At 41.3% G+C, this 57671-nt stretch carries 49 protein-coding genes and 1 pseudogene (1 of these 50 cut by a window edge); 14 read left to right on the top strand and 36 right to left on the bottom strand.

Features of this window, described 5'->3' with window-relative positions; translation table 11 throughout:
* The 4 genes from WKK05_RS22825 to WKK05_RS22810 form a co-directional block, all read right to left on the bottom strand.
* On the bottom strand, positions 1–597 hold the beginning of the coding sequence (locus WKK05_RS22825) for a hypothetical protein (RefSeq protein WP_341525357.1). It extends 1176 nt beyond the left edge of the window; 597 of the gene's 1773 nt are visible here — the first part of the coding sequence; it begins with the start codon at positions 595–597; its stop codon lies beyond the left edge, outside the window.
* A gap of 67 nt (positions 598–664) precedes the next feature.
* Positions 665–847, bottom strand: coding sequence for a hypothetical protein (locus WKK05_RS22820; protein ID WP_341525356.1), 183 nt, complete (start codon positions 845–847; stop codon positions 665–667).
* Positions 848–862: 15 nt separating this feature from the next.
* A complete protein-coding gene (locus WKK05_RS22815; protein ID WP_341525355.1) occupies positions 863–1126 on the bottom strand; it encodes a hypothetical protein in 264 nt (87 codons plus the stop codon).
* Positions 1127–1174: 48 nt separating this feature from the next.
* Positions 1175–1372: a hypothetical protein gene (locus WKK05_RS22810; RefSeq protein WP_341525354.1), complete on the bottom strand. Its 198-nt coding sequence runs from the start codon at positions 1370–1372 to the stop codon at positions 1175–1177.
* 457 nt (positions 1373–1829) lie between these two features.
* On the opposite strand from WKK05_RS22810, the gene WKK05_RS22805 reads away from it, so the two are divergent.
* Positions 1830–2903 (top strand): NYN domain-containing protein, encoded by a 1074-nt coding sequence (locus WKK05_RS22805; protein ID WP_341525353.1) that lies wholly within the window; start codon positions 1830–1832, stop codon positions 2901–2903.
* Positions 2904–3128: 225 nt separating this feature from the next.
* Here the strand turns inward: WKK05_RS22805 and WKK05_RS22800 are convergent, their stop codons facing one another.
* The 4 genes from WKK05_RS22800 to WKK05_RS22785 all read right to left on the bottom strand — a co-directional run bounded on the left by WKK05_RS22800 (position 3129) and on the right by WKK05_RS22785 (position 6518).
* Positions 3129–3467, bottom strand: a complete 339-nt coding sequence (locus WKK05_RS22800; RefSeq protein WP_341525352.1) for a P-II family nitrogen regulator — start codon at positions 3465–3467, stop codon at positions 3129–3131.
* A gap of 369 nt (positions 3468–3836) precedes the next feature.
* Entirely contained in the window at positions 3837–4427 is a 591-nt protein-coding gene (locus WKK05_RS22795; RefSeq protein ID WP_341525351.1) for a hypothetical protein, read from the bottom strand.
* Between the two features lie 179 nt (positions 4428–4606).
* Entirely contained in the window at positions 4607–5428 is an 822-nt protein-coding gene (gene thiD, locus WKK05_RS22790; RefSeq protein WP_341525350.1) for a bifunctional hydroxymethylpyrimidine kinase/phosphomethylpyrimidine kinase, read from the bottom strand.
* Positions 5429–6083: 655 nt separating this feature from the next.
* Entirely contained in the window at positions 6084–6518 is a 435-nt protein-coding gene (locus tag WKK05_RS22785; RefSeq protein ID WP_341525349.1) for a hypothetical protein, read from the bottom strand.
* Positions 6519–6634: 116 nt separating this feature from the next.
* On the opposite strand from WKK05_RS22785, the gene WKK05_RS22780 reads away from it, so the two are divergent.
* Both WKK05_RS22780 and WKK05_RS22775 read left to right on the top strand, forming a co-directional pair.
* Positions 6635–8482: a S8 family peptidase gene (locus tag WKK05_RS22780; RefSeq protein WP_341525348.1), complete on the top strand. Its 1848-nt coding sequence runs from the start codon at positions 6635–6637 to the stop codon at positions 8480–8482.
* Between the two features lie 356 nt (positions 8483–8838).
* Complete coding sequence (locus tag WKK05_RS22775; protein WP_341525347.1) at positions 8839–9072, top strand: hypothetical protein; 234 nt, start codon at positions 8839–8841, stop codon at positions 9070–9072.
* On the opposite strand, the gene WKK05_RS22770 is transcribed toward WKK05_RS22775, so the two are convergent.
* Positions 9059–9382, bottom strand: a complete 324-nt coding sequence (locus tag WKK05_RS22770) for a thioredoxin family protein (RefSeq protein WP_341525346.1) — start codon at positions 9380–9382, stop codon at positions 9059–9061. The two genes, WKK05_RS22775 and WKK05_RS22770, sit on opposite strands and share 14 nt — an antisense overlap.
* Positions 9383–11195: 1813 nt before the next feature.
* Here WKK05_RS22770 and hetF point away from each other — a divergent pair.
* Positions 11196–13721, top strand: a complete 2526-nt coding sequence (hetF, locus tag WKK05_RS22765; protein ID WP_341525345.1) for a cell division protein HetF — start codon at positions 11196–11198, stop codon at positions 13719–13721.
* A 92-nt stretch (positions 13722–13813) separates the two neighbouring features.
* Here hetF and WKK05_RS22760 read toward each other — a convergent pair.
* Positions 13814–15532, bottom strand: a pseudogene (locus WKK05_RS22760) (ATP-binding protein); the annotation flags it as partial.
* A gap of 479 nt (positions 15533–16011) precedes the next feature.
* Here WKK05_RS22760 and WKK05_RS22755 point away from each other — a divergent pair.
* Complete coding sequence (locus WKK05_RS22755; protein ID WP_341525344.1) at positions 16012–16284, top strand: GlsB/YeaQ/YmgE family stress response membrane protein; 273 nt, start codon at positions 16012–16014, stop codon at positions 16282–16284.
* Between the two features lie 266 nt (positions 16285–16550).
* Here WKK05_RS22755 and WKK05_RS22750 read toward each other — a convergent pair whose 3' ends face one another.
* From WKK05_RS22750 to WKK05_RS22730, 5 genes are all read right to left on the bottom strand, one after another.
* Positions 16551–17420 carry a polyphosphate kinase 2 family protein gene (locus tag WKK05_RS22750; RefSeq protein WP_341525343.1) on the bottom strand — a complete coding sequence of 290 codons (870 nt, stop codon included), beginning with the start codon at positions 17418–17420 and terminating at the stop codon, positions 16551–16553.
* Positions 17421–17634: 214 nt separating this feature from the next.
* A complete protein-coding gene (locus tag WKK05_RS22745) occupies positions 17635–18117 on the bottom strand; it encodes a hypothetical protein (protein WP_341525342.1) in 483 nt (160 codons plus the stop codon).
* 227 nt (positions 18118–18344) lie between these two features.
* Positions 18345–19046 (bottom strand): serine/threonine protein kinase, encoded by a 702-nt coding sequence (locus WKK05_RS22740; RefSeq protein ID WP_341525341.1) that lies wholly within the window; start codon positions 19044–19046, stop codon positions 18345–18347.
* 81 nt (positions 19047–19127) lie between these two features.
* Complete coding sequence (locus WKK05_RS22735) at positions 19128–19625, bottom strand: DUF6174 domain-containing protein (RefSeq protein ID WP_341525340.1); 498 nt, start codon at positions 19623–19625, stop codon at positions 19128–19130.
* A gap of 372 nt (positions 19626–19997) precedes the next feature.
* Positions 19998–20624, bottom strand: a complete 627-nt coding sequence (locus WKK05_RS22730) for a PadR family transcriptional regulator (RefSeq protein ID WP_341525339.1) — start codon at positions 20622–20624, stop codon at positions 19998–20000.
* Positions 20625–20917: 293 nt separating this feature from the next.
* Between WKK05_RS22730 and WKK05_RS22725 the strand changes: the two genes are divergently transcribed.
* Positions 20918–21610: a PD-(D/E)XK nuclease family protein gene (locus WKK05_RS22725; RefSeq protein WP_341525338.1), complete on the top strand. Its 693-nt coding sequence runs from the start codon at positions 20918–20920 to the stop codon at positions 21608–21610.
* Between the two features lie 324 nt (positions 21611–21934).
* Here the strand turns inward: WKK05_RS22725 and WKK05_RS22720 are convergent, their stop codons facing one another.
* From WKK05_RS22720 to WKK05_RS22705, 4 genes are all read right to left on the bottom strand, one after another.
* The gene (locus WKK05_RS22720; protein ID WP_341525337.1) at positions 21935–22378 is read right to left on the bottom strand and encodes a type II toxin-antitoxin system VapC family toxin; all 444 of its coding nucleotides are present in this window, start codon (positions 22376–22378) and stop codon (positions 21935–21937) included.
* Entirely contained in the window at positions 22371–22607 is a 237-nt protein-coding gene (locus WKK05_RS22715; RefSeq protein WP_341525336.1) for a hypothetical protein, read from the bottom strand. The genes WKK05_RS22720 and WKK05_RS22715 overlap by 8 nt, the downstream gene beginning before the upstream one ends.
* Before the next feature lie 109 nt (positions 22608–22716).
* Positions 22717–23931 carry a DUF790 family protein gene (locus WKK05_RS22710; RefSeq protein WP_341525335.1) on the bottom strand — a complete coding sequence of 405 codons (1215 nt, stop codon included), beginning with the start codon at positions 23929–23931 and terminating at the stop codon, positions 22717–22719.
* Positions 23861–25462 carry a DEAD/DEAH box helicase family protein gene (locus WKK05_RS22705; RefSeq protein WP_341525334.1) on the bottom strand — a complete coding sequence of 534 codons (1602 nt, stop codon included), beginning with the start codon at positions 25460–25462 and terminating at the stop codon, positions 23861–23863. The genes WKK05_RS22710 and WKK05_RS22705 overlap by 71 nt, the downstream gene beginning before the upstream one ends.
* Positions 25463–26179: 717 nt before the next feature.
* On the opposite strand from WKK05_RS22705, the gene WKK05_RS22700 reads away from it, so the two are divergent.
* Entirely contained in the window at positions 26180–29299 is a 3120-nt protein-coding gene (locus WKK05_RS22700; protein ID WP_341525333.1) for a PAS domain S-box protein, read from the top strand.
* A gap of 64 nt (positions 29300–29363) precedes the next feature.
* Here the strand turns inward: WKK05_RS22700 and WKK05_RS22695 are convergent, their stop codons facing one another.
* From WKK05_RS22695 to WKK05_RS22680, 4 genes are all read right to left on the bottom strand, one after another.
* Positions 29364–30356, bottom strand: coding sequence for a tetratricopeptide repeat protein (locus tag WKK05_RS22695; protein ID WP_341525332.1), 993 nt, complete (start codon positions 30354–30356; stop codon positions 29364–29366).
* Entirely contained in the window at positions 30356–31594 is a 1239-nt protein-coding gene (locus WKK05_RS22690; protein WP_341525331.1) for a tetratricopeptide repeat protein, read from the bottom strand. Before WKK05_RS22690 ends, WKK05_RS22695 begins: the two co-directional genes overlap by 1 nt.
* 231 nt (positions 31595–31825) lie before the next feature.
* A complete protein-coding gene (locus WKK05_RS22685) occupies positions 31826–32533 on the bottom strand; it encodes a phosphorylase (protein ID WP_341531162.1) in 708 nt (235 codons plus the stop codon).
* A gap of 96 nt (positions 32534–32629) precedes the next feature.
* The gene (locus WKK05_RS22680; protein WP_341525330.1) at positions 32630–33496 is read right to left on the bottom strand and encodes a ferritin-like domain-containing protein; all 867 of its coding nucleotides are present in this window, start codon (positions 33494–33496) and stop codon (positions 32630–32632) included.
* A 606-nt stretch (positions 33497–34102) separates the two neighbouring features.
* Here WKK05_RS22680 and WKK05_RS22675 point away from each other — a divergent pair.
* From WKK05_RS22675 to WKK05_RS22660, 4 genes are all read left to right on the top strand, one after another.
* Positions 34103–36835, top strand: coding sequence for an efflux RND transporter permease subunit (locus WKK05_RS22675; protein WP_341525329.1), 2733 nt, complete (start codon positions 34103–34105; stop codon positions 36833–36835).
* Positions 36835–37845 (top strand): hopanoid-associated sugar epimerase, encoded by a 1011-nt coding sequence (hpnA, locus tag WKK05_RS22670; RefSeq protein WP_341525328.1) that lies wholly within the window; start codon positions 36835–36837, stop codon positions 37843–37845. Before WKK05_RS22675 ends, hpnA begins: the two co-directional genes overlap by 1 nt.
* Before the next feature lie 74 nt (positions 37846–37919).
* A complete protein-coding gene (hpnH, locus tag WKK05_RS22665) occupies positions 37920–38936 on the top strand; it encodes an adenosyl-hopene transferase HpnH (protein WP_341525327.1) in 1017 nt (338 codons plus the stop codon).
* Between the two features lie 461 nt (positions 38937–39397).
* A complete protein-coding gene (locus tag WKK05_RS22660; protein ID WP_341525326.1) occupies positions 39398–39760 on the top strand; it encodes a hypothetical protein in 363 nt (120 codons plus the stop codon).
* Positions 39761–39968: 208 nt separating this feature from the next.
* Here WKK05_RS22660 and WKK05_RS22655 read toward each other — a convergent pair whose 3' ends face one another.
* Positions 39969–41642 carry a B12-binding domain-containing radical SAM protein gene (locus WKK05_RS22655; protein WP_341525325.1) on the bottom strand — a complete coding sequence of 558 codons (1674 nt, stop codon included), beginning with the start codon at positions 41640–41642 and terminating at the stop codon, positions 39969–39971.
* Positions 41643–41657: 15 nt separating this feature from the next.
* A complete protein-coding gene (hpnI, locus tag WKK05_RS22650) occupies positions 41658–42851 on the bottom strand; it encodes a bacteriohopanetetrol glucosamine biosynthesis glycosyltransferase HpnI (RefSeq protein WP_341525324.1) in 1194 nt (397 codons plus the stop codon).
* 172 nt (positions 42852–43023) lie between these two features.
* On the opposite strand from hpnI, the gene WKK05_RS22645 reads away from it, so the two are divergent.
* Positions 43024–44658 (top strand): cyclic peptide export ABC transporter, encoded by a 1635-nt coding sequence (locus WKK05_RS22645; RefSeq protein WP_341525323.1) that lies wholly within the window; start codon positions 43024–43026, stop codon positions 44656–44658.
* 204 nt (positions 44659–44862) lie between these two features.
* On the opposite strand, the gene WKK05_RS22640 is transcribed toward WKK05_RS22645, so the two are convergent.
* Positions 44863–45654 carry a DUF3891 family protein gene (locus WKK05_RS22640; protein ID WP_341531161.1) on the bottom strand — a complete coding sequence of 264 codons (792 nt, stop codon included), beginning with the start codon at positions 45652–45654 and terminating at the stop codon, positions 44863–44865.
* A 206-nt stretch (positions 45655–45860) separates the two neighbouring features.
* On the opposite strand from WKK05_RS22640, the gene WKK05_RS22635 reads away from it, so the two are divergent.
* Positions 45861–46232 carry a DUF2237 domain-containing protein gene (locus tag WKK05_RS22635; RefSeq protein ID WP_341525322.1) on the top strand — a complete coding sequence of 124 codons (372 nt, stop codon included), beginning with the start codon at positions 45861–45863 and terminating at the stop codon, positions 46230–46232.
* A gap of 28 nt (positions 46233–46260) precedes the next feature.
* Here WKK05_RS22635 and WKK05_RS22630 read toward each other — a convergent pair whose 3' ends face one another.
* The 5 genes from WKK05_RS22630 to WKK05_RS22610 all read right to left on the bottom strand — a co-directional run bounded on the left by WKK05_RS22630 (position 46261) and on the right by WKK05_RS22610 (position 51346).
* Positions 46261–46785 (bottom strand): GNAT family N-acetyltransferase, encoded by a 525-nt coding sequence (locus WKK05_RS22630; protein WP_341525321.1) that lies wholly within the window; start codon positions 46783–46785, stop codon positions 46261–46263.
* Entirely contained in the window at positions 46786–47076 is a 291-nt protein-coding gene (locus WKK05_RS22625) for a DUF1778 domain-containing protein (protein ID WP_341525320.1), read from the bottom strand. It lies immediately after the preceding gene.
* 312 nt (positions 47077–47388) lie between these two features.
* Positions 47389–48822 carry a hopanoid biosynthesis associated radical SAM protein HpnJ gene (hpnJ, locus tag WKK05_RS22620; RefSeq protein WP_341525319.1) on the bottom strand — a complete coding sequence of 478 codons (1434 nt, stop codon included), beginning with the start codon at positions 48820–48822 and terminating at the stop codon, positions 47389–47391.
* 119 nt (positions 48823–48941) lie between these two features.
* On the bottom strand, positions 48942–49772 hold the full coding sequence (locus tag WKK05_RS22615) for a phytoene/squalene synthase family protein (protein ID WP_341525318.1): 831 nt from the start codon (positions 49770–49772) through the stop codon (positions 48942–48944).
* An 890-nt stretch (positions 49773–50662) separates the two neighbouring features.
* Complete coding sequence (locus tag WKK05_RS22610; protein WP_341525317.1) at positions 50663–51346, bottom strand: HAD-IA family hydrolase; 684 nt, start codon at positions 51344–51346, stop codon at positions 50663–50665.
* A gap of 251 nt (positions 51347–51597) precedes the next feature.
* Here WKK05_RS22610 and WKK05_RS22605 point away from each other — a divergent pair, with 251 nt between their 5' ends.
* A complete protein-coding gene (locus WKK05_RS22605; protein WP_341531160.1) occupies positions 51598–52371 on the top strand; it encodes a glucosamine-6-phosphate deaminase in 774 nt (257 codons plus the stop codon).
* A gap of 145 nt (positions 52372–52516) precedes the next feature.
* Here the strand turns inward: WKK05_RS22605 and WKK05_RS22600 are convergent, their stop codons facing one another.
* From WKK05_RS22600 to WKK05_RS22580, 5 genes are all read right to left on the bottom strand, one after another.
* A complete protein-coding gene (locus WKK05_RS22600; protein ID WP_341525316.1) occupies positions 52517–52828 on the bottom strand; it encodes a hypothetical protein in 312 nt (103 codons plus the stop codon).
* A gap of 327 nt (positions 52829–53155) precedes the next feature.
* The gene (locus WKK05_RS22595; protein WP_341525315.1) at positions 53156–53836 is read right to left on the bottom strand and encodes a DevA family ABC transporter ATP-binding protein; all 681 of its coding nucleotides are present in this window, start codon (positions 53834–53836) and stop codon (positions 53156–53158) included.
* 20 nt (positions 53837–53856) lie between these two features.
* Complete coding sequence (gene devC / locus WKK05_RS22590; RefSeq protein ID WP_341525314.1) at positions 53857–55029, bottom strand: ABC transporter permease DevC; 1173 nt, start codon at positions 55027–55029, stop codon at positions 53857–53859.
* 127 nt (positions 55030–55156) lie between these two features.
* Positions 55157–56350, bottom strand: a complete 1194-nt coding sequence (locus tag WKK05_RS22585; protein WP_341525313.1) for an ABC exporter membrane fusion protein — start codon at positions 56348–56350, stop codon at positions 55157–55159.
* Positions 56351–56958: 608 nt separating this feature from the next.
* The gene (locus tag WKK05_RS22580; RefSeq protein ID WP_341525312.1) at positions 56959–57282 is read right to left on the bottom strand and encodes a hypothetical protein; all 324 of its coding nucleotides are present in this window, start codon (positions 57280–57282) and stop codon (positions 56959–56961) included.
* Positions 57283–57671: the final 389 nt, after the last annotated feature.

The following is a 57671-nucleotide window of genomic DNA, read 5'->3' as shown; positions in this document are numbered from 1 at the left end:
TTCTTCACGAAATAGAAAAGGTACTATAGTACCATTTGTCAACAAAGCTTTGAAAGCTTCCTGGCTTTCTCCAGGTTGCTCAAAACATTCAGAAACTGTTGTCTCATTATAAATAGCAGCACGATTAACAACTAGCTGCCGTGAATTAATTAAAGCACGACGAAATTCCATTCTCTTGTCTTGCTTAACTCTGCTTTGAATATCATCAAAACTCAAATTCTCTCTACTCATTTCGTAGAGGAGAGAACAAGGTACCCATTGATTATCAAGAGACTGAGGTACTAAATGATTTATTTCTAAATTATCAAGTTCATACTTCTCAAATTCATAGTTGTCTCTTTCTGCAAATGACAGAGATATTTTCGATGTCATCACTAAATCTCTTTGTTCATCAGTTAGCGGTACTGTTATTTCCGATTGGCTCTCTGTATTTATTTCTACTTCAGAAACCACACTCACATCGATGACTTCATTACCAAGTAATTTATTTAGCTCTCCAGATTCAAAAAGATTCGCAATTTTCTCAAGTTCTTCTAAAGGGCCTTCAATTAAAAACAGTTTTTGATTAGCTGGCTCTAAATTTTTATTATTAATCATATTTTCTAGCTATTTACTAATTAAAAGTTTGGTTTCCATTCCTTAAGTACATCACTTAAATTTACGATTAGCTATCTGTATTTATTCCTACTTCAGAAACTACACTTACATCTATAACTTCATTACCAAGTAATTTACTTAGCTCTCCATATTCAAAAAGATATACAATTTTCTCAAGTTCTTCTAAAGGGCCTTCAATTAAAAACAGTTCTTGATTATCTATATTTGAGTTTTTATTACTACTAGGCATTTTATTTAACTATATCTAATTAATATTCTGTATTTTTATGCCTTTAATCCCATTCTCTTCTAAAATTTTTTGGATTTCTTCTGGTGTGCGGTTATGCACTCCATCCCCTATCAAAAGATACGCTTTATTTTTTATTTTTTGTATCGGAGTTTTTGCTTTCACAAAACCTTTCTCTTTTAAAAAGTTAATTACAAGAGGCCAACTAGGTCTACGGTCTAAACCCATAATTTGTTTTATACAATAATTCACACTATTTTCTTGTGACATTTCACTTTTCATATTCCTCATCATCCTTTTTATATCTGTATAAGTAGAAGCTTGTTCTACTTATAATAATTCATGTTTATACATAAAATAAGCTATTTGAGCAGTTGTATATGAAGCCAAAGATAAACACAAGTACTTTTTTTCATATTCAGAAAGCTCTTTTCCTTTGACGGAGCTTAATTTTTCTAACAAGAGACCAATATCAATACCTGTTTTTTCCTCAGTTTGTTTACAAATTGAACAAAGTTGTATTTCCATTTTATGAATAAATCTTTAGTTTTAGTAGATAATTTTCAGATTATACCAAAATGTGATTTTTCAAACAATCTTGTTCTATTACTATTAGTTCCTCTGTAAATATATTTGAATTTTTCCAGAAAAATATATTGTATAAAGTTACATATCATAAGGAATATTTTTTATATTAACAAGAAAATATAGTTTTGATTCAGCTATTTTAAATTACCCAACAAAAAGTTGGGTAGTCATGCAAAACCTCTAAAAATCTCTAAAAAACAAGCTACAGATGTCATCAGATAAATTACCTAACAAGTTGGGTTGACTGTTGGGTTTGGTAATTAGTTATTCTGCAAAGTATCCGAAAAGTAAAGATTTTAAGAAGTTGGCTCTCATCCAATGCAAGCTTGATAACTTTACTAACTTCCGGGTTCTTAATACCTTACTACAAAATCAGTAAACCATTAGGAGACATCAAATGACAAGCTCAATCAACTCAACCCCCAAATTTTCCCTTTCCCAGAAGCATGGAATGAGCAAGTTAGAAAAACCATCTAAAAATAATCAAAGTTTATTTAAGGTGGCACAAAAGGCATCTGTCTTTTGCCATCTAGTAGGTGGAGTAATGTCGCTAGTAACTCAGCAATACGCTATTTTGCCGCTTTCTCTGAGCTTTATACTGATACATCAAGCCAACCATCGCCGCTTGGAGTTGTTACAGGCGACTGAGCAAAAACAGCAAACTGCAATTATAGAGATGCAGCAAGGCTATGTTGAGCTAGAAAATCAGTTACAGCAATTAACTACCACTGTGAAACAGCCAGAAGATAACTCACGAAAGTATCTAACTAAAACGCATTTAACGCCTATTATTGGAAAACTTAATCAAATACAGCGTCAGCAAAAGGCTGTAGAACTAATAGGACAGGAGGAGTCCAAACAAATACAGCAGCAGCTACAAGGTCTAAATGAGCGTACTACTCGCAACTCAGAGCAATTAACCAAAGTCCAGTATCAGCTAAATTCAAATCGTAAAGAAACTCCAGCAACCGAATCAACTTATGTACAACCGAATGAGCGTGTAGCAATATTTATTGATGCAGCCAATATTTATCATGCTGCTACCCAACGAGGTTTCAAGATTGATTATGCAAAACTGCTTTCAGTATTAGCAGACAAGTCTAAGGTTACTGGTACTTATTTTTATACAGCAGTAGACCCAGCTAACAAAGAACAACAGCGTTTTCTGTCAAAAATACGACGGTTAGGATTTAAAGTTGTTAGTAAAGAAATTGTGCGGCGCAGGGATGGTTCAATGAAAGGAAATCTGGATCAAGAGCTAACCTTGGGTTTAGTCAAGTATTTAATCAATACCTACGATACAGCAATTCTAGTTTCTGGCGATGGAGATTTTATTTCTGCGGTGAAGGACATCCAAGGCAATGGAAAGCGTCTTGAAGTTGCAAGTTTTCGTTCTGATACCAGCGCGGCTTTAATCAAGGTTGCAGATTCCTACCTAGACTTAGAAACTGTTCAAGATCAGATTTTTTAGTTAATACCATTTCATGAAACATCTGCTTAGGAAACTCTTAAGAGTTTGATGCTGTTCTTTGTCACCCCGTTGGGTCTCAGGAGTAAGTTCATGAATCAAATAGGACTGCTACAGGAGGCGTTGCTGATTTTAGGAAGAAAATTATCTGATAGTTATGTTGATATAATTCATCCCCCTATTCAGCAACGCCTACCATCTTGAAATTTAACCCTCAGCACTCATAACTCACACTGCTTCGGTGTTCTTTTCCCCAGTGCGAATCCGAATTACCTGCTCAACAGGCGAGATGAAAATTTTACCATCGCCGATTTCACCAGTGCGAGCAGCAGCGATAACTTTGTCTACTACCATATCAACTTGACCGTCCTCAACTACAATTTCCACTTTAAGTTTTTGCAGAAACTCAACGGTGTATTCTGAACCTCGATACCGTTCAGTTTGACCTTTTTGCCTTCCAAAACCCCGGACTTCAGAAACGGTCATGCCCACAATACCAGCATTGACCAAAGCAATTTTCACTTCATCCAGCTTAAATGGACGGATAATTGCTTCTACTTTTTTCATTTTCTCGACTCCTTTGTACTAATACCTTCGTTTATCTATCTAATCAGAGATCCGCTCTCTACCGCTTTAATAAGCAACGCCATCCCAAAACATATGTAATAATTACCACTTTTTTTTAACTTGTAAATACCTTACCTGAGCAGTTCTAATATCATAAGCAGTAAAGATGGACTAAGTTTATAAATCCTTGATATTTCTAAGATGAGAGGTTTAACTTCGAAATCCGTAATTATTAATGTTTTTTTTGTTACCTAAAAAATAAATAAATTCCGCTATTAAGCAGACACGATCGCATATTTCACGAGGACGCTGCAAGAAAAATTGTACGATAGCTCAAAAACTCACTGCTTTTGTGTGTGGGACTCTCAACTAACGATTTTGATGTTCAAACATGGGACGCACAAATAGATACCCAGCGCTAAAGGCGGTAAGCATAATTAATATGATGGCGATAACAAACCACCAGCCACTGAGTTGCTTTGCTTCTGGCTCAGCAGTGGGATAATATCTGACTTCCTGCTCTTCTATAAAAATCGGTTGTGACATTGGGAAATTCATATCCACCATAGGCACAGAGAACTCCTGGCGGCGGTTTTTGCCAGGAGGTACTTTAGTGGCTACAGGTGGACGGGGACGCGGACTTTGCCCAGATGAACGCGCTTCATTTACTGGTGGTTTGACAGTAGGATGGGGAACTTGGCGCTCATCAAAGGTATTACTGGAGTTCACAAACTTTTGTAAGTGTGAGAAAGAGTGAACGACTTTGGTAATTTCTCGCCGGAGTACTTGATTTTCTTGTAATAGCTGCTGATTTTGAGTAGTCAGTGCATCTAACCTTGCCTGTGTTGCTTGCAACTCTACTGACAATTCCCTGTATACAGATAGTGGTACAGAGGGGGGATAGGCTTGAGTAGCCTGTGGTGGCGAATTCCTGTGAACAGAACCTGTGGTTGCTCGCATCGGGGGCTTGGTATTAAAAATTAAAGTTATTAGATTGTACAGAGATGCTAACAGACTATAGTTAGCCCTGAAACTATGCCCAAGAATAATAGAAAAATCCTCAGAGGGCAAAGATTTTTTTGAGAAGGGGAAAGAACTGTTATTTTCGTAAGCAGATGAAGGGGAACGGGAAGAAGGAGTTATTTTCTTAATAAGGGAAAGAAGTGTCCTACAGGCCCTTGCCCTTTACCAATATCTAGGGCGTAACTAAGTGCAGTAGTAACATACTCTTTTGCTTGTTGCACTGCTTCCCACAAGTTTTTTCCCCTCGCCAGATTAGCTGCGATCGCAGCTGATAATGTACAACCAGTACCGTGAGTATTTTTGGTATCTACTAATTTTGTTGTCAAAGTTTCCAACTTCTGCCCATCAAACCAGATATCCACGCCACGCAAATCACCTTCCATACCTCCACCCTTTACTAAAACTGCTTTCACCCCTAGTTCACGATGAATAATTTGGGCAGCGGCTTGCATATCGTCCAAGGAATGAATCTGTAAACCAGTCAAAATCTGTGCCTCATAACGATTTGGCGTCACAATAGCCGCTTTAGGGATAAGGGCATGGCACAGAGTCTTCACAGCGTCATCGTCAATTAACTGCGCTCCTGTGCGTGATACCATCACCGGGTCTACCACTAAGTTATCGATTTGTAAAGCTTCTACCTGCTGAGCAACAGCAAAGATAATTTCCTGGTTGAGTAACATTCCGGTTTTCGCAGCTTGGAGGCCAATATCCTCAACTACTGCCTGAATTTGCGCCACCACAGCCTCTGTTGGCATAGCATCAACCCGCGCCACTCCCAGAGTGTTTTGTGCCGTGACGCAGGTTATAGCGCTTGTACCGTGGACACAATGAAAGGCAAAGGTGCGTAAATCAGCTTGAATTCCCGCGCCACCACCACTATCTGAACCAGCAATGGTTAAAGCAACAGGCACTCTGGATATTGTTTTGGCGTTCATAAGTTGAAGATTACTAATCTGAGAAGAACTGTTAACAATTGAACCACAGGCATTACAGTAGAATTCAGGTGGCCGCACCTCGACTGCGCTCGGCGACCACCGAGTGTAGCCGAGGTGAGACAGAAGTCAGGAGTGGAGCCGGAGACGCTCGCGGCTTGGCGTCAGAATTAAATCCGGCTTTGTATATAGCTTTGAAACTTAGACGCTATACTTCATTTACTTCCAAACTGCTGTAAGTAGTAAAGCAATACCAATAATTCGTTTCATAACTGAATTTTGCTCTTAAAAAAGAGCTTTACCGTTATTTTGCTACTAGTATCGCTACACGGAATTCGTAATTCGTAACGATGCTCCGCCCCGCTACGCTAACGTAATACTTCGGCTACGCTCAGTACAAGTTCGTAATTACGTTTTCACAAAGGTTTTAGGTATTCTCAATGGATGGTTTATTTACGCCGTGCTGTACTAGTTATGACTATAAAATCTGTTTAAATATATAAAAAATTTCAACTTTTTGAGCTATTCACATTTTTAATATTTTATTTTTTATCTCGTGCATTCGACTTCGTTGAATGCACGAGCTTTTTACATAGTATTCACTAGCACGAAAATTTTTAAGCAAGAAGTCTAGCTCATATTAAACAAAGACTACTATTTACTGATTTTGTTCCTTTCGTAAACTTTGCAATGTTCTTTGCAAATATTTACCCCATTCTGCTGCTAAAGGAATTTCTGTAAACGGAACACGCACCGAGTTAGCAGCTTCAGAAAATATAAATTCTAATTCAATCGCCCGACCTTTTTCTGGTGGTGCTTCTATATCTACTGGCTTATCATCTATTAAAAGGCGAGCTTGTTCAACATCAAGCAAAGAAAATGTTTCTAGCTTAATTGGGCCTTTTGGGGTGGGTTTTCCCCAAGTAATATTGTTATCTTTTTGACCCAATACTGAATAAATATCATACTTAGCGCGTTCAAATTGCTCTGCCCAAGCGCGATAGGCTTCGACTTTTTGATACTCTTTCGAGCCTTGCCAAGCCAACCAAAAAAACATTACTAACAAAGGTAACCACAAAAGACCACGTTCCATCGATTAAACAGTCCTAAACCCTGAGAGAAAGTTAACTAAAATGCAAAATACACCAATAATTAACACAGATAAGTTATGGTAGTGAACAAACTGGCAAAAAGCTGTGATGAGTTAGTATGAAAAAACTTATATTATTGTGCTTGTTTGTCGTTGGGTTAGTAGCTGCAATCTTTGGTTTCCTAAATTTCCAGGGATTGGCAACTAAAGGCGAGTTTGAGACGATTTTGCTTGATTTTCGGGAAGATATTCCGGCTTCGGTTGTGCAGCAGGAACTGCAAGCGATCGCTCAACAATACAACGTTACACCCCAATTAGACAACAAGTTTTCTGCGAATGATCATGTTTATATTATTAAAGGCGATCGCAAGCGACTCAAAGAACTGAAAAAATCTCCATTCGCCAAAGTTACAGAATTTATTGAGCCAAATTACATCTATAGAATTCCTAATCCTGGTAAAACCGCGTGGTTAGGAGAATTTTTAAGCCCACAAGAGGATGATGATGTAAATCCTTCATTAAAAGGGCCTAATGACCAATATTATAGCAAGCAGTGGAACCTCCACAAAATCGGCGTTGAAGGCGCATGGAGTCAAACCAAAGGTAAAGACATCACAGTAGCAGTAATTGACACTGGCGTTACTCGCGTCCGTGACTTGTATGAGACAAAATTCGTCAAAGGCTACGACTTCGTTAACGACAAAGAAGAAGCCACAGACGACAACGGACACGGTACTCATGTTGCTGGAACTATTGCCCAATCGACAAATAACAAATATGGTGTAGCGGGAATTGCCTACGAAGCCAATCTCATGCCGCTGAAGGTACTTAATGCTTATGGTGGCGGTACAGTTGCCGATATTGCCGAAGCGATTAAATTTGCTGCTGATAAAGGCGCAGATGTAATTAATATGAGCTTGGGCGGCATTGGTGAAAGCCAGTTAATGAAGCAAGCGATCGAGTATGCTCATAGAAAAGGTGTAGCGATCGTTGCCGCAGCGGGGAACGAAAACACTAATGGAGCAAGCTATCCTGCCCGCTATCCTTACGTAATCGGCGTTTCGGCATTTGGCCCAGATGGAGAAAAAGCCCCTTATTCTAACTTTGGTGCTGGGGTAGATATCTCTGCTCCTGGTGGTAGCGATGCTGGTAAGATTCTGCAAGAAACCATCAACGAACAAGGCGAAGGCGTATTTCTTGGCTTCCAGGGTACAAGTATGGCTGCCCCCCACGTTGCAGGCGTTGCAGCATTAATCAAAGCCACTGGCATCAAAGAACCAGATGAAGTTTTAAAAGTCCTTAAGCAGTCGGCACGAGTTATCCAGGATGATGGTCTCAACTATTATGGTGCTGGACAACTCAACGCAGAAGCAGCAGTAAAACTGGGCTTCGAGGGACAAATCACTTTCCAAGATTTCTTCCGTTGGTTAAGAGATAGCGGCTATCTTAACCCAGGCTTTTGGATTGATGGCGGTGTAGTGGCACTATTACCCAAGCTTTTAATGGTAGTTGGTTCCTATTTGCTAGCTTGGTTTTTACGTGTTTACTTTCCCTTCTCTTGGAGTTGGTCTTTATCCAGTGGCTTAATTGCTGGTAGTTCTGGATTATTCTTCCTCAAAGGAATCTATATCTTTGACCTTCCCCAGTGGCCTTTCCGAGTTTTAGGTAGTTCAATTCCTGAACTAGGCAATGCTCTTCAGGGAACTGATGCTTTAAATCCCCTGTTTGCCAGCGTACTAATTCCTATTGTGTTAATGGCATTACTACTAGGAAATTCTAGTTGGAAATGGTTTGCCATTGGTTCAACCCTTGGTGTAGCCGCGTGCTTAACAGTAAGTGCGTTTTACGACCCAGCAGTTTGGGGATTAGGAAGTAGTAACATGGCACGCATCTTCCTCATTGCCAATGCCCTACTTTGTTATGGGCTTGCTCGTTTAGCACTGCAAAACGACAAGCAAACAGCATAAAAGGTTACTGGGTACTGGTATTGGGCATTAAGAGTACTAAGTGCTGTTAGCGGAAGCGGGGCGTTTAGCCCGTGCTGAGTTAAGAGTAAGTTATTTCTCCCCCTGCCCAGTCCCCAGTCCCCAGCGATGCACTGAGTTTCGACTACTTCGGCTCCCTTCCCTACGGGACGCTACGCGTAGCTTGCTTCCCGGGAGGGGTACGGCTACGCTCAGGGCAAGACGCTCAGCACAAGTTCGTGGAAATCGAGCGCGAGATTCAACTACCGCTTGTCGTAAAGCCTGCGGCACAGCTACGCTTAAGGCGCAGCCTCTCGTAGAGAAGTGTCCCCATTACCCACTCCCCAATCCCCATCATTATGAGCATTACACTTACAGGTACAATCGAACGCCGAAACATTGGTATCGGCGCATGGGCATTAGTCACAGATGAGGGTGATACTTACGAAATCCTCAGAGGTGCTGACAAAAACTTACTCAAAGCTGGACAAAAAGCCAAAGTTAAAGGACAGGTGCGTGAAGATATCATGACAACTGCCATGATTGGCCCTGTCCTAGAAGTTAAATCTTTTGAGGTGATTAGTTCTGATTAGCCGTAGAACTCAGAACCTCTTGTAGACGAGTTCTAAACTCTCCTTTGGGATGACCCCCTTTTACTTCACCCACAATCTGAAATTCTGCTTCTGGAGAATCACAGATAATGTAAGTCGGCCATCCCATTTCTGATTTATCAGGATACTGAGTTAGTAAAATCTTGCGATACTTGCGGTAAGCAGCCGTATCCTGCATTTTGACATCGATAAATTCCAAACCCAGTTCCTCTGCCACTTTTTTATCATAAAAGGACATTTTGTGGCAGATGCCGCACTCTTCTGAAGAGAACTTAATTACAGCTAAACTCATGGGCTGGTGACTCTCTGACTTTAGGCAATGCTTAATTTATAGTCTTGGAATTATAACATATTGCTCGAAGACTAACAATGCTGGTTTTGGGCATTGGGGCAGGGCGCAGGGAGCATACTTCTCTACGAGAGACTGCGCCCTAAGCGTAGCTATGCCGCAGGCTTTACGACTCCTTTCGGCTTCTCTGCGACGAGACCAAGGCGTTAACGAAGCTTTCGCTTTATCGATACGCTCAAGGCAAGCCGCTCAGTAACCGGGGGAGGAGGGGAGAGAATAATAACTCCTAACTCCTAACTCTTAACTCAGCACTCTTAATGCCCAATCCCTAGTACCGTCAAAATCTAGAAAAAAGATTAAGAAAGCTAGTTCATATCACAGCAATCATTTTGGAGTGCTAGCTCTGGCTCAGAATATAAGGAAAGCGATTCAGGGAATAGCAGAAGGTGTATCAGCGGTAGGACTCTGCCATTTCAGAAGAAATGGGTACATAGGCAAACGATTTTCTAAAAAAACCCCCAGTCAGTGTTAGCCAACCAGGGGAGTTAGTTATCAGGGTGCATCTACCAATTAAATGTTCTCAGCTTGAAGACAATTTTCCGGATAATTTTCTACAAATGCATTTTTTTCTATAAAATAAAAAAACCCCCAGTAAGTGTTAGCCTACTAGGGGAGTTAGTTATCAGGGTGCATCTACCAATTAAGTGTTCTCAGAACAAGTGGCAACTTCCGGATGAAATGCTAAAAATCAAGTTTTGATGATATCCATCAAAAAAACCCCCAGTGGGTGTTAACCTACTAGGGGAGTGAGTTATCAGGGTGCATCTACTAATAATCTCTTCTGAGAAGAACTACTGTTTTCCGGATGAAATGCTAAAAATCAAGTGTTGATGATATCTACGAAAAAAACCCCCAGTGGGTGTTAGCCTACTAGGGGAGTGAGTTATCAGGGTGCATCTACTAATAATCTCTTCTGAAAAAAAAGAGTAACTCCGGATAAAATTGTCACAATCAAGTTTTGATAGTGAAGCCCACCGAAAAAAACCCCAGTGGGTGTTAGCCTATCTAGGGGAGTGAGTTATCAGGGTGTGTTTACCAGTAAACTGTTCTAGAGTTAATTACCATCCATAGGATAAATTTGGTTAGATGAGACTTATTGCTATTTACTCACCAACGAAAAAACCTTTAATGGATGTTACCCAACTAGAGGGGTTAGTTATCAGTGCATACCTACCAATTGAATGACTAGTGCGCTCCAGTAAAAAATGGGTGTGTCGATCGCTTTTACTGTTTGCCAACAAATAAAAAAACCCCTAGTCGGTGTTAACCTACCAGGGGAGCTAGTTATCAGGGTGCATCTACCAATTAAGTGTTCTAGTCCTAACCACTGTTCTCCGGATAAATTGCCCAGAAAGTTGTTGTGTACAAAAATCCTAGTGGATAGGAACTGAGTGGGGGAGTTGAAGATCAACTTGCATACATCTACCAATCAAGTATTCTTAGGTTAAGCACTATTTCTGCTAAAGAATAACTGCGTCAGAAGTTGCTGTTATTTGCCAAAATTGAAAAAAACCCCCAGTGGATGTTAGCCAACTAGGGGAGTTGAAGATCAAGGTGCATCTACCAGTAAAGTTTTCTCGGTGGAAGCAATCCAATCCGGATAAAGTTGTAAAGGCTCAAAAAGCCAAACAACGCCAAACGACATCGAATCAGAAACATTCAATCACGGGATGCATCTAAGTTATCAGAGGGAGCGAAAAATCGACTTGAAACTTTCGCGTTTCAAACCAGATGTAGGAGGCGGACAGGAGAAGTTGTGACCCAGGAATTTCACATCTCCGTGACCCCTGTAGGGCAGAATGACTACTTGGTGCGGACGGAACAAGTCGCGCCTGGCGTCCCATTGGCAGAAGAACTGGTAACTTGGCCTGTAGCTGATTGGTTAACTGCTGCTGGGCATTTGATGAATGACCCATTGAAGTCAGTGTTGCAGGGAGATCCGTTCGCTTCTGGTGGTCGTGCAAGCGATATTGCCAGAAACTCTGTGAACTTGGTGGCGTTGGGTCAGCAATTTTATAACGCACTGTTTCAAGGCACTCTCAGAGATAGTTGGATTACTGCTCAAGGTATTGCCCAGAACCACCAGCAAGTACTACGCTTACGTTTAGGACTAAAAGATACGAGGTTAGCTCGTCTGCCTTGGGAAGTGATGCACGCTGGCGATCGCCCTCTCGCTACTGGGCCTTATGTCGCTTTTTCTCGTTTCCAAAGTGGAATTTTAGGGGCGTCTCGTTTGCGATCACCAAATATTCCCTCACCGCAGCAAGCAGATAGCGTCAAAGTATTGATGATCATTGCTTCTCCCACAGATCAAGTCCGTCTTGACTTGCTAAAACATGAAGCTATCAAACTGCAAGCTGAACTGCATCGTCAAATTCTCCGACCTGTGGAAATTGGTAATCATATCCCAGAAATTGAACTGACTTTGCTAGACCAACCAGGGCGGGAAGAATTGACACAAGCCCTTGAACAAGGAAGATATCACGTTCTTCATTATTCTGGTCATAGTAATTTAGGCCCCAATGGTGGAGAAATTTATCTTGTTAGTCGGAGAACTGGCTTAACAGAAACTTTGAGTGGCGATGATCTAGCTGGCTTGCTTGTTAATAATAATATTCAAATGGCAGTGTTTAACTCCTGCTTGGGTGCATATACAGCTACATCCAATGCCTCTGAAGATACTGGCGAACGAAACCTCGCAGAAAGTTTAATTAAGCGGGGGCTACGGAGTGTTTTGGCGATGTCAGAACGCATTCCTGATGAAGTGGCAGTAACGCTTACACAATTGTTTTACCGTAATTTAAGTCAGGGATATCCAGTTGATTTGTGCGTGAGTCGAGTCCGCCAAGGATTAATTTCTGCCTATGGTTCTCACCAGACTTACTGGGCATTACCGATTTTATATCTCCAGCCAGAGTTTGACGGTTTATTGAGCCAGGAAATTAGTTTAAGCGAAAGTCCTGAGTTACTCAATCAATACAATTCACCTTTAACAGCAACTGCCAGTTCAATGTACTCTGCTGCTGTAGCAGATCATACTGAGATGCCTTTACCGATTGAGGAAATGATCCCTTCTGGTTTGGCGGGTGATTCTTCTGACTTGGACTGGCTAGGTGAAGACACTTGGGGCGATCTGGTTGATGAAATTGAGTATGATGACCCAAGTTATGCCGAAGATTCTGCTCTTGTTTCGGATTTGTTTCGCCAGCTAGATAACCAACAAATCACAACAGGCCAATCTTCAATGGATGCAGACCTGATGCCACCGATTCGAGACAATAGTCTAGAGAACAGTCAGGTTTCAGGAGAAATGGCTTCCCAGGATGAAGAAGCAGGATTGTGGGGAGAAGACCCAGATAAGATAACTCAAAGAGTTGGGAACTTAGAAAGAAATTGGCAAAATTCCCCTGTTGCTCCACCACCAGTGCCAGCAAAACCTCGTATCACACGCTACCGACTGCGGCCGATTGTTGGTATTGTCGGAATGGGTGCGATCGCTACGTTAATTGCTTTATATTGGTGGCAAAATCGACCACGGCCAACTTTACCTGAAATACCAACAATTTCCGTTCCTAATCAACCTATTCGCAAAGAGCCAATCATAGACTTAGGGACAGCCGCAACTGGAATTGTCACTGCCACTGCTACAGAAAAATTGAGCCAGGGCGACTTACAATCTGGGTTGAAGGCTGTGGAAGAACTATTGAATCGTGGCGCACTTCCTCAAGCTGAAGCTGCTTTGAATCTTATTCCCCAAAATCAAACAGGAGATCCAGTTGTTAACTTTTTGAAGGGGCGGTTAGCGTGGCAGTTTATCCAGACTGGAAATAATAAATATAGTGTTGATGACACGCGACGTTACTGGGAAAATGCTGCCAAAGGTAAACCAGAATCGCTTTTGTACAATAATGCTTTAGGATTTGCCTACTATACAGAAGGCAACCTGATTCGAGCCAATGACTCTTGGTTCAAAGCTTTAAATTTAGCTATCAAACAGCAGAACGCAACTTCTACTTCAGCAGGAGCTAAAAAAGCGGCAGTATCTGAGGATGGTTTAACTTCCTATGCTGGCCTAGCCCTTGGATTGTATAAATCTGCACTGGCTCAACCTGAGAATAAACAAACACAATATATTAATGAAGCCATTAAGTTGCGACAAATGGTAATGATCAATGATCCCGTAGATTTCCAAGTAAATAAATTAACTAAAAATTGGCTGTGGACAGAGAAAGCAATCGGAGATTGGCGATCGCTTCTCCAAGAAAAAAGTGACGAACAATAGATACTTAGGCTGAAAGGGGACAAGGAGGAAATCTAACTCCTGTAGATACGCGATTCATCGCGTATCTACTCAGCACTCTTTGGCTCCTCTGCTTCTAAAAGCGGCAAATTCAAAGTAAAGGTTGAGCCGAGTCCTTCCCCTGGACTCTCTACGTGAACAGTTCCACCGTGCAACTCTACCAAATGACGGACGATCGCAAGTCCTAACCCCAGACCAGTGTAAGTTCTAGTTGTGCTACTATCAGCCTGACGGAAGCGCTCAAAAACATATTTGAGAAAGTCTGGTTTGATACCAATGCCCGTATCACTCACCTGAATTTGAGCATAGCGTTCATTTCTATCAGCCTTGACTTTTAATAGTCGAATTTCTATCCGGCCGTTTTCGGGTGTGAACTTAATTGCATTGGTAAGTAAATTCCAAACAACTTGCTGCAACCGTTCTGGATCACCAGAAACAGTAAAAGGCACAGAAACATCAGACGAAACAGCTAAAAAATCAGAATTACTTTGTTTCTCTCCCTGCCCCTCTGCTCCACCTCGGCTACGCTCGGCGACCACCTGCTCCCCTGCCCCCTGCCCCTCTGCTCCCTGCCCCCCTGCCCCCCTGCTTTCTTCACTGGTTTCAATGAAAAACTCCAAGAGCTGATTTTTCACCTCAGCTTGCAGACGCACAGTATCTACAGCCGCCTCAATCACAGATACTAAATTAACAGGACTAAGATTCAACAATAATTTGCCGCGAATAATGCGTGAAACATCCAAAATATCTTCTATTAGTTGCTGTTGCAGAAGTGCATTGCGTTCAATAGTTGCTAAGGCGCGTGCAGTGGCTTTTTCATCTAATTTGCGATTGCGGAGTAGTTTAGCCCAGCCCAGTATTGAGTTGAGAGGTGTACGGAGTTCGTGAGAAAGGGTGGCTAAAAACTCATCCTTCATGCGGTTTGCTGCTTCTGCTTCCTTAAGCGCTACTTGCTCACGGATTAGTCTAGTATGTTCTTCTTCGGCTTGTTTGCGATCGCTAATGTCTTCTACTGTATTTACATAACCAATGATTTCACCTTGATCCGAAAGCATCGGTGATGAGCGCAAGTTTACCCAACGCACAATTCCGCCTGGGGTGACAATCCGAAATTCACGAGAGTATTCTTTGCCTTCATTAATGCAAATTAGCCAATCAGCAAGTATCTGTTCTTGATCTTCTGGATAAAGCGATCGCCACCACTCTTGTTTTAAACTTTCTTCAGCAGTGATGCCCAAAATATTGTGGTAGCGCGGATTCGTGTATGTACAGTATCCTACAATATCTGTTAAAAAAATACCTACCGGGGAGCTTGCACTTAAAGTCCGAAACTGTTCTTCACTTTTTCTCAGTTGAGCATTTACTGCTGCCAGTTGTACAGTTTGTCGTTCAATTTCCGCTGTTTTTTGATACAAATCAACAAATGCTGTTACCTTAGATTTTAATATTTCTGGCTCTATTGGTTTAAATAAGTAATCTACAGCTCCTAAAGAATACCCTTTAAATACCATTGAGTCGCTAGTACTGAATGCTGTTAAGAAAATTATCGGAGTATAACGCGATCGCTCTCGCTGTCGAATTAAAGTTGCTGTCTCAAATCCGTCCATATCTGGCATTTGAACGTCAAGCAAAATTACAGCAAAATCTTGATGAAGTAAACATTTCAACGCTTGAGCGCCCGATGTTGCCCTGACTAGATTCTGATTGAGGCTTTGTAATATTGCCTCTAAAGCCAGCAGATTTTCTGAATAGTCATCAACTAGCAGGATATTGACTTGTGCATTGGACGCCATACTATAAATATACTTTTTTAAATAAGAAAATACTTTTTAGCTTATGGCTAAATACTTTCTCTCTTTCTCTAGGAGTATTACCACCATCTAAAGTTACAAATTTTAGCTAATTCAATTCTGATTTGTAGTTTAGAGAAGTAGTTCTCACTAGCACAAAGTCTTTGATGCGTAAAGGGCTGTGATTGGAATCTTCCTCTCAAGCTTAAGCTTAATTCTTCTAGTAGAAGAGGTATGTAATGAGAAATGTATATACTGCGATTACCAAGCAATAATTCTACAAGCTTCTAGTTGATATACAGCTAGGAGCTTTTCTTAATTTATGGTCTATTTTTACTTAGAGTATATCTGAAGAATCGGCGGTAACAATTTAACTATACCTTACGATAATTCATAAATAATTCTTATGATAGATGAGATATCAATGCTGTAATCGCTAATATATATTTGTCAGGTGAAAAACTTTTACCAGAATAATAACAATGAATATTCTTGCTTGGATTGTTTTAGGTCTAATTGCTGGTGCTATAGCTAAAGCTATCTACCCTGGACATCAAGGTGGCGGAATACTGGGAACAATCTTGTTAGGAATAATTGGCGCTTTTGTAGGCGGTAGCTTGGGTGTATTTTTCAGTACAGGAAGCTTGTCCCTAGCAGCTCCCAGCTTAAGTATTCCCGGTATTGCAGTAGCTGTTCTTGGTGCGATTGTTGCTGTCTTCTTGTGGAACTTAATAACCCGCCGTAGCACTATTTAATAAATTAAATGCGGGAAGTTATAAAAAACTTCGGGGAACTAATTTGATTATTTCATCCCAGAAAAACAAAAAAATAGCACCTTCATTATTACAGGAAGATGCTATTTTTTTGTTTTAATCAGATTGGGCAGCACTTATTGTCTTAACGGTAGAAGTACTGATACCACTTCGCGCAAATCCTAATACATATAGATTTCTCGTAGGGGCATGAAAATGCCCCTACAAGCGTATTTGTATCATTATTAAAATGAAATGGTATGAGTCAGTTAATCTTCTTGCTCTAGTATAGATTTAGCCTGCAAAAGTTGCTGTTTATGTTCTTCAGTGACAGTAGGATATTGCAGATTTAGGTTTTGTAGTTTGGTACAGATAATATCAGCAACTACTAGGCGTGTAAACCATTTGCGATCGGCAGGAATAATATACCAAGGCGCACATTCGGTACTAGTATGGTTAAAAACTTCTTCATAAGCCCTCATATAATCATCCCAAAAAGCTCTTTCTTTAACATCATTAGCAGAAAATTTCCAATGTTTTTCGGGCGAGTCAATCCTATCTAAAAAGCGTTTTTTTTGCTCTGATTTAGAAACATTGAGAAAAAATTTCAGGATGATGACGCCATTGTTAACCAAATATTTTTCAAAGTTATTAATTTCTTCAAAGCGCTGCTTCCATATCTGATTTCCCTGTGGTAATTGTGGAAGTTGTTGCTTTGCTAGAATTTCTGGATGAACACGAACCACTAACACCTCTTCATAGTATGAGCGGTTAAATATCCCAATTCTTCCCCGTTCTGGTAAAGCCCTCGTTGTCCGCCACAGGTAGTCATGGTCTAACTCTTCGTCGCTCGGCCCCTTAAAACTAAAAACTTGGCATCCTTGAGGGTTGACGCCAGACATCACGTGTTTAATTGTGCTGTCTTTACCAGCTGCATCCATTGCCTGAAAAATAATCAGTAAGGCATTGGTGTTTTGAGCATACAGAATATTTTGGTAATTTGCTAATCGTTCAATATCTGCTTGTAATTTAGTTGCAGCATCAGTTTTTTCATGAAATTGAGTTTTATAAGCTGGATCGTAGTTTTTTCGCAGAGAAATTTTAGAGTTTGGTGGAACAATAAAAGCATCATGATTCATGTAAAATGACCCCAATACGGCAGGTAGATTCAAACAAAATTTAAATCTGCTGATGTCTGATAAGTAGATAGACACCCAAAAATTCAAGTTTGTAGTTGCGCTTTAGCGCTAAAGCGCAACTACAAACCACAAAATATCTTCAGTTGAATTATGTCTACTTACTTGGGTTTTTTAATTAAAAAATTATTCAACATTTCCAACTTAGTGCCTGCACTTATTGTCGCTTCTTTGGCTTTGCTATCGGACGCATTGCCTCACGACCCAGAATAAACATTCCTGTGACACCCAAACTGACAAACCAAACATATTCATACCAGTATTCCCGAACCTGCTCAGATGTACTGAGTTCTGAACGCAACGTATTCACGTAAAGTAGCAGCATTAATATCATTAATGCTCCAAAACCAACAAAGCTTAAGCCAACACAAATCCGTACAGGTCGCAGTTCAAAATCGCTAATATTGTCTAGTTCAATTTTGGCTAGTTCTTTTAAAGTATCATCTGCCAAAGATGAGGTTACTTGTAATTTCTTGCTCAGCTTTGATGGCAAAATCGGTACTATTGCTGCTACAGTTGGGCGGCGTAGAAAAGCCTCAGTGTCTCGCAGCAATTCCAATGGCTTACGGGTAGTAGTTGGTTGAGCAAATTCTATGTTGTCTGTAGGAGGTGGGGCAGCAGCTTTGCCTTCAAAATCCATACACAGCACGCCTCGAAATAACCAGGATATAAATAGCCTAGCGTAATCAGTTGAGGGCTATACAAATGCCAAAATGTAAATATTGAAAGTTATTAAATAAAAATTGTCTTTTATTTTTATAGCGATGTCTGAAGACAAGCCGCTGCACGTTTACGCGCTCAGCTAGTTAAACAGTAGGAGTTTGAAAGCCTCAAAATACAATCAATACAAATGAATTATCACAGATGCTATACCTCAGTAGGAGTTTTCTGCCCGACTGCCGACGTTAGTCGTAGCTTTTTGTATAGCAACGAAGCTACTAAACGATAGGTCTTGCGGACAATATCTAGGGCAAAGTATGGCACTTGTAGCCGCAGTGGGTAGAAGAAGGGAAGGTATAGCCAGTAGTAGGCTTTCTTCAGATGATTCCACTTTAAACAGGGTTCCTGAACAAGAAAGTCTGAAATGTCTACAACTAATCCTCTGCCTTTGTGCATCATCACATTACGACCGTGGATGTCATGGGGATTGAGACCGCGACTACGGGCATAGTATAGAGCTTCATCAATGTCTTGTATGACTTGCTTAGGGATACGTAGGCCACGGTGAATACTGTCGTAGAGGGTTATTCCATACAGCCGTTTCAAGACTAAAAAGTTGTCTTTGGCATAGAAACATTCAGAGAATGCAGAATGAGAACCTAAGCGATGGTAAACTTCTACTTCATCTGTAAAGCCTGGGCGACCTGGGGCGTAAATTTTTATCACTTGGTCGGGGTAGTCGGGGTGGTAAACCACTGCGGCGTAGTTTCCCGTACCGAGAAGTCGCCAAGGTTCAGGAAGATAGTATACTTTGACTGGATTATGGGGGTCGACACTCTCAATTTGGCAGCTAGGAAGTAGTTCTTGATAAATACTTGCGACCAGCTGATTAACGTGCGATTTATCCATATGGGATTAAATATTTTAACAAGTGAGATAAAAAATAAACCACTCCGCCCAAGTCAACTATTGTTCAGGTGTACTGAAAGTTTAGTGTCTGATATTTTGCAGATTTTCAATAGTCAAGAATACTTCATCATCTGCGATTTGGCTATCGTAATCGATATTAATTTGAGTTGGGTAGCCAAGTGTAGGGTCGTATTTTACAGTCAGGTTGTATGCTTTACGGGCGATCGCATCCTTAATAATATTAAAAAGCTTGGGAATTGTATTGTATTTCCGAAATAATTCTATATCTGCTGGTTGACCACTATCGGCATAAGTGATCGAAGTCGTGACACCATTACGTACTTCAATAACCACTGGTGCTGTGGCTTTGGGTAAACAATTGCAATTTCTTTGAAACGTATAACGATAATTAGAGATATTTTGCCGATTCCACAATCGGCGATTAATCCTAAATTTTCCTACGTTTGAACTAGCGATCGCTCGTGTTTGTGATACGTATATAGAAGTTTGAGACATTACTGGTGTGTTCAAACCCAAAGACGCCACTAACATTGCACTAATAGCAAGAGGCAAGCGCATATTAATCCATTCATTATTAACTTCACATCATCACTTCAATCTGCCTCAACCTAATTCCAGAAAGCTCAAATATTTGCAACTTTAAACCCAGGTTAGATTATGATTTTTCTATCTAGTGTATAAAAGTATTTGATGTCATAAACTCAGATCAACAATTGAGATTAAGCTAAGCTTACAAGCATTCAAGTTGGATAAAATCAGGGCTATACTGCTTCGCAGAACCCGTAGGGTAGCCCTTACTACAAGAAAATCATCCTGGAAAAATAAATGAGGATTAGCTTTAGTAGTGCTAATTTGATCTGACCTCTGTTCTGTCACTACCAAACATTGTTATCACAACAATTCAGACATACGCAACCGAGGGAAAGCATCTTATTTCTCAGCAAGAATCGCGTAAATTTCCCGTTTAACTTGCTCTATAAGCTCACGCACCCGATTGATTCGCTCAACATTGCCACTACGAGCAACTTGCACCACAACATTAGCTAATTCTGTTACAGCATTCCGTAACTCCATAAACTCTTGGGGCTTACCTTTCATAAAAGTTTTGAAGGTATCCGCAGGAGAGTCTGAAGTTTCCTGTTGAGTACGTTCTGCTAAGAGTTGTCTACCCTCATCTGTGATTGTGTAAATCCGCTTGCCACCTTCTTGTGCGCTCTTGAGATAACCACCTTCTTCCAGTAACTGGAGTGTTGGATACACTGAGCCAGGACTGAGACGACGAAAACCGCCATAGCGATTTTCCATCTCTTTAATTAGGTCATAACCGTGACTAGGGTGTTCGGATAACAATTCCAACAGAATGAATTTGATGTCACCCCGACGGTTCCGGTGTTCATCTCCCCAGCCACGACCAAACATTTCATTGCCAAAGTGTTTGTCATGATGTCTGCCATGATGCTTGCCATGCTGAAACCGAGAACTAACAAGCAATAAATCATCTTCGCTGATTCCTGCCCATGCAACTGTCGGAAAGCGCAACTGAAAATGTCTAAACATAAATGAATCTCAAATCAACTTTCTCTACTATACGATATATCGCGATATATTTGCGATATATCGCTAATTAATTTAGATGAAGATTTTAGGGTTGAGAATGCAACTCAGTATTAAGATGTGCAGCGAAGAACAAACTGCGATCGCTTCAATCAAGCACAACTGAGTAATAGTATCTGGTAGTAGTAGTAACGCACCTTGAATTGTGGTGGTGCGTTACGCTAAAGCGATAACACGCCACTACTTACTATTCCACTTTCCTCTTAGAGGTAATCTCAAAGCCAATATAAAAGCTGATGCAATTTGACACCCAACTGCTACCTCGGATTAATGCCAAATCTCAGAGAGAAAATGGTAAACAATATTATGTAGATGCCAAGGGTAATCGCCTTCCTAGCGTTACTACAATACTTAATGCTACTAAACCCCAAGCAGACCGTGACAGATTATTGAACTGGAAAGCGCGTGTTGGTGCAGAAGAAGCTACCCGCATTTCTACAAACGCTAGTCGTCGGGGAACGCAAACGCATAAACAAATTGAACGCTACTTGCTTGGTCAAAATCCTGTTTGTCCGGAAGCGAGTCTTCCTTATTGGGAAAGTATCAAGCCAGTTTTACAAGAAATCGACACAGTTAGACTTGTTGAAGGTTCCGTGTTTCATTATGATTTGAGCTATTCGGGCAAAGTTGATTGTATTGCTAGCTATCAAGGCATTCCCTGCGTTTGTGAGTGGAAAACCGCAGACAAACCCAAAGGCTCAATTGAGCATTTATACGAACATCCACTGCAAATTACGGCATATATGGGAGCAATTAACGAGTATTATCGAGATTATGGTATTCAGATAAATCATGCTTTGTTAGTGGTAGCGATTCCAGAGATGCCGGCTGAGATATTTTGGTTTGAATCAGCAGCTATCAAAGACTACTGGGAGCAGTGGGAACAAAGAGTTGCCCAGTATTGGGAACGCAGACCGGTTTGGAGTTAGTTCTGTGGGATTGTAAAATACAGTTGGAGATATGCGATCGCTTGAGACTTTAGAATAATGAATGGAGTTTTGCCTTTACAACATCATTATTTAACGTCAGAACTCGGAAATTTGAGTTTGGAAGACGAAACTTCAAGCTTGGAACACAAAACTCTGAGTGCAGAACATGGAAATTTGAGATAAAAACTCCGAACTTTGAGTTTAAAGCTTAATTGATGAGGTTAATAACTTGAATTTTACTGTTTTGAGGTGAAGCGATGCTTGGGTTGGACTACCCCTACGCAAAAATATTCTAAATTTTCATGAACTTTAACACAAACCCATCTAATTTTCTAATGGTAATAGAGTAATTAACTGAGAAAACCGCGCAAAATCACTTGTGTTATGAGTTAGTAACTGAGGAATTCCATAAACTAGCATCGTGGCAACAATATTTGCATCATGAACTTGCTTACCGCCGCTAAGAATTTCCTCCATGATTGTCAGTAACCTCTCTGTTACCAATAAGTTATCTTCTGCTAAGCGAAAGGAACTAGCAAAATATCTCACATCTGCTACTAAGGATGCCATAGGAATGTCTCCTGTTAAGTCCCCTCGCCTTGTCATTGCTGCTAGATATTCCCGCAAAGTTTGGCGGCTAATCCATATTTCAATGCCTTGTTCTGAAAACGTCTGAAGTCGTTCTGTAGCTTGTACATGAAATGGTGACAAGGCTAAATTTGCATAAACTAAAATATTCGTATCGATGAAGACAGAGCTATTAGTCATTTGCATAGAGTTCTTCTCTACGGAAAGTTAGACTTTCTGAGACTAATCCTACAGGATAGGCGGAGAATTTGAGAGGCGCTTTCTTTTCTTTACTCTCTACTTTCTCTGCCAAAGGCTTTTCATCAATTACTATCACAATTTGATGTTCACCTTCGGGTATATCCAGTGGTATTTGTGCTGTAATTTTGCCATCTTTTGTAACTGTGGCGATTGTTTCTATAGTTTTCATGTTATTTTTCGTTAGGCGTGGGACATGGGGCATGGGGCATTAGTTATTCTCCTACTTCCTTATCTCCCATAGCTATAATTACATATTATCAATTAGTCTGTCCCCTTAATTAATCTATTACAGCTAACACAGATTTTGGCAATAACTTATCTTTAAACCAAACAATTCTTGCAGGGACATCATTTAATTTTACTCCCGCTTTTTCTAAATTAAGTCGCTCGGAAATGGCCAAAATTAAGTCGTCACGTCCAGCACGCCGTACCTGAGAAAACTTCTTTTGTAAATATTCCGGTCGCCAATAACCAACAATTTCTAATAAGAAGCTGCGCCCATCAGGATGCACCAAGCGAAAATCAGGTATCATTACACTACCGGGAATGGGAATTAAATCAACTTCTCTCTCTAATACCCAGCCACTTTTAAGCGAATCCCACTTATCAGCAAAGGATGCTTCTAGCATACTATCGTAGGGTTTTCCTGGTGGATAATGCGATACCAAACCACATTCAGAATTGAGGGTAAAACGTCCAGTTTTCCAAGCATTTGTATAGGCGTCACGGGTTTGGAGAATAGAGGAAAGACTCCATTTAGTAACGTGAAGTAAAGCGGGGATAAGTTTAGCGATCGCTAAACCATATCGCGTACTAGGATTAAATAAACTTGTCGGCCCATCAATGGTAATTGTAAATCCGTGGTCAGCATCACCCTCTATATAAGCCATTAATTGAAACAACTTGAGATAACGAAATAACAGCTTATATTCTCCCGGAACATTCCGATGAGCATTTAACACAAGTTGACTAGCTTTATAAAATACACCTTGTACTTGAGATAAGTTATATCGATTTAACAAATCAGACGGTATTGGTGCATCAAAATTAGTCAAAATTTTATTCTCAGCTAAATCAGCATATAGTCCATCACGAACTTGTTCTATTAAAACCTCGCGTTCAAGTTCTTGAGTTAACTCATCAGCGACTTTGCTAAGAGTAACTTGTGTTGATTCCCGACTAGAAACTGATTTTGCAGCCATTGCAAATACCCGTTCTCTTAACATTGGCGGTTCTAACGGGCTAACTACCTCAAACGTACAGAAACTGCTTTTAAGAATATAAGCTAATCCCCGTTTCACGCGATAATCTGTTGCATCACCTTCAAAATCAGAAAGTAGACGTTCCAGTGCACCCTGAGTCTTACCTACTGCTGCTTGAAAATAATTAATTAACTCAATCGCCAACTCTGAAGTTTTAGTATCAATCTTCAGCCTCTTCGGGATAATCTCCTCCCCGTTTTGGCGATGCATCAATAACTCTGTCGGTAACATCTGAATTTTGGATTTTAGATTTTAACTTTTCCGTTGAATAATTTATTTCTAACTGTTCCGCTGCCTTAGCACTCCTTTCCTTCCCACTTCCATACACAACCTGCAAAGTTCCTCTCTTATTCTCCTCTTCTCTGCGTCCTCCGCGCCTCTGCGGTTCGTTATTCCTCTCCCCTCTTCGCCTTGCCGAAGTTCCCTCCTCACTCGTATCCTCCGTTACCACCTCATACAAAATTGCCTGCTTATTTTCAATATTCCCCTTACGTAAAACCCTTCCCAACCGTTGAATGTACTCCCTTGCCGAACCAGTCCCCGATAAAATAATTGCTATAGAAGCCGCAGGCACATCAACACCCTCATTTAACACATGAGAAGCAACCAAAGTGTTATATTCACCCTCCCGAAATTTGGTTAAAATCTCATGCCGTTCTTTCACAGGTGTTTGATGAGTAATTGCCGGAATTAGTAAATCTTGAGAAATGCGGTAAACCGTAGCATTATCAGCAGTGAAAATTAAAATCCTGGCGGGGTAATGTTCTGCTAATAAATCAACCAAAATTCGCAATTTACCATCAGTACCCAAAGCAATTTCTTTGGCTTCGCGGTGTGCTAACATAGCTCTACGTCCAGGTTGCGATCGCGCACTCATTTGCACGAACATTTGCCAACCTTGAATACTCCCTAAAGAAATTTTTGATTGCTTTAAAAAGTCATTGCGAGTTTGAATTAACTGGTTATATCTTTCTCGCTCAAGTTGCGATAACTTCACCTTAATTTGAACAATTTCATGCTCTGCTAACGCCTTGCCTGCTAAATCTTCAGCGCGTTTGCGATATACTTCTCTACCAATGAGGATATTTAAGTCAGCGTGTTTACCATCAGTGCGTTCTGGTGTTGCTGACAGTCCTAAACGATAGGGTGCGATCGCATACTCCGCAATCACACGATTAAAATCTGTCGGCAAATGATGGCATTCATCAAAAACAATCAAAGCATATTGGTTGCCCAGCGTTTCCGCGTGTATTGCAGCACTGTCGTAAGTTGAAACTAAGATGGGTGTCTTATCCCGCGAACCACCCCCCAGCAATCCCACTTCAGCATCGGGGAACGCCGCTACCAGATGTGCATACCATTGATGCATTAAATCCAAGGTTGGCACTACAATCAACGTTGTGCGTGGCGTCGCCTGCATCGCCATTTGCGCCAAATAAGTCTTTCCCGCTGCGGTAGGAAGTACCACTAGCCCTTGCCTTCCTGCCAGTTTCCAAGCTGCTAATGCCTCACTCTGATGGGGATATGGTTCCATTTCTAGACTAGGAACCAAATCTAGAGGATAAAATTCCTTCGCCTCGTCAATAAAGTTAATCTCTGACTCTTGTAGTGCTTCCACTAGCGATCGATATCTAATCGCTGGAATGCGGAATTTTTCCACTCTATCATCCCATGTGGCATAGTCCATCCAAGCTTTGCCACGTGGTGGTGGATGTAAAATTAATGTGCCGCGATCAAAAGTTAATGTGGGAGTGCGAGGCATTTATAGGGGTTGGGGACTGGGGAAGGTGGGGCCCCCTCTGGGGATAAGGGGTAATGGGGATTGGAGATTGGAGAGACAACGAGGATAAGGAAGGATTTACTCTGCCGCTCTCTATTCTCCAGTTCCTTGACTACTAATAACGCAAAAAGTGTATCATTCATCCTCATTCGTTGAGATTTTAAAACCCCGACTTCTTTAGAAATTAGGGTTATCACTATGTATAAATGGTTTATGGCTGTTATAAAACTTTAATTTATTAATTAGCAAAATAAGATTTAATTACAGTTAAACTTATAAAGTAAAATAATTATTTACCTCATAGAATGAATCATCCTTAAGAGTTGATAAATCTATATTTTTTGATAGAAAACGAAATAAATTTATTATATCATTAGAATGATAATTAGAACTTAATTAAGTACTAATTACAACTAAGTTTTGTGACTTTAGATAGATTAGCAGCAACTAGGCATTAGCTGTGGATTTTTCCGATGCATAATAGGTGGTGAGGATAGCTTTGCTAAGCCAACTCTACTAGCCTACCCTTGGAATGCTTGCGATAAACAGCAAGCTGCCCTGAAGTTCTGAGCTAAGGCTTGCTTAGATCAGACTTCTCTCAACTCTACAACAACGCCTCCGGCGCACCGAAGGTGTTCGCATTGCCTAGCTAATTTCGGGAATAATATTTTAGCTAGCTGCATCAAAGGAGAAGCCACATTGAAAGGAATACGCCTTCTACTTGCGCCCTATGCTGTGGCATTTTTAGCTGTTAGTAGCGCCTTACTACTAACACAATTACTACAGCCACTGCTAAAACCAACTATTTTCTTGCTATTTTTTGCTGCTGTGGCAATTAGCGCCAGGTATGGAGGCATGGAGGCAGGTTTACTGGCTACTGCTTTGTCTAGTTTAGTCGTGAGCTACTTCTTTTTAGAGCCAGTGTTTTCGTTATTAGTTGGTAATCAAGACAGCATAGTGCGGTTAGGTTTATTTGTGCTGGTGTCAACAATAATTAGCTGGCTAAGTTCAGAGTTACGCACAGCTAAACAAAACCTTGAAGCGAGTATGCAGAAGCTACAAGTGAGCGAGGCAAGATTTAGACGGTTAGCAGAGTCTAACATTATCGGCATAATTGTAGCGAATTTGGACGGTGCGATCGCTGAGACTAACAATGCTTTCTTAAATATGGTAGGTTACACGCGAGAAGATTTCCTCTCCGGGCGAGTTAGATGGCGGGAGATGACAGCACCAGAATATATTGAAGTAAGCGATCGCGCGATCAAAGAACTTAAAACTAAAGGGGTATGCCAGCCTTTCGAGAAAGAATACATTCGTAAAGATGGCAGCCGGGTTCCCATTTTGCTAGGTTCTGCCTTGTTAGAAAACAACCCAGAGCATATTATCTGTTTTGCACTTGACTTAAGCAATAAAAAACAAGCTGAGATTGCCCTGCGTAAAAGTGAAGAACGCTACCGCGCTTTTGTTGAGCAGAGTTCAGAAGGTATTTGGCGCATAGAACTAGAGGAGCCGATTGCCCTAGATTCTTCAGAAGAAGAGCAAATTCAACATTTTTACAAGTATGCTTACTTAGCAGAATGTAACAACGCTATGGCGCAAATGTATGGCTTTGCTCATGCAGAAGAAATTATCGGCGCTAGACTAGCAGACTTTCTGATTCCCTCAGATCCCCAGAATATTGCATACTTGCGTAATTTTATCCGTTCTGACTACCGACTTAGCGATGCAGAATCTCACGAAATAGATAAGCAAGGTAATTTCAAGTATTTCTTAAATAATCTTGTCGGAATTGTTGAAAACGGCGTTTTAGTTAGAGCATGGGGAACTCAACGTGACATTACAGAACGCAAACTCTCAGAATCGTTACTGCACCAGCGAGAGGAGCAACTACGCCTAATCACAAATGCTGTACCTGTGCAGATTTCTTATGTTGATACCCAACAACGCTATCGCTTTAATAATAAAGGATATGAAGACTGGTTTGATCTGCCAGCCTCAGAAATTTCTGGTAAGCACATTAAAGAAGTTGTGGGCGAGTCGGTTTATCAGTTGATTCTTCCTTATATAGAAACAGTATTATCAGGTGAGCAAGTAACTTACGAAACTCAACTACCCCATAAAGATGGCACTAACCATTATGTGAATGTTACTTATGTTCCACAGTTTGGGCAACATGAGAAAGTTGAAGGATTTGTTGCTCTAATCACAGATGTTACAGTTAACAAGTTAGCAGAAGCAGCTCTCAAACAGAGTGAAAAACGCTTAAGGACATTAACAGAAAAAGTACGCGTAATTCCTTGGGAGGCAAATGCTACTACTGGGAACTTTACTTATGTTGGGCCGCAAACAGCTGATATTCTTGGCTATTCAGTGTCAGATTGGTTTGCCGATGGTTTCTGGGCAGAACATATGCATCCAGAAGACCGGCAATGGGCAATTCAGTATTGCGCGGAATCTTCGCTGTCACTGAATAATTACGAATTTGAATACAGAATGTTGGCAGATGATGGCAGAGTTGTTTGGTTGTATGACATTGTGAATGTCGTCCGGGATGAGGATGGGCCGCAGCTGTTGTATGGCTTTATGATTGACATTAGCGATCGCAAACAGGCAGAGCAAGAACGTGAACAACTGCTCAAAAGCGAACAGGCAGCACGCGCCGAAGCAGAAGCAGCAAATCGGATGAAAGATGAGTTTCTCGCCACACTCTCCCACGAACTCCGTACACCCCTCAACGCTATGCTGGGCTGGACGCAGCTATTGAAAACTCGCCGCTTTGATGAGACTACCACTGCTAGAGCGCTAGAAACAATCGACCGCAATACCAGAGCCTTAGCCCAATTAATTGAAGATGTCCTCGATGTCTCACGGATTATTCGGGGTACACTCTGCCTCAATACCCATCGGGTAGAACTTGTCCCAATTATCGAGGCAGCAATTGATACTGTGCGGTCAGCCGCCCAAGCGAAAGAAATTAACATTGAGTGCCAATTTGATCCCACTGTTGGCGTAGTTGTCGGTGATGCCAACCGCTTGCAACAGGTTGTGTGGAATTTACTCTCTAATGCTGTGAAGTTTACAACCAAAGGTGGAAGAGTAAATCTGCAATTAGAGCGGATTGAATCCGGTATCCAAATTCGGGTGAGCGATACAGGATTAGGAATTGCTGGCGAATTTTTACCCCATGTATTTGAACGTTTCCGCCAAGCCGATAGTTCTAGAACGCGATCGCATGGCGGACTGGGATTAGGGCTGGCGATCGTCCGCCACTTGGTAGAATTGCATGGTGGCACAGTCCGTGCCGAAAGTTCAGGAATTGGACATGGAGCGACATTCGTTGTTAATCTGCCAATGAAAGCCATTTATGTGGAAGCAAATACAGCAGAGCAGCTTTCATCTATAGTTAGCCCACAAGAGACTAACAACGTCCTGCCGAGCCTTGATGGTTTGCGGGTACTGGTTGTTGATGATGAAGCAGACGCACGTCATTTACTCACGATGATTTTGGAACAGCATGGTGCAGAAGTTATGGCAGTTGCATCTGCTCAAGAAGCAATAATTGCCGTGCAGAAATTCCAGCCTGACATACTGGTGAGCGATATTGGAATGCCACAACAAGATGGCTACGCCCTAATTCGGCAACTCAGGGCGCTTTCACCAGAGCAAGGAGGGCGGATTCCAGCAGTAGCTTTGACAGCGTATGCCAGGGCAGAAGACCGCACGCAAGCTTTATTGGCGGGCTTTCAACTTCATGTCCCCAAACCAGCAAATCCAGCCGAGTTAGCAGCGGTTGTTGCCAATCTTGCGGGACGTCGTTGAAGAGGGAGTGGGGAAGAAGCCGGACTTATTTCCCAGTGTCCCCTTATCCGCTGAAAAATTAAATCTATTCTGCTACTTCATTTAGTCTTTGCTTTAAGTAACTAACTCTATCTGTATTTCCCAATTCAGCATATGTTGCTTTAGCTGCCTCTAGCCAACGCTGTGCTTCTTCCTTTTTGTGCAGAGTTAAGCTAACTTTTCCTAATCCTTCCTGTGCGGCTGCTAGTTCTGACTGATTCTGAACTGCTTCTGCTGTTGTTACTGCCTCTTGGTACTGCTTCTGGGCTTTTAGAGGTAGTTCAATCCAGCGATAAAGGTCGCCAAGTTGACGCAAAACAGTAGGGTTCTTTTCCTTTGGTACTAAAGCTGTTAGAGTAGCGATCGCTTCTGGAAATAAAAGATTTTCACTATATATATCAGCTAGTTTTAAAGCCTTGTCTCTAGCAGGTAAGTTTTGTTGCTCAATCTCCTGGATATTTTTTTGCACTTTTATAGCTGTCTGTTGATCAATCAGCTTAAATCCTAGTTCCGGTACACTAATCTCTTCAGATGACTTGCCAATATCAGTCTCAATTATCAACTTGTAGCTAACACCAGGTTGCAATGGCGGTTTACCTGGATAAACAAGTTCAGCGATATCACCTTGACAAACTTGTTCTCGGCTAACTTCTGTTGTCCAATTTAATTCTTCACCTATGATTGAGACTTTGAAACTATTAGCATTGGTGGGTGCGTACCAACGTAGTAGCGGCTGATTAGTAAGAATCCTACTACTACGCGGGCTGATAATGTCAGGGATGGCACTAATGTCAAGATTCATTGGAGGTCGTAGTCCCGGACATATATCATCTAAACCCTTTTGTTGTCCATTAGCAGGTAAAAACCCAGATGTCTGATTGCCACAGTCAATTGTGATAGTAGAACCTTGCTGTCTTCTAAGAACATCACCCAGATTGAGCGTTCTAGGTCGTAACACTCTGTTCCAATTATTCTGACCGTTTAGTTTTATTTCTACATTGCCACTCACAGCAGTAATTTTGACTTTATCTTGTGCCATTATTTGCCTCTTAATTTTAAAATTTGATCTGCTTTTGCTTTCCACTCATCTACTTCAGGTAAACGATTATTGCCAATTCGTGAACATACATTCCATTGTGTGTTTGCTTTTTCCAGCCACTGGGTGTTTCTCTTTTTCTGAGTATTATTTTTCTCAAAAATTTGGGCAAGTAAACAATTAGCTGCACCATCCTTGTCATAATTGCTAGGAAGTGTTTCCTGAATGGCGATAGCTTGTTCAAGGTAAACCGTAGCATCGTCGTAGCGTTCTTGCTGAAATCTTGACCAAGCAAAATTTTTGTACCAGTTGTAGTTAACTAACTTATCTTCTTTTGGTAAATTATTCCGAGATTGCTGTAGCAAAGATACAGCTTCGGTTGGTTTTTTCTTTAGCAAATACAACCGAGCTAGACTATTATATGCAACACTTAAATTTCCTTGTATTGCTAACCTGTACTCAGTTTGCGCTTTTTCTAAATCTTGTAAATTTTCATAAATAAGTCCTAAATTACGGTGAGCTTCTGCATTATCTGGGTCGAGACTAATTGCTCGTTCGTAATCAGAAATCGCATTATCCCATTGGGAAGTTATATAGTTTTTCCAACCCTCTTGATTGAGATAGTTAGAAATTCCGGGAAGTGCAGCTTTAAACCCAATTAAACCGAGTAAAAGTAATGCTGATAAACCAAATTTAGTTTCTTGCCAGAGATAGGTTTTGACCCCGAACTTTGAAATAACTTCCTCAACTCCTTTACGTCCTGCTTCGGTTAGTACACTCCCAGCAGTTAGCAGTGTTAGTAAGCTTTGAGTAATTACAGCAAACGAACCAACTAAACCCGGCCCACCACTCAGAAAACGAGTGGATATATCTATTACTAAACTTACAGAAGCAGTCAGCGAAATAACTGTCAGTCCATTCCAAAGCCAGTCTAAAGCGTCTAACTGATGCTTCGGAGATTCTATAAACCACCACCAGTGTTCTGTTGACACATTCAGACAAGTGCGCCATTGGGCTAGCTGCACTAATTGATTAATCCGAGTAGCTTGTTCTTTTAAGCGAGTATCAAGCTCAATAATTTTCAGCAGCTTTTCCGCTGATATCGGAGTTGCCTTAGTTAATTCCAGATGAACTTGATCGCGAGCAATCAGAACCCTTAAAATCTGTGCTTCTACTGCATCAGAAATATCCTCAAGTAAAGTCAGTTCCTTTTCATAAAGTTCAATAGTCTCATCTAACACTGAAATTTTAATAGTATTTACTCGTATTTGTTCGGTTACTTGTATTTTGATATTAGGAGATATACATAATTTCGTCGGAATCAGTTAATAATTTTTTACGCCTTATACTCCTTAAATATATAGAGACTACTTATGCCTTAAATGCAACAAAACTTACTAATTAAATACCGTTTTATTTAGAATAGCGAGTCTTTGATACTCGTGAGTGAGTATCAAAGACTCATTTAGGAATTAACGAATTTGGTGTGATTCAAGCCTATACTCAGAAAACAGTAAATTTGTTACTTGCTGCAAAACTTTTAGCCCTTTCAACGAACCTCGAATTAGTCGAGTAGCAGCGATAGGCTGGCGAAGCAGTCCGATCGCAAGTGGTAAAGGTTGAAGCACACCTTCTGAATTAATTGCTATTGACAAATCAGGGATATCATGGTTGCAGTCGTCGCTTACTACCCTGAGCATTGCCACTGCAATCCCAGTTGTCTGGAAAAACTCTAAGGCTGCAAATCCTTCCATGTCGACAACATCAGTACTCAACGTCTCACCCAGATGACGTTTTTCAGCAGCCGAGGAAATGACGCGATCGCTTGTTAATGCCTTGACAAGTGACACATTTTCTGAAATTTTGGATTGAATTTGTGCAGTGAAAGTGCGATTACATTCCTGGAAATTGCCCTGATAAATACAACCCTGATAAAGCACAATCTCGCCAACAGCATAGCGACTGTTCAAACTGCCACAAAGACCCATAATTAACACTCTTGCTTGTGGCTGATTTAAGTAGTGCTTATTCTCACTGTGCCATTTTTGCAAATATTTCGTTACTGGCTCCATACCAACTGGTATTGGTAAAACAGTCGGAGTTGTGCCAGTAACTCGACTTAAGCCGCGACACACAGCTTTATACTCAGAACCTTGAGGTACTAGAATTGTGATGAACATGGGGTATGGGGGAGCCACCGCGGTCTTGGGCTTTGCCCAAGTGGAGCAAGTGGCGTCATGGGGCATTAATTATTCTCCCCTACTCCCAGTCACTAGTCACCAGTCACCAGTTCCCAATCCCCAATCCCTTGCTTGCGGCTTGCGTTTAGGTATTAGCTGGAGGGTACGGAGGGCAATATTGCTGAGTCTGGGAATTAATCGCGGTTGTAGCAGCCGGGAATCGTACTTGCTCATCCGGTGTTTGTTTTCTTGCAAGCAAACTGTGAAAAACTTTTCTAGTGTCAAATCTTGAGTAAAGACACCTGCACTAGTGGCGGTGAAGCCAGTTCCGTCAGAATCGGAATTACCAAAGGTTGCAACCAGAGTGCTGAGTGCCTTGCTATAGTGCCAGAGAGTTTTTACGCCTCGCAGTGGGAGAAATCCCTGTCCACGATGAACTTGCATATATGTGAACCAGTTGACAAAGAACACAATATGGCGTGCTTCTTCGTCTAAGATGGGATCAAAGATAGTAAAAATTTGCTCTGGAAATATGCCAGCTTCACGGGCGATGGCAAATAGCCCAAAAGCAAAAAATGAATCTAGGCATTCTCCAAAGCCAAAGCTTGTAAAAGCTGGCTCGATATTCTGGGGAATCTGAACGGAGGGGCGTTCTTGAATTTCGATGCTATAGCGATTAACTAATGTGTTGAGCAGACAGGCGTGACGCGATTCTTCTCTACCTTGGAGAGCGATCGCTTCTTGCAACACAGGATCGCTTACTGTTGCTGCGTAACCACTCACCAACGCGCCAGCTTCTCGTTCCATATCCATCGCCTTCTCCCAGAAAGGAATACTTCGTAGGAGACTTAGGGCAGTATTATCCAACTTAGGCCACGGGAGATACTCAGGCTCGTATTCCCGATAACTTTCCATAAAGCTACGACAGAATAATTCTTTGTGTTCAACAGAGCCAAGTTTCATGAGTGAAATGCCATCCCTTTTACTTAAAAGCTCGGACAGATCAAGGACGAACCTTTGTGTTTTAGGATCTTTGTAGTTCAGAATAAATTTGTTCAATCACATTCGTGTTAGCGTCTCGCAGAGAAGACACTAAGACACGAAGTAAAAACACTAGGATCTACCATCGGTAACTAGGGTACTACGAGAGTATCCTGCATCTCTACCGATGGACTGCCATCGCAGGGTATATATGCTTCATGCTTTATCCTTTATGCTTTATTTGATAAGGCAATTAGATAAGATTGCTTTTCACTGGTAACTAAAACTCGCAAACTTTAGGCGATTACTGTAGCATGACTAATAATTGTGTCAAATAAAAGGATACAGAGACAGACTAATTCGTAATTCGTAATTCGTAATTCGTAATTTAGGACTGGGGACACTTCGACAAGCTCAGTGCATCGCTGGGGACTGGAGGAGATGAGAAAGTAATTCTTCTTTCTCCCTGCCCCCTACTCCCTGCCCCACCTCTGCTACTTCGACTGCGCTCAGCACAAGTACGCTCAGCGACCACCTGCACCCTGGACCTTGCCCTACTCTCAGTCAACCGCACGTTAATTTTCCAAGATGGTAAAGCCTAACAGCACAAAATCCGCAAGAGAACGCTTTAATATTTCCAAATGGGCGATTGATTTTTCGTGGCTGACGGTGAGTTTTTGGATTGCCGTGACGGTAGCTGGTATTCTTGCTTTCAGTTCCCTCAAGTATGCTTTGTTTCCAGATATTACCTTTCCAGTGGTAGTGGTAAATGCCACAGCCCCACTGACAAGTGCTTTGGATACAGAGACCAAGCTTACTAAACCACTAGAACAACGCCTGCGCTCCTTAGAAGGGCTTGAGGATATCCGCTCATCAACTTATCCTGGTCAGGCTGCCGTTAGCTTGTCTTTCGTGGTCGGTACAAATCTAGAAACATCAACCCGTAATGTTGAAACTCAACTTAAGCAGTTAAAGCTGACTGAGGGAACAACTTATAAAACAATTCCCTTGAACTTGAACGAGTCAGCTGCAATTAGCTATGCCATTGAGAGTAACTCGCGAAGTCTTACGGATCTCACGAAAGTGGCTCAAGACCAAATTGTGAGTACGATCGCAAAACTGCCTGGAGTTCTCAAAGTCTCACTGCTGGGTGTTCCTAGTGCATCTCCTACCTTGCAGGCTGCTAATACAAGTGCAGCAGTTCTCCCGCAAGCCGGAGCTACTTTAGTACGGTTTAACGGGCAAGATGCGCTGGCATTTCAGGTGATTAAACGTGGTAGTGCCAACACCTTGGAAGTTGTAAGTCGAGTTGAGAAAGAAGTCCAGAGATTGAGGTCTACCCTCAAGGATGTCAAACTCACCTTAGCTGCAACTCAGGCAGAATATATCCGTCAAGCAACCCAATCAACTATAGATGCTCTAATAGAAGCGATCGTGTTGTCTATTGTGGTCATCTTTCCTTTTTTGTGGAGTTGGCGAGCCACCTTGATTTCCGCCCTAGCGATTCCCACATCACTTGTGGCGACGTTTATCGTCATGGCGATTTACGGCTTCAATTTAGAAACAATTACGCTGTTAGCACTGGCTTTGGTAATTGGCAGTATTGTTGATGATGCGATCGTTGATGTGGAAAACATCATGCGGCACATCGAAGATGGGGAAAGTCCCCGCCAAGCGGCGCTTTTAGCTACGAATGAGATTGGACTGACGGTAACTGCTGCTACGTTGACAGCAGTAGCGGTTTTTCTACCTATAGGTTTAATGGGTGGGGTAATTGGTCAATTCTTCAAACCTTTTGGTATTACTGTTTCAGCAGCAATGCTTGCTTCTATGCTGGTTGCTAGGACTTTATCACCAGTCTTAGCTATCTATTGGTTAAAACCTAAATCCTCCCGTTCTCCTCGGCGAGAAGGGAATATAGGGCTAGCTTTTACCCAATCTTACAGAAATTTACTAGGCTGGTCTTTGAGGCATCGGCGGATAGTCATTGGGTTAGCCATCCTCAGTTTCATCGCGGGTATAGCCCTGATTCCCCTAATTCCCAAAGGGTTTATTCCTAAATTAGATCGGGGTGAATTCAATATTGCTTACACAGCTCCTTTGCCAAATATCCCTGATCAGGCAACTTTGCAAAGACAAGCAGCACAGGCCGCACAAGCAGGAATTTCTCCCTCCATTTCAATCCCCAATCCCTTAAATGATTCTTTGGAGGTGGCGAAGAAACTGGAAGCGGTGGTAAGAAAATCACCAGCGGTCGAAACTGTGTTTACTACCGTTGGTTCTCGTGAAGGTGAGCCGAATAAAGGAACGCTCTATGTCAAGCTAAAAGAAGACCGCAACATCAAAACGGGGGAAGTACAAGACCAACTCCGCACCTCTTTACCCAAGCTTTCAGGCGTGAGTACCAGTATCGAAGATATTCAGTTTGTTGACACTGGCGGCCAAAAACCTTTGCAAGTGTCACTGCGTGGTAATGATCTTGAAGCTTTGAGCGCATCAGCTAAGGCAATTAAAGAGCGCATAGAAAAAATACCGGGATTCGCTGATGTCACAGTTACAGGTACAGCGAATCAACAAGGCACAGTTTTTCAAATTGAACGTCTAAACAATCAGCGGGTAGCTTATATCGGTGCTAACCTCGGTCAGGATTTGTCTTTGGGTGATGCCACAGACAAAGTGGTAGCTGAAGCTAAGGCGGTATTACCTCCTGGCGTTACTTTAGACCTGGGAGGAGACTCTGCCCAGTTGGTTGAGGTGTTTGCTAGTTTCGGTAGTACTTTAGCGTTATCGGCTCTATGTATTGTCGTGGTACTGATTTTGCTGTTCAAAAGCTGGGTAGACCCGATAGTGATTGGTGTTTCTTTGCCCTTGGCACTTGTGGGGGCAATGCTGGCACTACTCGTTACTGAAAGCGACTTTGGCATGATTTCGCTGATTGGCTTTGTCTTTTTATTAGGACTAGCAAATAAAAATGCCATCTTACTTGTGGATTACATCAATCAACTCCGAAATTCTGGTTTAGACCGGACAGAGGCAATCCTCAAGGCTGGGCCAGTACGCCTTAGACCAATTATGATGACGACTGCCGCGACGATTATTGGGATGCTACCGATCGCTTTAGGTTTAGGTGCTGGTTCGGAATTGCGATCGCCTATGGCTGTAGCTATTGCTGGTGGTCTTGTAACTTCAACTATCCTCAGCTTAATTGTCGTGCCTGTTGTGTACGCCATTTTAGATGATTGGTTTCCCCGGTTTAAGAAGAAGGGCAGCACTTCGGCTACGCTCAGTGACCGGGGAGCAGGAGAGCAGGGGAAAAGTTAATGCAAGTTTTTGTGACGGGGGGAACGGGTTTTATTGGCGCACATTTGGTGCGATTGTTGCTGCAACAGGGATACGCAGTTAAGGCGTTGGTGCGTTCTAGTAGCAATTTGGACAATTTACGCGGTTTGGAAGTAGAAATTGTCAAAGGGGACTTGAATGACCCCAATCTCTGGCAACAGATGACGGGTTGCCAATACTTGTTTCATGTGGCGGCTCACTATTCTTTATGGCAAAGAGACCGAGAGTTACTCTACCTTAACAATGTCCTGGGTACGCGCAATATACTAGCAGCAGCCCAAAAAGCCGGAATTGAGCGCACTGTCTACACCAGTTCCGTAGCTGCGATCGGAGTAGGAGCATCTGGTGAAGTTGTAGACGAAACTCATCAAAGTCCTTTAGAGAAGTTGGTGGGTGACTACAAAAAGTCTAAGTTTCTCGCTGAACAAGAAGCTATACAAGCAGCTGCTACAGGACAAGAAGTAGTTATAGTCAATCCCAGTAGCCCGATTGGGCCGTTAGATATCAAGCCGACTCCGACAGGTGATATTATCCTGCGATTTTTGCGGCGACAAATGCCCGTATACTTGGATACTGGACTAAATTTTATCGATGTGCGGGATGTGGCATGGGGACATTTACTAGCGTTGCAGCACGGGAAGTCAGGCGATCGCTATATTTTAGGTCACCAAAACTTGACGCTGAAGCAATTGCTAGAAGAACTCGCCGATCTCACCGGTCTAGAAGCACCCCAACGCACTGTCCCTGCTTGGTTACCGTTGAGTGTTGCTTGGGTTGATGAGAAGATTCTCGCACCATTGGGTAAATCGCCTTCAGTACCTCTAGATGGTGTGCGGATGGCGAAACAACCAATGTACTACGATTCCTCAAAGGCAGTACGAGAGTTGGGTTTACCTCAATCTTCCTTAAAAGCAGCAATTAAGGATGCTGTGGACTGGTTTGTTTCTAAAGGTTATGTCAACCCCTTTGGGGAATTCAAAATTAAAAATTAAAACTTAAAAGCCTTACAGATAAATCTGGGGTTTTGGAAAGTGGTGTTTTGTTAATATCAGGAGCGATCGGAACAATGGCGATTAATCTACAGCAAGCTATGGATATCGGGAAGTATCTAGTTACGCAACGTTTCAAAGGACGTAAACGCTTCCCTCTAGTATTGATGTTGGAACCGCTTTTTCGGTGCAATCTAGCTTGTACAGGCTGTGGTAAAATCCAGCATCCAGTAGAAGTACTCAAGCAAAATCTCACCCCAGAACAGTGCTTCGCAGCGGTGGAAGAGTGTGGCGCACCTGTAGTCTCGATACCTGGGGGCGAACCATTGTTACATCCCCAAATTGATGAAATTGTTCGGGGATTAGTTGAGCGTAAGAAGTATGTTTACTTATGCACCAATGGTTTGTTGTTAGAAAAAAGCCTGGATAAGTTTCAACCTTCTCCTTACTTAACTTTCAGCGTCCATCTAGATGGAATGCGAGAGTTGCACGATCAGTGTGTTGATCGCAAAGGCGTTTTTGATATTGCTGTCAAAGCTATTCGCGCCGCTAAAGCCAAAGGATTTCGTGTCACTACTAACACCACTATTTTTGACGGTGCTGATCCCAAAGAAATGCAAGATTTCTTTGACTTTCTAGCCAGTCTCAACATTGATGGCATGATGATTTCCCCTGGTTACAGCTATGAGTGGGCCCCAGATCAAGACCATTTTCTCCAGCGCGAACAGACACGCTCCCTCTTCCGGGAAATTTTAGCTCCCTTCCGAAAAGGAGAGAAAAATTGGAACTTTAACCACAATCCACTGTTCCTAGATTTTCTCACTGGTGAAAAGGATTATGAATGTACACCTTGGGGTAGCCCTAGTTATAGCGTTCTTGGTTGGCAAAAACCTTGCTATTTATTGAATGAAGGTTATTACACCAGCTTTAAGCAATTGCTAGCAGAAACTGATTGGAGTAAATACGGCCGCGCTAGTGGTAATCCCAAGTGTGCTGATTGTATGGTTCACTGCGGCTACGAACCCACAGCCGCAATGGATGCGATGCAACCCCAAAATATGGCACGCGCCCTTAGTAGCGTCTTTGGGAAATAGGCTTAGTTTGCACAAACCCAACACTCTAACTGATTTGTTTAGAGAGTTGGGTTTTTTAATATAGCCTTTCCAAGGGGAGCCACTGCGTTTAATATTCGGGCAGTCGTTGATTGAATTCGGGTAGCCGTTTATTGAATTCGGGTAGCCGTTTATTGAATTCGGGTAGTCATTTATTGAATTCGGGTAGTCATTTATTGAATTTGGGTAGTCATTTATTGAATTCGGGTAGTCGTTTATTGAATTCGGGTAGTCGTTTATTGAATTCGGGTAGCCGTTTATTGAATTCGGGCAATCTACAAAAATTTACGTAAAAAAATTAATACATTTGTAATATATAAGTCAATTTATACTGAATAATGCGGGTGTCAAGTAACCCTGATTCTGTTTATCCTAATGCTGTACAGTCCAGGGTAGAAGTCAGTTTTTATCCTGGCGCATTATTAATAAAAGAAAGGTGATTTATGTCACGTCTAAAACGCGGGTCTAAAGTAATTGATAGAGCGCAGCGTCGGATTGCGGCTTTGAAATCGATTAGTCCCAGCTTAGACTTAGGGAATGGGGTAACAATTGACTCCTTTGCAGCTCTCATCAAAACAACACAAGACAAGTTGGAAGCTTATAACTCAAGCCTTTCCACTGTGGATATGACTCAGGAAGCCTTAGAAGTTACCGAAAAGTCGCTGATGGAACTAACAGAACATATGTTACTCAGTGTAGCTGCAAGGTATGGTAAGAATAGCGATGAGTACAAAATGGCAGGAGGCGTTCGTCGAAGCGATCGCAAGCGTCCGGTGCGAAAGCCTAAGCAAGAGGCTATTGCTTGATAAATCTGGGTTTTACCCCACCCTAACCCTCCCCTTGCAAAGGGGAGGGAACTGGATTTCCTCTTTATAAGGGGGGATTAAGGGGGGTAATTTGACTTGTGTGTACACCGTAGCTTGTACATGGGGGCAATAGTCTCTTAAAACCCACCTTTATAAGGGGGGTTGGGGGGTAACGTCACTGGCTCCTCTGCGTGAAAAAGATAAATACTCAAGCAGACGCGACTTTACTCTTCTGATTACTATCCCGTACTTTTTGAGAGTAGAACGAAGCAGATTCTTCACCTTCAGCGCATTCAGTCGCGAACTTAATTAGATGATGTCCGATTAATCCAATATGGATCACGCTTTCAATATCGCCTGCTTTGAGTGCTGGTTTAGCCATTTTCCAGAAGGTTTTGCGATACTTACTCAAAACACCAACTTTTAGCAAAATATTAGCTAAAAGGGCTAATCCTTTGCGGATATTAGCCCAAGAAGTGCGGGCTGGACTGTTAGGAACTGCAATCCGATTGCGGTAAGTATGCTCGATGTTGTAGGCGAATCGTTGATATAAAAATTCTGGTTCGTAGGCAGTCGTGATGCAGCGACGCCACATTTCTACTACCTTTTCATAAGGCATTAAAAAGTCAATATTTGATTCACGATTTTCATCTGATACTAACCGTCCTTCTAGCTCTAATCTGCGCCATAACGGTGTTCTAGGTAACGCATGAAGCAGATTAATTGTCAACATAGGAATCTGAGACAGACGAATAAATTCCAGAATTCGGTCTGCGGTTTCTGGCGTATCTGTATCTAGTCCGATGATGATTCCTGATACAACTTCCATGCCATAACTATTTAAAACTTTGATTGCTTCTAAAATCGGCATACTCAAGTTGTGAGTTTTAGAAATAGCTTGCAGAGCATCAGTTTCCGGCGTTTCAATCCCACAGAAAACTGTACAAAAATAAGCTTCGCGCATCATTGCCAAAAGCTTAGGACTCTGAGCTAGATTGAGTGTAGCTTCACAGGCGAATTGGACGGGGTAGCCATTGCGCTTTTGCCAATCTATTAAGTGAGGCAGCAATTTCATGGCGGCGCGGCGATCGCCTACAAAGTTATCATCTACAAAATACACTGCTCCCGGATTGCCAGATGCCAGCATTGCATCCAATTCAGCTAAAACTTGCTCTGGTGTCTTGAGGCGGGGATTACGCCCATAAAGTTCAGGAATATCACAAAACTCGCAACTGTAAGGGCAACCACTGGAAAATTGTACGTTGGCAAGAAAATATTGATTGAGATTTAGCAAATCATAAGCGGGAATCGGAAACTGGCTCAACGGTAAACGTTCCTTGGTTTCAAAGCGAATTTGCTTTTGGGGACGTGTACTGTGTTCGTCTAAATATGCAATCATGCTGTCGGTTGCATCTCCCAATTCACCGAGATGCAAAATGTCAAATTCCGGATAATATTCCGGACAACCAGACACAGAAGGCCCACCCACCACTGTAATTTTGCCTTCACGATGGGCAAGTTCATTTATTTGATTAATCTGTGGTTTTTGGATATGCATTCCACTGACAATCACCACATCTGCCCATTGATAATCAACCCTGGTTGCCGATCGCACATTTTCATCAATAAAACGGACTTCCCACTCTTTTGGTAAATAGGAAGCCACGATTAAAATCCCTTGAGGAGGCATAAAAGCCTTAACACCACCCATGAGTGGATAGGCGTGGTGAAAAGTGCCAAACGAACGGCTGTACCTGGGAAAAATGCACAGTATACGTCGATGATGACGGGGAACGTAGCTTGTTTTCTCGGTAGTAGCAGATGGTTGTAAAGTTTCTCCTACAGGAATCGGGTTTTCGAAAGACTTCACAGTATCAGTCATCGTAATTCTCAGTAGTTAAGTTGACATTACCCTGGCAGCATCAGCTGTTATTGGCTTCACTTTACCTTCTTTTGTTAACTTTAGAAGCCGCCCTCGCCATTCAAATGTGTTGCCAACCAAGCAATAACACCAAAGAAAAAAGCTGATCAAGTCGCGTACAGGGATGAGCCAAAGTAGTTTTTGGGCAACCGCATCGTTAAGAATTTTGACTCCAACGAACCAGCCCATGAGTAACCGCATTATCCAGGTAATAACTAATACACCCCAGCCGAAAATTGACCCTCCCGTAGTCATGAGGAATAACAGGCTAGTAATTGTGCCATAGGTGAAAATCAGTCCTAAATAACCCCAAGGGCGGGAAACTCGCGTACAGAGAAACCAACGTGTCTGTCGCTGAATTAAATCCGTGAAACTAGTTGTGGCGATCGCATGGTCGATCACATAATCTGAAAGCACTACTTTATACCCTGCTTGGGCGGGCTGATAGCCAAGTTGATAATCATCTGCTAAATAGTCAGCAATAGCTGGAAATCCACCGATTGCTTCCAGTGCAGTTTTGCGGATGGCAATAGTCGGCCCCAAAGCAAACTCAATTTTCTGCAACTTATTGGCAACTAAAACCCCAGCCAGATACTCAGTTGAAATACCAATTGCTTCCAGATTTGCTACCCACCCTTGTGTCAAAGGACGGTAAAGGCAGGTAACGACTCCGACAAGAGGATCATGCATAGGCTGGATAACTTGTTGTAAGTAGTCTGGGCCGACTCGAACATCGCTATCTGCCAACAGCAAGATGGAATATTTAGCTTTGGATTCTCCGTTTGCCAAATTGCAAACTTTGAAATTATTACCAATTGTGTGTTCGCTAATTACCAATTGCAAATCCAACTGTGGAAAGTCTTGGATAATCTGCTGCACTACTGCTATGCCTGGATCATTGGCATCGCGAACACTAAAGATAATTTCGTACTGCGGATAATCTTGGCGGCAGAAAGAAGCAAAATTTTCGTAAGCTTCATCATCAAGCCCGCAAATTGGCTTCAAAATAGTAATAGCTGGATGAAAATCGGGATCAATGAAATTTGGATGATTTAAAAAGGCGATCGCTGCATGAATCCCGTAGGCATAAAACCAGACTGCTGATAGAGACAGGAGTAACAGCAGCAAATAAATATAAGTATTGAAAGAACCAAAGTCAAAAATTTCCATTACTCTATTTCCATCCCTAACTAGTCATACTAATTGGTTAATTGCTGCTGGATAGATATTTCACCTTAACTTAGGGAAAAATACTCACTTTATGTATGTTCTCTGTGAAAATAATATTATCTAAACTGCTCCCACACCCCTTAGAATCCATTCAATTTGTTTGCTCGCAATTATGAACCTAATTTATTTTCTTATACGTTCTTCTTGGGGGATGTTGGCGATTGCGATCGTCGCTGGATTCCTGAGTGGTGGCAGTAGCGCTAGTTTGATTGCTTTGATCAGTGTTGCTGGGAGTTATAGCGGCAGTCAGCGCCTGACGTTGATAGTTTTGGGTTTTGCGGGGCTGACTATAGTTGCACTCATCACTAGCATCATTTCACAAGTGATGCTGATTCGACTATCTCAAGATGCCGTGTTGAAATTGCGGATGCGCTTAAGTCAGCAAATTCTCTCTTCAGAGTTAAGCCATCTGGAACAATTAGGCAATTCTCGGCTATTGGCAACCTTGACAGAGGATGTGCAGGCAGTCGCCAATGCTGTTTTTCAGATGCCTTCTTTGTGCATTGATTTGGCAATTGTTCTTGGTTGCTTGGTATACATAACTTGGCTATCCTGGCTAGTACTAGCGATGCTTATTGGTTTGACGGTGGTGGCAATCGGTAGTTGTCAATGGTTGTTGCATAGAGGTGAGAAATTGCTAGCCTTAGCTCGTGAAGATGAAGATCAGCTATTTAAGCATTTAGGCACTATCACTCAAGGAATCAAGGAACTCAAGCTACACTACAGGCGGCGTCAAATTTTCTTAGAAGAAAAACTGCAATCAACTGCTACTACCTTCCGTCGTCACAACGTTGGCGGTCTGACCTTTTTTGCCATAACTTCCAGCTGGGGTCAACTTGTATTCTTTTTTGCGCTGGGTTTTGTACTGTTTGGGCTGCCTAATATCCTGACTCTTAACCCGCAAACTTTGTCTGGCTATATCTTGACCTTCACTTACTTGGTATTGCCGATGAACAACATCATCAGCAAACTTCCTCTATTCAGCAAAGCCAGCATAGCTTTACAAAAAATAGAATCACTAGGTTTATCTTTAGCTAATCGAGCCGAATTATCAACAGTTCCACCTATCTCTGAGTCTTCTTGGTACAAATTACAATTCAAGGGTGTTACCCACGTTTACTACACAGATCAAGAAGACAACAATTTTATTCTCGGCCCAATTGACCTAACACTATATCCCCAAGAAATAGTATTTATCGTCGGTGGCAATGGCAGCGGGAAATCCAGCCTAGCTAAACTAATTACAGGACTATATATTCCTGAAAGTGGAGAAATTTTATTAGATGGAGAAGTAATTAGCGAACAGAACCGAGAGTGGTATCGTCAGCATTTTTCGGTAGTTTTCTCTGACTTTTATTTATTTGAGGAACTTTTAGGTTTAGAAAATAAAAACTTAGATATTCGAGCTACAAAATATCTTAAGCAACTCCAGTTAGACCATAAGGTGAAAGTTGAAAATGGTAAACTTTCTACAACTGCTCTTTCTCAAGGACAGCGAAAACGATTAGCTTTGTTAACAGCCTATTTAGAAGACCGTCCAATTTATCTATTTGATGAATGGGCAGCTGACCAAGATCCAATATTTAAAGAAGTATTTTACACTCAGCTATTAACCGAATTACGCGATCGCGGTAAAACAGTACTAGTAATTAGCCATGATGATCGCTATTTTCATCTAGCAGACAGGATAGTGAAATTGGAATATGGCAAAGTTGAGTATGACAAGCAATATCATACTAATTCGTAATTCGTAATTCGTAATTCGTAATGACGCTTGAATACTCGCTAAATTCGTAATTAAGTGTTTTTGTAGGGTGCGTTAGCCTTTGGCTTAACGCACCAATGATTTTAACTTTTAGTGTTAAATGTTGGTGAGCTGATTATAATTGCGTAACACAGCTTGATAATTTACTTTTTACAATTATCTTACAAATAAAAAAGCAATTACGAATTAGTTTGGTATTAAGGTAGTAGTGAGAGTTTCCCAACAATTACTATTTAAAGCCTTTCGCATTTCTGTTTCATCATTAAATGGCTGCGGTAAAAGCCTTCCTTCATATACTAAATTCACCTTACTTTCCTGAAATGGCCAGGGAGATATTGTTACTTGCTGATGGTTATCTTCATTTTTTACCAAAGCCAACTTTAATACAGTTTCACTATCAACTGTCGGTACGTCACTAACCTGTCGTTCATCACCAAATCCTTGACACAAAAGTATTGAAAGTGTATCCCATGTTGCTACCAGTTTTCTATTGCGCTGGATAACATCAGGTATTACGTAAGGAGCATAATATTCATCATCTTTCAGAATCGCAATAAGTTGTTCTTGAAAGGCGTACTCGCGTTTTAAAAAGTCTTGCACAAGTTGAGTAGAAGTTTCTGAATTCTGCCAGCTAGTAAATCTTTCATACAATCCGGTTCCATGAAGTGAAACAAGTAGTGTTACATACCTACCTAAAGAAAGTGCTAGTTTTTTAGCATTTGACCAGATATCTATATGTACTTGAGTTGACAGTTCCGTAAAATGATGGGGATAGCCAGTTTGCAGGTTGAGAGTGGGTTCTTGTTCCCATAAAAGCCAACCTATATCATGTTGTTCTGCACCAAGACAAACTTCAACTCTGGGGGTAAATTCACCAAAGTATTCATTACCCCAAGCTTGTGCCAATTGTCCTGAAAGCCAAGCGTGGTTTGGTTGGGTAATACAAATCAGTCCCTGTTTTGATGAGCGATGTAGCATGACAAAAAAGGCAAATATTTTTATAGGTCTAAATTTCAAAACTTGATTTAGAAATTCAAAACCTAATTTACAAGTTAGAGTTATAGATAATCAGTGCGCCTCTACTATTAGACCAAAATCCATAGCATTTGGTATAAAGTTCTTACTAATCGCGTAGACTACTTCTCACCCCTTGATATAGAAACTAAAACCATAAGGAATTGAAAATGGCAGAAGCTGAAAACGTACTAGGCACAAATTTGGAGAGTTGCTGTACTTCTCCCATGACTGGATATTACCGCGACGGATTTTGTAATACAGGCGGTCAGGATTTTGGGATGCACGTTGTTTGCGCCCAAGTGACAGCAGAATTTTTAGAGTTTACTAAATCACAAGGAAACGACCTAAGCACACCTGTCCCACAGTTTAATTTTCCAGGATTAAAGGCAGGCGATCGCTGGTGTTTGTGCGCTGCACGTTGGCAAGAAGCTCTTGATGCTGGTGTTGCTCCACCTGTAGACCTATTGGCCACTCATGCCAGAGCTTTGGAAGTCTGTTCTCTGGAGGATTTGAAACAACACGCAGTCATCCCAAATTGATAATTTGTCAATGCCTTTACCAAGGTATTTATTCAAAAAGTTTGGCGATAGTATCCATTAAAAGAAACAATCGATAGGGGAAATTAGGAAATTGAATAAAATCAAAATGCTCGTAAAACGAACGAGCTTGATCATCTTTAGCATCAACTACTACAGCTATTGTAGCTATCTCATTTTGGAAACTGCGATGTAGCGCATCCATTAAAAGCCTTTCTCCTAAGCTTTTTCCTCGATATTTTTGGTCAACTGCTAATCGTCCTAGAAGGGTTGCAGGAACATTTGGATATCTTGGAAATTTCTTAGTTATTTCATTTGGTAGTTCATCAAATAAGATACTAGTCGCAGACAAGGTGTAATACCCAACAACAGCACTAGAACTTTTTTCGATTAAAACAAAGGGTGCTGCCATCCGCTTACGGGCATCTTGTCCAGCTTGTTGTTTTAAATAACGATCTAGTGGCTCGACTCCGCAACAAAAAGCCGCTCGGTCTTGTTTGTCCAGCGGCTCTATTAAATAATCATCAAAAGCATCGGATTTGTCAGAGAGTGTCACTTATAGACCCATTTTTTGCTTATAATGTTTGGCGGCAGACCGTAATTTTGCACTGGGTTCTGGTGGATTGAGCAATGCTGAAACAAAAGCCTCTTGATCTTGCTGAGTTAAGATCATTGTTTCATGTTCATGAATAACTTGTGTGGCAGCGTTCAAAACGCTACTAATAACAAAATCTGTTAGTGTTCGCCCCTGAATATCAGCAGCACGCTGGAACAATTCTTTTTGTTCTTTAGTGATACGAGCTTCCAAACGTTCAGCTTTGGAGCCTTTAACCACTGGGGAAGTCATAATAGCCTCTACTACAAATAGAATAATTGGTGTTGGTAGAAGTGTAATGATTTTGAAGTCTTAAAGTTACTTATTCACTGCGAATTACTACTGTTTTCGCAATGTTAAACAAATTTAACTATGTTTGTACGGCATTTAGCCTTACAAATAATATAATTACATTACTTCTTTTTGTCAATTAGGTATTTATATTTAGTGTTTGTTGACTAGCTAGTCCTGAGAAACAGTAGTGAGCAGCATTAGTACTTGTAACACTTGTGGTAGCTGCTTTTAGCTTTAATACCACAAGCGTTTTTGATTTTTTGCCTAGCCTCAGTGTGCAGCAGCTTGGGTGCGGCGTTCTTTAAGATAAGAGAAGAACTCGCCACCCTCGCGTAGACGACGAACTAACATTTGTCGGTCAGTTAACATCTCGCGCACAATTGGGATAATTGCTTTGGGACGGAAGTAGAATTTACGGTACATTCGCTCAACTGCGTCCTCAATTTCCGCACTGGAAAGAGTGGGATATTGCAATGTCGAGGTTTGAATACCAGAGGTAGCAACTAAAGCTTGGTCTGTAAACCAGCCATTGACCTTGGCCTGTTCATAAAGTTCTGTGCCAGGATAAGGCGCAGCAATTGAGACTTGGATTGTATGCGGACTCAGTTCGCAAGCAAAGCGAATTGTCTCTTCTACAGTTTCCTGGGTTTCAACCGGTAGACCAATGATAAAAGTACCGTGGACGGTAATACCAAGTTTGTGGCAGTTTTTCATAAATTCCCGCGCCACTTCTAGCTTGATGCCTTTTTTGATACGGTTAAGAATGTCCTGGTTACCAGATTCAAAACCGACAAGCAGCAATCTTAAACCGTTGTCTCGCAGTTGCTTGAGTGTGTCATAATCTAAGTTGGCGCGGGCGTTGCAACTCCAAGTAAGGTTGAGCCGCTTCATATGTTCGCTGATGGCGATCGCTCGATGCTTATCAATGGTAAAAGTATCATCATCAAACATATATTCCCGCACTTGGTCGCCAAAGATAGCTTTTGCTTCTTCCATCTCGCGTCCCACAGCTTCGGGGCTTTTGTGGCGATACAGATGACCGCCAATTGTCTGCGGCCATAAACAGAAGGTGCATTTTGCCGGACACCCGCGTCCAGTGTAAAAGGAAATGTAAGGATGTTGTAGATAGCCGATAAAATATTTACTGATGTCTAGGTCACGCCCGTAAACTGGTAAGACACTAGGCATAGCATCCCAGTCATGAATCAGTGGGCGTTCCTCATTGTGGCGGATGTGAGAGTTTTGGTCACGGTAACTCAGACCTTTGATTTCTTCCCAAGGTTTACCTTCAGCTAGTTCCTTGCAGGTATAGTCAAATTCGTTGCGACATACGAAGTCGATAACTGAGTTATTTCCTAGCGTTTCTTCCGGTAATACTGCGACGTGCGCCCCAACGAAGCCAATCTGCACATCTGGGTTCGCGGCTTTGATTGCCTCAGCACACTTGACATCATTAGCTAGTGAAGGTGTGCTAGTATGCATGACCACTAATTCGTAATCTTTAGCAATTTTCAGCACATCTTCGATAGTCTGACCATGTGGAGGCGCATCTACTAGCTTGCTTCCTGGCACTAACGCAGCAGGTTGCGCCAACCATGTAGGATACCAAAAGGAAGTAATTTCCCGCTTGGCTTGGTATCGCGAACCCGCACCCCCGTCAAATCCATCAAAGGAAGGAGGATTAAGGAACAAGGTTTTCTTCACTGAATATCTCTCCTTTAGTTGTTATTTGTCATTGGTCACTTGTACTGAGCGAAGTCGAAGTATTTGTCATTGGGCATCAAATAATTTCCCTTGTCCCCCCTGCTCCCCTGCCCCCATCTCTAGCTGGCTTTCAGGTTCACATCAATTAGTTGTTCGATAATTGCAACGACATCACTACGACTGAGTTTTTCTTTGCCATTAGCAAGGGCATCCAGGGTTCCGTGAGCCAAGGTTAAGGGAATTTGACAAAAGTCTAAGGCTGGGCCAGTAGGCAGTGAGTTGGTGTAAGCTGTTGCTAGGGATAGATTGCGCCGTGCATACTCTTGCATATCACTTGCACTCCAACCCTCTGGGAAGAAGTCTACGCCACGCTTTAAATCTTCACCGTGGTTACGCAGGATATTAACTGCTTGTAAGCCCCGACCGAACCCAATTGCCTGAGTACGGTTGGTTTGTGTACCATCGTACCAAGTCCATAAATCCGAGAGCAATAAGCCCACCGCACCTGCCACCCCAAACGTATAACGATCTAAATCAGATTCTGTTTCAATTTTCCAGTTTTTTTCTGCCCAGTCAGCCATCCGGTCAGCCATTGCCGCAGTAGCATCCCAAATCCGAGGTGCAATGGTCTCAGGAGCCAGTAACAACCATTCTCGAATCCCAATAGTCACCTCTGCTAAGGTATCCTCATATCCACTAAATCCTGCTGCGAAAGCATCTACTGCAAAGCCATCAACGCCAGCCTGTAATGTTAAGCTAATTGCTCGTAACAGCTTTGTTTTAGTAGGGTTATCTAGCTCTGGATGATCTTCAATTTCATCAATGGCACGCATACACAGATATGCCGATGCAACAGCTTCTTGCAATCCTGACGGTAAAATACTAATTGGTATGTAAAATGTGCGGCTAGTTTCTTTGAGGATTTGCAATGCATCTCTACGTAAATCCATGTGTTCACTCCCCTCTTGATTTTTACACCACATAAGTTCCCAGTTTATTGATGATACTGGATATAGTTTTTACTAAACCTTAAAAACTGAGATAAGCTAGAATTTCATCTAAATATTAATAGTTTTTGGTATCACAATTAACAAAACTCTCAATTTTAACAAAGTCAAGTCTAGTATATAGGGTTTTGGTTGCAAAAACGTCTGGACTCCGTTTTGAGATAGCTATTTTGGCGTTTTACGTTGAATACAATCAATTATGCTGATTTTTCTTCCGTTTCCTTTAAATTTTGCCATTAGAGAATTTCCAATTAACTCTGTCGAAGTTATTTGAAGTCTGCGTTAAGCTGACTAGTAAATTAAAATTATTGTATCTATAGGAACAATTTAGTAAAAGCTAAGTGGGGATAACGGCAACTTTACCACCTAGTAAAGAGGAATAACAACTTGTCAAAAAGCTGAGGTTAGATTCCACAAGTTACATACTGATACGATCGCTAGTGACGACAAGCTATAAGAACTAGTTCCCGTATATTCACGCTATAAACATTCTCGAATAAAAAACTGCTCCTGGCATCAATTCTGCTCCGTGATGGTTCATACACTTTAAGCAAAGTATTCTTTACTCAGAAAATCATATTAGTCGAAAGAATACAAGCGATCGCCCAAGAAGCGGGGTAAATCGAATCGCGGCATAGTCATTGGTAAACTTTGATCACTTCGATAGACTTAATCAAATCCATATATTTAATTTTTTGTCAAGAATATTCTTTGATTCTTGTAATATCAAGTTTGAGCCATCATTTTTGATCACAATCTCTCCACGTCAAGTACATGGTTAAGGACGCACATCTACATCTGGACTGTGCGTCTCTACTGGCGTGCATAGAACGCTAAGAATCTGTGGAGTGTGCGTAAGTCTGCTCTAGGAGTGAGTTTAGTAATGTCCATAACTGCAAGTCCGTAAAATCTGGAATTGCCATAAATGCGCCGACTTCCAATAAAACTTGTGGATTATGGGTGGAGGCGATACCAATGGTGCGGATACCAGCGCCAACAGCAGCACGAATTCCAGAAGGCGAGTCTTCTAAAGCAATGGCTTGGTCTGCTGAAATGCCCAACTTGTTTAGAGCAACTTGGTAAGGTGCGGGGTCGGGTTTACCTGCTATGCAATCATCCGCTAAAACAATTGTTGAGAAAGCTTCTTTTATTCCCAAAACTTTTAGCATAAATTCTGCATTTAATCTAGGTGCATTAGTTACCAATGCGCGATTTAGATGATGTGCATCTGTCCATGCTAGTAGCTCCAAAAATCCATTCAGTGGTTTGAGGTGTGGGGCGAGTTTGCGAAAAAGCGCCTCTTTTTCATCTGCAAAAATTTCCCCTTCTGCTGACGATAATTGTGGGAGGATGTCTTTGACAATTTCTGGATTTAACCGCCCACTAATCCGGGATTTATAGAATGTTTCATCAATTTCTATGCTGTAATTTAACAGCATTTCCTGCCAAGCTCGGTAGTGTATAGGGTCAGTGTTGACAATAGTGCCGTCTAGGTCAAAGAGAATTGCTACCAGCATAATTTTTTGGCTAGAATATAAAGAATTGTCAATAAATCTTTCAATAGTTTACATTCTTTTGTTCTCTTTAAAGGCTGTTTCTTTGTCAATCAGGACAAAAAACTATAATGGGAGTTGCTTAATCCTGAAATTTATGATGAATAACGAGTGTTTGAGCAGACAAGTACTGCTCCTCAAGTTATACCAATTAAAAAAGTAGAGACGTTGCAATGCAACGTCTCTACTGCATTGATAACCTTCTGTGTAAGCAAATGCTAGCCGCTACAAATTTTTTTCGTGTTGATAATTTACTGGTGCAGATTTATAACTCTGAAGTCGAAATGGCGCAGAACGTTGCCGAAACTGCACAAAAGTATTTACAGTCCGTTCTCAAGCAACAAAATTCAGCTGCTGTATTGTTAGCAACAGGTAACTCCCAACTCAAATTTCTCAATGCTTTGATTACATTGGGCGGCGTAGATTGGTCACGAATTACCTTGTTCCATCTGGACGAATATTTAGGAATTACAGCTGACCATCCTGCTAGTTTTCGGCGCTATATGCGAGAACTTGTAGAGAAACGGATTGTTCCTAAAGAATTTCACTATATAGAAGGTGATTCATTGCAACCTATGGCAGAATGCGATCGCTACGCCAAACTACTGCAAGCACAACCAATTGACTTATGCTGTCTTGGTGTTGGTGAAAATGGGCATTTGGCTTTTAATGATCCTTCTGTAGCTAATTTTCACGATCCTTACAGTGTGAAACTAGTGAAACTAGATACAGTAAATCGTCAGCAACAAGTAAACACAGGTCAGTTTCCGAATTTAGAAACTGTGCCACAATATGCTTTTACTGTTACTATTCCAACGATTTGTGCAGCAAAAAAAATTCTCTGTCTTGCACCAGATAAACGTAAAGCTAACGTAGTGAAAGAGATGTTACAGGGGACGGTAAGCGCAGATTGTCCAGCTTCGATTCTGCGCCAACAACCCCAAGCAACATTATTTTTAGATGTGAATTCTGCAAGTTTACTGTCTTGAAGAAGAAATCACAAGTCAGAATTCAGAATCCAATTAGTAGTGGGTTGGAATTCCCTAGCTATTAAAGACTTCTGGTTTCTGACTCACCTCGGCTGCGCTCGGTGGTCGCCGAGCGCAGCCGAGGTGCGACCACCTGAATTCTTTCTTAGTAACTTTTGCTTTTTTCTCTAATTTCTACTTCAGCAATAGTCTCATATTTATTACCAGAATTAGTTAGTTGTAAAGTCGGTATGTCAGGAATATATGCTATGTTACAACCACCGCTTTCCTGGAGCTTGAAACTAGATAAGCAAGCCTCAAGATGGGGACATTCTTCACATTTAAGGTCTTGCCCTGGATTTGCACATCCGCAGGGAGGATTCACAAAACATTCAGAAGGTTGTTTAGGTGTCCAAGGTTTTTTAGAGATAAAATATAAAGCTGCTTCTTGCAGACAAAAAATTAAATCTTTTACCATACTCATGAAAGTAGGAATGTATGTATAGTTACTGGTTACTGAGTAGATGCCTTTGGTAAATACAGCAATTTTGCATTTCTAAACTATGCTTGAGGTAGAACTGCTGTAGTTCAATTACTTGAAAGCTGCTGATAAGTGTTTGCTCACAGCCACCTGTTAAGAAAGCCCTGCTATTCTTCCTATATTCTCAATCATCTGGTAAATCATTACTTCATACTCTAGATATGTCCTACTTGAGACTTAAGGAATATTTTTTTAGATTTATCTTTGATTCATGACTTGAAAAAGTGTGCAGAGAACATTATTTTTTCATTGAGGCAGCCTTCTTCAATTGATCAGCCGACCATCTTCCATGCGAATTATCCGATCTGCAACATCTAAAATTCGGTTGTCGTGAGTTACTATTAAACTTGCACAATTCTGTTCTTTAGCCAACTTCTGCATTAGATTAACGACATCTCGCCCTGACTTACTATCTAAAGCAGCAGTAGGTTCGTCAGCTAATACCAATTTGGGATGACTTACTAAAGCACGGGCAATGGCTACTCGTTGCTTTTGCCCTCCTGAAAGATCAGGCGGATAGTAATTAATTCGATTTCCTAATTTAACAGTATCGAGCATAGCTTCTGATTGGCTACGAGCTTGCTTTTCAGAAATATTTTTGTGTAATTCAAGCGACATTTGAACATTCTGTCGAGCTGTTAAGAAATCTAGTAAGTTATGAGCTTGAAAAATATAGCCGATATGGCGACGTACTCGCACTAATTGCTCATTACTGGAACCATAAAGTTCCTGCCCTATAAATTTAAGGCTTCCCTCTTGAACAGAACGTAACCCACCAATCAAAGTCAGTAAAGTGGTTTTTCCTGAGCCTGATGGCCCAGTCATAATTACAATTTCTCCATGTTTGATTGTAAGATTAATATCAAACAGTATCTGACTTCGCAACTTTTTTTCGCCAAAGTATTGATTGAGATTTTTTATGCTTACAATGAAATTACTTTTCATATTAAAATTTAAATCTTTGATTAAAAAATATCGGCTGGGTCTACATTTCGGAGCTTATTTGTAGAGAAAAAGGCAGAAGTTAAGGACATTAAAGTTGCTGAAACTAGTACTACTATTGCCTTATCTATACTCATTATTACTGGTAGATTAGTAGCATTCTTAGCTAAATTATAGAGAGCAAGAGATATCACAAAACCAGGAATATAACCTAGAAAAGCTAAGATTAAAGCTTGCTGAAAAACTACACTCAATAGGTATTTATTTTTAAAACCCATTGCTTTTAAGGTTGCATATTCAGCTAAGTGATTAGAAATATTACTATAAAGGATTTGATAGACAACAATTACACCCACAACAAACCCCATAGTTACCATCAAATTAAATACAAACCCAATAGGTGTTCTGAGAGTCCAATAGCTTTTTTCTAATCTAATAAATTGTTCACGGGTGACAGCTATTACGTCTTTAGGTAATTTAGCTGACAAACTTGCTGCAACTTTTTCGGGATTAGCATCAGGTTTGAGATTAATTAAGCCTATATCTATATCTTGTACTGAACGGTCTTGAAATATTCGTAAGAAAGTTGAGGAACTAACAATTAAATTACCATCAACTCCAAAGGAAGGGCCGAGATTGAATAAACCACCAACTTTAACTTGATATCCAATGTATGCGGTATAGCTGAATACTTCAACTTTTACAGGTTTTCCTTGTTTAAATTCTTGAGCGATCGGCCCAAACTCTGGTCGTGAAGCGCCGTCAAATAAAACTGTGTCAGGAAGTTGTAGTAACTTAAAATTTTGCTGGACTTCTGGAAAGGTAAAAATCGATTTAACTGGGTCAAATCCAAGGACATACATGGGAAATTTGAGACCATTACTTGGATTTTTAAGCTTGGCAAATTGCATATATAAAGGGCTAACTGATTCTACACCTTCAAAAGCTAATGCTTGATATAAACGCCAGCGCGAAAAGCTTTGATTGGATGTCAAAGATTTATATTGAGCGCTGATGATAAATAGGTCTCCTTGTAAATTCTTATGCAGTTGTGTAGCACTGGCATAGAGAGCATCTTGGAAACCAATTTGCATAAACATCAGAACTGCAACGAAAGCAATTCCAGCTAAAGCTACAAGAAAACGAACTCTTTGTCTTGATAGTTGTAGCCAAGCTAGAGGTATATTGAGAATCATCTTGTAAGCCTCAAGTGATGCAGATTAAAATACCAAACTTTTAGGAAATCTGTAATTGAAACGTGGATGAGCAATTAACAACTTCTTTGAATAGCGAGAGTGAGTGAATAAAGCTTATTCTCGAAGTTTATATTTCAATAAGTACCTGCACCTGTAATTCAGTAAGAGCCACAACTTGTTGATTATCTGCTAAGTTATCGATGCGGATTTTTACATCTACTACTTTATTATCAGTGCCTGCTTGCAAATCGGTATTAAAGATATTTTGTTTACCAACTTGCAAACCAATATCTGTAACTATTCCGCGTAATTTCCCTGTAAAAGCGTCGCTGGTAATAATGGCTGACTGGCCTAGACGCACTTTTTTAATATCGGTTTCATAGACTTCTGCTACTACATACATCTGCTGTGTGCGGCCTAAGTCAACTATTCCTTTACTCCCAATGATTTCTCCAGGCCAAGCATTAATTTTCAAAACTTGGCCGCGTATAGGCGATCGCACAATACTTAAATCCCAGTCTGCTTGAGCCTGTTTAACTGAAGCGATCGCACTATCCACATCAGCCAATGCTGCTTCGACGTCGGTAGGACGGACTTCAGCAATACTCTTGAGCTTAGCTTTAGCTTCGGTTAACTGCTTTTGTAGAGTCTCTATAGTCCGCTTGAGAGAAGCTTTGGCTTCATTGAGTTGTTGTTGAACGGTCTCAACTCGTAAACGTTTAGCGTCTGAGTCAGAAACGGAAATCGCACCTTCTTTATATAACTGCTGATATCGTTGATTTTCGCTCTCAGCATTCCGCAAATCTGCTTCTATGCGAGTGATTGTTGCTTGTTGTGCAGCAGTTTCTCCATTCAACTCAGCTTCTAGGCGAGCGATCGTTGCTTGTTGTGCAGAGATGTCTCCAGTTTTTGCCCCCGCTTTTACTTGATTGAGACTAGCTTGAGCAACGAGGACTTGTTTTTGAGCTTTTTCTAAAGCTGCCAGACGAGGAGCGTAACTGTCAAGAATTGCAATTATTTGCCCCTGAAGCACTTTATTTCCTTTATTTACCAAGAGTTTTGCAACTCGAACACCCCCTTGGGAATCGGGAGCCGACAGACGAATAACTTCTCCTTCCGGTTCTAAACGTCCTAAAGCCGCCACCGCAGTAATTTTAGGAGAAGTGCTTGGGGTAATTGGTGATTGTGATTTAGAGGTCAATTGAAATTGTGAAATACCGTAGAGAGAAACTCCGCCAGTCGCTAAAGCCATAGCCGCGGCTAAAGCTATCGACCACCAACCGACAGGTTTTGTAAATGACTGCTTTTGTTTGTTTACCATAATTATGTCTTTCAATTTAACGATATCTGACAACAAACTACTTCCAACTTTTTGATGTCTACGTTACAGCTTCACCTTTAGAAGTTATCGAAGGATATTTACAGCAGATTTTAAGTTGGTGCAGTACACAAACTAGCTCTCAAAGCTAGGCAGAAAGATTGTTTTACTTATGAATTCTGCTGTAATCACTAGCCAGAGTATCGCTCAATATTAGGTTTAGAATTTTACTCAGACTTTTCGCTGTGTCTTAGTAACTGGCAACTATCCCACACGGCTGCCCTCACCTTTGTGGTTGAAAAATTAATTTTATTAATCACAAAGGTACATAGACGCAATAGCAGCTTCCCGCAGGGTAGATACGAAGTAAAATCACTTGCAAGCCGGTGATAGCAAATAAAGTTTCTCACTTACTTTGACAAAGCTAACCCCTACACCTATTTTCAAGCCAGAAGAGAAAGTACAGTTTGTAGCGTTGCTTGATTATGTCGGGTCTCAATTGTTAGAGAAAAAGCTGGGAAGATGGAACTATAAATATAGTATCCATCAATCCGTTAGTTAAACCAGCTTTTATTAGTTTCGCTGTTTTACACATCCACTTAGATGCGTGATTACCTCTGTAGCGCTACTTCTTTGTTCTTTTTAAGAATTGCTAAGTATTCGCTGCGCGTACCATCTATCCGATAGTGGTCACAAATTTGGCAGAGTTTCAAAATATCCAATCGGCTGAATACTTTTTGATGCTCAATTCCGTTATCATTTCTCCATCGCCAGAAAGTAGTCCGATCAATGCGGCGATTACTTTCAGGCCATCTTCGTCGAGATAAAAAATCTACTAGTTCTTCTTCATAAAACGAGTAGCCTTTCGGTAACTTCAGGAGTTCTTCTCTTAACTCAGTTAGCGGTATGAGTGGATCAAGATCAGATAGTCTCATGCCAGCAAGCCCTTGTAATTTCGTGTAAGTTTAATCATGCAGAACGCTTAATACAACACGGTTTATCGCATTAACTTACATCGCCATACTATCAGTTTATAACAGGTTGAGTAATCAAGTAATAAGGTGAATTTAGATTTGTATTCTACTTATTTCTATATCTTACATCTCCGTTTAACTAATAGTATCGAGTTACTTTATTTAATCACATACAATAAACTGATTGATACTCAATTGCAAGCCATATGCAACAAATTTGATGCTAAACAACTAGTAATATGTAAACATAAACTGGATACGAGAGTAACAATATTTAATTGGTTTTAACAGTATTATGTCCGCACTGCTATCTATCATCTCAAATAAAGTGTTTGGTTTACCAAAACTCT

Source organism: Nostoc sp. UHCC 0302 (genome assembly GCF_038096175.1).
Taxonomy (GTDB): Bacteria; Cyanobacteriota; Cyanobacteriia; order Cyanobacteriales; family Nostocaceae; genus UHCC-0302.
The sequence above is the reverse complement of the archived record's forward strand: the minus strand, read 5'-3'. Positions and strand labels throughout refer to the sequence as shown.

Bases quoted from the DNA above. Each gene is read 5' to 3' on its own strand.
- WKK05_RS22820 (WP_341525356.1), bottom strand. From the start codon at position 847: ATGCCTAGTAGTAATAAAAACTCAAATATAGATAATCAAGAACTGTTT.
- WKK05_RS22815 (WP_341525355.1), bottom strand. From the start codon at position 1,126: ATGAAAAGTGAAATGTCACAAGAAAATAGTGTGAATTATTGTATAAAA.
- WKK05_RS22810 (WP_341525354.1), bottom strand. From the start codon at position 1,372: ATGGAAATACAACTTTGTTCAATTTGTAAACAAACTGAGGAAAAAACA.
- WKK05_RS22805 (WP_341525353.1), top strand. From the start codon at position 1,830: ATGACAAGCTCAATCAACTCAACCCCCAAATTTTCCCTTTCCCAGAAG.
- WKK05_RS22800 (WP_341525352.1), bottom strand. From the start codon at position 3,467: ATGAAAAAAGTAGAAGCAATTATCCGTCCATTTAAGCTGGATGAAGTG.
- WKK05_RS22795 (WP_341525351.1), bottom strand. From the start codon at position 4,427: ATGCGAGCAACCACAGGTTCTGTTCACAGGAATTCGCCACCACAGGCT.
- thiD (WP_341525350.1), bottom strand. From the start codon at position 5,428: ATGAACGCCAAAACAATATCCAGAGTGCCTGTTGCTTTAACCATTGCT.
- WKK05_RS22785 (WP_341525349.1), bottom strand. From the start codon at position 6,518: ATGGAACGTGGTCTTTTGTGGTTACCTTTGTTAGTAATGTTTTTTTGG.
- WKK05_RS22780 (WP_341525348.1), top strand. From the start codon at position 6,635: ATGAAAAAACTTATATTATTGTGCTTGTTTGTCGTTGGGTTAGTAGCT.
- WKK05_RS22775 (WP_341525347.1), top strand. From the start codon at position 8,839: ATGAGCATTACACTTACAGGTACAATCGAACGCCGAAACATTGGTATC.
- WKK05_RS22770 (WP_341525346.1), bottom strand. From the start codon at position 9,382: ATGAGTTTAGCTGTAATTAAGTTCTCTTCAGAAGAGTGCGGCATCTGC.
- WKK05_RS22755 (WP_341525344.1), top strand. From the start codon at position 16,012: ATGAATATTCTTGCTTGGATTGTTTTAGGTCTAATTGCTGGTGCTATA.
- WKK05_RS22750 (WP_341525343.1), bottom strand. From the start codon at position 17,420: ATGAATCATGATGCTTTTATTGTTCCACCAAACTCTAAAATTTCTCTG.
- WKK05_RS22745 (WP_341525342.1), bottom strand. From the start codon at position 18,117: ATGGATTTTGAAGGCAAAGCTGCTGCCCCACCTCCTACAGACAACATA.
- WKK05_RS22740 (WP_341525341.1), bottom strand. From the start codon at position 19,046: ATGGATAAATCGCACGTTAATCAGCTGGTCGCAAGTATTTATCAAGAA.
- WKK05_RS22735 (WP_341525340.1), bottom strand. From the start codon at position 19,625: ATGCGCTTGCCTCTTGCTATTAGTGCAATGTTAGTGGCGTCTTTGGGT.
- WKK05_RS22730 (WP_341525339.1), bottom strand. From the start codon at position 20,624: ATGTTTAGACATTTTCAGTTGCGCTTTCCGACAGTTGCATGGGCAGGA.
- WKK05_RS22725 (WP_341525338.1), top strand. From the start codon at position 20,918: ATGCAATTTGACACCCAACTGCTACCTCGGATTAATGCCAAATCTCAG.
- WKK05_RS22720 (WP_341525337.1), bottom strand. From the start codon at position 22,378: ATGACTAATAGCTCTGTCTTCATCGATACGAATATTTTAGTTTATGCA.
- WKK05_RS22715 (WP_341525336.1), bottom strand. From the start codon at position 22,607: ATGAAAACTATAGAAACAATCGCCACAGTTACAAAAGATGGCAAAATT.
- WKK05_RS22710 (WP_341525335.1), bottom strand. From the start codon at position 23,931: ATGTTACCGACAGAGTTATTGATGCATCGCCAAAACGGGGAGGAGATT.
- WKK05_RS22705 (WP_341525334.1), bottom strand. From the start codon at position 25,462: ATGCCTCGCACTCCCACATTAACTTTTGATCGCGGCACATTAATTTTA.
- WKK05_RS22695 (WP_341525332.1), bottom strand. From the start codon at position 30,356: ATGGCACAAGATAAAGTCAAAATTACTGCTGTGAGTGGCAATGTAGAA.
- WKK05_RS22685 (WP_341531162.1), bottom strand. From the start codon at position 32,533: ATGTTCATCACAATTCTAGTACCTCAAGGTTCTGAGTATAAAGCTGTG.
- WKK05_RS22680 (WP_341525330.1), bottom strand. From the start codon at position 33,496: ATGAAACTTGGCTCTGTTGAACACAAAGAATTATTCTGTCGTAGCTTT.
- WKK05_RS22675 (WP_341525329.1), top strand. From the start codon at position 34,103: ATGGTAAAGCCTAACAGCACAAAATCCGCAAGAGAACGCTTTAATATT.
- hpnA (WP_341525328.1), top strand. From the start codon at position 36,835: ATGCAAGTTTTTGTGACGGGGGGAACGGGTTTTATTGGCGCACATTTG.
- hpnH (WP_341525327.1), top strand. From the start codon at position 37,920: ATGGCGATTAATCTACAGCAAGCTATGGATATCGGGAAGTATCTAGTT.
- WKK05_RS22660 (WP_341525326.1), top strand. From the start codon at position 39,398: ATGTCACGTCTAAAACGCGGGTCTAAAGTAATTGATAGAGCGCAGCGT.
- WKK05_RS22655 (WP_341525325.1), bottom strand. From the start codon at position 41,642: ATGACTGATACTGTGAAGTCTTTCGAAAACCCGATTCCTGTAGGAGAA.
- hpnI (WP_341525324.1), bottom strand. From the start codon at position 42,851: ATGGAAATTTTTGACTTTGGTTCTTTCAATACTTATATTTATTTGCTG.
- WKK05_RS22645 (WP_341525323.1), top strand. From the start codon at position 43,024: ATGAACCTAATTTATTTTCTTATACGTTCTTCTTGGGGGATGTTGGCG.
- WKK05_RS22640 (WP_341531161.1), bottom strand. From the start codon at position 45,654: ATGCTACATCGCTCATCAAAACAGGGACTGATTTGTATTACCCAACCA.
- WKK05_RS22635 (WP_341525322.1), top strand. From the start codon at position 45,861: ATGGCAGAAGCTGAAAACGTACTAGGCACAAATTTGGAGAGTTGCTGT.
- WKK05_RS22625 (WP_341525320.1), bottom strand. From the start codon at position 47,076: ATGACTTCCCCAGTGGTTAAAGGCTCCAAAGCTGAACGTTTGGAAGCT.
- WKK05_RS22615 (WP_341525318.1), bottom strand. From the start codon at position 49,772: ATGGATTTACGTAGAGATGCATTGCAAATCCTCAAAGAAACTAGCCGC.
- WKK05_RS22610 (WP_341525317.1), bottom strand. From the start codon at position 51,346: ATGCTGGTAGCAATTCTCTTTGACCTAGACGGCACTATTGTCAACACT.
- WKK05_RS22605 (WP_341531160.1), top strand. From the start codon at position 51,598: ATGCTAGCCGCTACAAATTTTTTTCGTGTTGATAATTTACTGGTGCAG.
- WKK05_RS22600 (WP_341525316.1), bottom strand. From the start codon at position 52,828: ATGGTAAAAGATTTAATTTTTTGTCTGCAAGAAGCAGCTTTATATTTT.
- WKK05_RS22595 (WP_341525315.1), bottom strand. From the start codon at position 53,836: ATGAAAAGTAATTTCATTGTAAGCATAAAAAATCTCAATCAATACTTT.
- devC (WP_341525314.1), bottom strand. From the start codon at position 55,029: ATGATTCTCAATATACCTCTAGCTTGGCTACAACTATCAAGACAAAGA.
- WKK05_RS22585 (WP_341525313.1), bottom strand. From the start codon at position 56,350: ATGGTAAACAAACAAAAGCAGTCATTTACAAAACCTGTCGGTTGGTGG.
- WKK05_RS22580 (WP_341525312.1), bottom strand. From the start codon at position 57,282: ATGAGACTATCTGATCTTGATCCACTCATACCGCTAACTGAGTTAAGA.